Below are 50,591 nucleotides of genomic sequence, written 5' to 3' on the forward strand. Positions count from 1 at the left end.
GGCGTGACCTTCGGCGTCAAGGACGTGATCGACACCGCCGACATGCCGACCGGCTACGGATCCGTGGTCTATGACGGCTGCCGGCCGGCCTGGGACGCGCCCATCGTCGCGCTCACCCGCCGGTTCGGCGGCGTGGTGATGGGCAAGACCGTCTCCACCGAATTCGCCATGTCGAGCCCCGGCAAGACGCGCAACCCGTTCAACCCGGCCCATACGCCCGGCGGCTCGTCGAGCGGCTCCTGCGCCGCGGTGGCGGCGGGCATGGTGCATGTCGCCTTCGGCACCCAGACCGCCGGCTCCATCGTGCGTCCGGCCTCCTATTGCGGCGTCGTCGGCTACAAGCCGAGCTTCGGCACCCTCAACCGCGCCGGCGTCAAGCCGCTGTCCGACAGCCTCGACCATCTCGGCGTCATCACCCGCGACGTGCGCGACGCCGCCTTCGTCACCGCCGCGCTCGCGGAAAAGTCGGCGCTGGCGGAGGGCAAGGCTGGCTCCGCGCCGAGGATCGGCCTGTTCCGCACCTCGCGCTGGGAATCCGCCGAGCCGGCGACCCGCGCGGCCCTGGAGCGCACCGCCGCCGCCGTCGAGGCGGCCGGCGGCACGGTGCGCGCGCTCGCGGTGCCGGAAAGCTTCGAGCGCCTGTTCGCGCTGTTCGACGCGGTGATGGGCTGGGAGACGCCGCGCACGCTCGCCTATGAGCGCCATGTGCTGGGCGGGCGCATCTCGCCGATCACCCTCGGCTTCATCGAGACGCTGGCCAAGGCGACCCGCGACCAGTACGACGCCGCCCTCGCCGTGCTGAAGCATCGCGACGCAATCGTCGAGGAGCTGCTCGACGGCTGCGACGTGCTGATCACCCCGGCGGCGCCGGGCGAGGCGCCCGTCGGGATGCCGACCGGCGACCCGGTGTTCAACAAGGCGTGGACGCTGCTGCATGTGCCGGCGCTCTCGGTGCCGGCCGGCCTCGGCCCGCAGGGCCTGCCGGTCGGCGTGCAGGTGGTCGGCCGCATCGGCGCCGATGCCGACACGCTCGCCGTCGCCGCCTTCATCGAAGACGCGATCAGGGCTCGGCCATGATGAGCGTTTCCGTCGCGCAGGCCGTGGACGCCGTCGACCCGGTGCTGGTCGACTCCTTCAAGCGCGCCATGGGCCTGCTCGCCGGCGCGGTTTCCGTGATCACCGCCGGCCATGGCGAAGGCGCGCGCGGCCTCACCGCCACCGCGGTGTGCAGCGTCTCGATCGCCCCGCCGACCCTGCTGGTCTGCGTCAACCGCCATGGCGACGCCCACCACGCCATCGCGCGGTCCGGCGCCTTCTGCGTCAACGTGCTGGCGGAGCACAACCGGCCGGTGGCCGACCGCTTCGCCGGCCGGCTCGGCCATGTCGGCCCCGACAAGTTCCGCGATGCCGACTGGCTTTCGCTCGTCACCGGCGCCCCGGCGCTGGAGGGCGCGCTGGTCAGCGTCGACTGCACGGTGGCGGAAAGTGTCGAGGCCTATACCCATACGGTTTTCTTCGGGACCGTGCGGGCGGTGCGGCTCGGGGCGGCCGAGCCGCCGCTCATCCATTTCGACCGCGCCTACCGCTCGCTGGCCCGAGCCGGCGGCGGCGACCTTTGAACACCGCAGGATTCTAAACACCGCAGGATTCCCAGAAGGGAAGGCAACCATGGCTATCAGTGATCTGGCGCTCATCGACGCCTGGAAGGACGTGCTGACGCTCTCCAGGCTCACGTCGGGCGAGCAGGTGTCGCTTCTCGTCAGCGACGACAGCAACCCGCAGCTGGTCTCCACCGCGCGCACCGCGGTCGGCCAGCTCGGCGGCGTGCTCACCATCCTGCACCTGCCGCCGCTCAACGGCGACGTGGCGCTCTCGCGCGACAAGTCCGGCTATGTCGGCCACACGGCGCTGAAGGGCAACCGCGCGGCGCTGGAGGCGATGAAGCACAGCGACCTCGTCATCGACACCATGATGCTGCTGTTCTCGCCCGAGCAGGAGGAGATCCTGAAGGCCGGCGCCCGCATGCTGCTCGCCTGCGAGCCGCCGGAAGTGATGCTGCGCATGAAGCCGACGCTCGACGACGCGCGCCGGGCCACCAATGCCGCCGCCCGCCTCGCCAGGGCGAAGACTCTGACCGTCACCTCGAAGGCCGGCACCGATTTCCGCTGCGCCATCGGGCAATATCCGGTGCTGAAGCAGCAGGGTTTCGTCGACAAGCCCGGCGGCTGGGACCACTGGCCGAGCTGCTTCGTCGCAACCTGGCCGGACGAGGGCACCTGCGAGGGCGTGATCGTCATCGACACCGGCGACATCCTGCTGCCGTTCAAGCGCTATGCCCGCGAGCCGATCCGCATCGACATCGAGGGCGGCTGGATCCGCCGGATCGAGGGCGGCTTCGAGGCGGAATACCTGCGCAGCTACATGGAGAGCTTCAACGACCCGGACGCCTATGCCATGGCGCATGTCGGCTGGGGCCTGCACAAGCGCGCCCACTGGACGACGCTCGGCCTCTACGACCGCGAGGCGGGGCTTTCGATGGACGCCCGCTCGTTCTGGGGCAATTTCCTGTGGTCGAGCGGCCCGAACACCGAAGCCGGAGGCACCCGCAACACGCCCTGCCACATGGACATCCCGCTGCGCGGTTGTTCCCTGTCGCTGGACGGCGAGCCGATGACCATCGACGGCAAGGTGATCCCGGAAAACCAGAACTGAGGGGTGCGGCCGGGCAGGGCGGCAAGCCCGGGCCCGGCCGGACGCCGGCGGCTCAATCGGTCGCCGGCGTGGCCTTCGCCCTGGCGTCCTCCTCGGCGAACACCTCGCGGGCGATGCGGAAGCTGTCGAGCGAGGCCGGCACGCCGCAATAGATCGCCACCTGGAGAAACACCTCCCGGATTTCCTCGCGCGTCAGCCCGTTATTGAGGGCGCCGCGCACATGGAGCTTGAGTTCGTGGGGACGGTTCAGCGCCGCGATCATGCCGAGATTGAGCAGCGAGCGGTCGCGCCGTTCGAGGCCGGGGCGGCCCCACACCTCGCCCCAGCAATATTTGGTGACCAGCTCCTGCAACGGGCGGGTGAAGTCGTCGGCCTCGGCGAGCGACTTGTCGACATAGGCGCTGCCCACGACGGCGCGGCGGATCTGAAGTCCCTTTTCGTAGAGGTCGTCGGTCATTGAGCAGTCTCCGGGTCGTTGAGCGGGGAAAGGGAATCGGGCGGCTCGCCGAGCGCCGCGCGGGCCGCCTGCGCGACATGGCGTTCGGCGAGCTCGGCCGCGCGGGCGCCGTCGCGCGCGGCCAGCGCCGCCACGAGTTCGTCGATCTCGGCCGCCGAGGCCAGCTTGCGGCCGGGATCGGCGAGCGAGCGGGCGCGCAGCAGGCTGATGCGGGCATTCAGGCGGTCGAGGAGCTCAAGCGCCACCGGATTGGCGGCGCCGGCGCACAGCGCGCGGTAGAAGCCGAGCTTGGCGTCCAGCATGTCGGCGAGCGTGCCGGTGGCATAGGCGCGGCCGAGCGCGCCATGCGCCGCGCCGAGCGCCGCGCGCTCCCGCTCGCCGGCGCGGTCGCAGAACTGCCGGGCGACCAGCCCCTCCAGCGCCGCCCGCACCGCATAGATGTTGCCGGCCTCGTGCCGATCCAGCACCGCGACCGAGAGGCCGCGCGGACCGGCGGCGAGCAGCCCGTCCGCCTCCAGCTCGCGCAGCGCCTCGCGCAGCACGGTGCGGCTGACCGCCAGCTCGGCGGTGAGGTCCTTCTCGATCAGCCGCTGGCCGGCGGCGAGCACCCCGGTCTCGATCAGTCGGCGCAGCGTCGCCACCAGCTTGCGGCGCAGCGGCGCGCTCTCCTGGCCGATGGGGCCGATGCCGAGAAGCCCGCTCATCGCCCGCGGCCCGCCTCAGCGCGCCAGCAGGAACGGATCGACCGCGGCGTGGAAGGCGTCCGGCCGGTCGAGATTGGCGAGGTGGCGGGCGCCCTCGATCTCCGCATAGCCGGCGCCGGGCACCAGGGCGGCGATCTCCTGCGACAGCTTCGGCGGCGTGCGGTTGTCGCGGCTGCCGACGACGACGCGGGTGGGCACGCGCACCGCCCTGAACAGGTCGACGACGTCGCTGGTGAACACCGAGCGCGCCGCCTCGACATAGGCCTCAGTGCTCATGCCGGCGATGCTGGCGACGAGTTCGTCGACATGGGCGGGGTCGCCATCCTCCACCAGCGTGTCGGCGGCGTAATGCCGTGCATAGGCGTCCATCGAGCCGCTGCGGATGGTCGACTCGATCGCCGCCGCGCGGGTTGCCCCGGCCTCGCCCTGGGTGGCGAAGCTGTCGGCGATGACGAGCCGCTTCACCAGCTGCGGGGCGAGGTCGGCGAGATGCGCCGCGATCGGTCCGCCCATCGAGATCGCCACCACGCGGGCCGGCTCGCCGCCGAATGCCGTCAGCACCGCCGCGAGGTCGGCGGCGACGTTGCGGACCGTGAAGCCGCCGTGGCGGCTGGAGCGGCCATGGCCGCGCGCGTCCACCGCGATCACGTCGAAATGCGCCGACCAGCGGCGGATCTGCTCGCGCCACAGCCAGGCGGCGGTGCCGAGGCTGTGGATCAGCAGCAGCTTCTCGCCAGCACCGGCCCGGTCGTAGCCGAGGCGTTCTCCGTTCAGGTCGATCAGCGCCACGGGTCGTCCTCCTTCGCCAGATCCGGCGGGCGCCCCGCGACGCTCGCCCTTGCCAACATAATATTGTCGTACAATACGACAGGTCAAACGCCATCTCGCCGCGTCCGTCAACGGCGGGGCGGGGCGAGCCGTTCCAAGGAGAGTGACATGAAGATCGAAGCGCATGGCGACGGCATATACGGCGTCGAATTCACCCGTACCGCCGACGGCAACCATATCTCGTCGGCCCAGCTTGCCGATTTTGCCACGGCGCTCGACGAGGTGCTGGCCAAGCCCGATCTCACCGCCGTCGTGCTGTCGGGCGAGGGCGAGCATTTCTGCGCCGGCCGCGTCGGCGCCAAGGGGCTGACCTCCGCCGCCGACGTACGCGACGACCTCAACCTGATCCTGGAGGTGAACGCCCGGCTGCGCTCCTCGCCGGTGCCGTTCGTGGCGGCGGTGGAGGGCAAGGCGCTCGGCTTCGGCTGCGGCTTCTCCACCCAGTGCGACATCGCCATCGCCGCGCAGGACGCGGTGTTCGCGCTGCCGGAAATGTCGCACAAGCTGCCGCCGCTGATCGTGCTGTCCTATTTCGGCACCTTCGTGCCGTTCAAGAAGGCGTTCGAACTCGCGCTCACCAGCCGTCACTTCGGCGCGGCGGAGGCGAAGGACATCGGCATCGTGACCGAGGTGGTGCCGCGCGGCGCGGCACTGGCGCGCGCGATCGACTTCGCGCGTACCATCGCGGCGCTGGACGCCGAATCGGTGCGGATGCTGCGCGCCTTTGCCCGCCGCGTCGCCGGGCTGTCCGACGAGACCGAGGCGCGCAACGCCGTCGCCACCATGGCGATCGCGCTCGCGGCGCGCGCGCATTGAGCGCGGCCATCGCCACCCATGCGGGAGGATCGATCGTGACCACCGACAGCGTGCTGTTCATCGGGGCGGGGCGGATGGGCGGGCTGATGGCCGCCCGCCTGGCCGATAGCGGCGTGCCGCTTGCCGTCGCCGATCTCTCGGAGGAGGCCCTCGCGCCCTTCCGCGGCCGTGGCATTCCGGTGGCGGCCGAGGGGGCCGAGCTGCCGGGCGACGTCGTCGTCACCATGCTGCCCACCGATCGGCATGTGCGCGCGGCGCTGCTGGGGCCGGGCGGCGCCTGCACGAGGATCGCGCGGGCGGTGGTGATCGACATGTCGACCGCGGCGCCGGCCAGCACCATGGCGCTCGCCGAGGAGCTCGCCGGGCAGGGCACGGCGGTTCTCGACGCCCCGGTCAGCGGTGGCATGGCGGGGGCTCGCGCCGGCACGCTGACCGCCATGGTCGGCGGCGATGCCGACGCCTTCGCGCGGGTGCGCCCGCTATTGGCGCGGATGTGCGGGGAGGTGGTCCATGTCGGGCCGGTCGGCTCCGGCCATGTCCTCAAGGCGCTCAACAATTACCTGTCCGCCGCCACCCTGTGGAGCGCCACCGAGGCGCTGATCGTCGGCCGGCGGCTGGGCCTCGATCCGCAGGTGATGCTGAAAGTGTGGAGCGCCGGCTCCGGCAAGAGCCACGCCACCGAGGTCAAGCTGCCGAACCATGTGCTCACCGGCACCTATGATTTCGGCCAGACGCTGGAACTGTTCTGCAAGGACATCGCCATCGCCGCCGACCTCGCCCGCCGCGCCGATGCCGAGACGCCGACCCTCGACGCGCTGCTCGCCACCTGGTCGGCCGCCCGCGACCGGCTGGGCGGGCAGGAGGATATCACCGCCATCGCCCGGTTGATCGGCGAAAGCGGCCTCGGGCGCGGACCGATGTTCGAACCGGAGGGCTGACCCAGCCATGGGGCGCCGGCTCTCTCAATTCTTGGCGATGGCGGCCTGGGCCGAGGGCACCGGTCCCTCGATATGCGCATCCCGATCGCGGCCGGCGTCGAGCGCGCGGTTCACGGCGCCTGAAAACTCGGAGAACAGCTCGATATCGGCCGCCAGTATCTGCCGGACGAGCTCCTTGTCGCGCAGGCCTTCCGCAAGCGTCGAGACCCCGGTCGAGGCCTGAGGCATCTCCCACGGGCCGAAGTCCCGCTCCAGCTCGGCGCCGACAAGCAGGAGGAAATGCTCGAGATTCGAGCGCAGCTGCACGACCTTCATGTTGGAAAGCGCGTCCAGCGCGCCGGGGACGGCAACGATCGACAGCCGTTCGTCGCCGTTGCGGCAGGTCAGCAGGCGGGTAACGGGATCGGAGAGCAGCAGGCGCGCCTCCGGCTTGAGCCGCAGCAGCCAGGCGCCGAAATCGTCGGCATCCTTGAGCTGCTTGCCCTTCACGTCGTCCACCAGGCTCGCCAGCCCGATATTGCCGAGCTGCTTGACCGTGTCGTCGCTGTTCCGGGAAATCCATTCCAGCGTCAGCAATTGCTCGGCCAGTTCCTCGACGGGGTCCCTCACATAGGTGCAGGTGTCGAAGCCGTTCCTCTGCAGGTCCCCCTCAAATTCGCTGAGGTAGATGCGGCCCGATATGTAGATGGAATTGCTGAAGGTGATGCCGATCACGCTTCTCGTCGTATCCGGCGGTAGCGCCTCGATGCGCGGATAGCTCATCTGGAACAGCGAATCGAACAGGCGGTTGATCCGCACATTCGGAAGGATCTGGGTTTCCAGGCGAAACAGCTTGCGGGGGATGGCGGGCACGCCGTAGCGCCGCCGATAGACGAGCGTCTGGGTGTGGGCGTCGTAGAGCTCCAGCTGATGCCGCTTGGCGAGGCCGGAAATGCCGGCCTCGTCGACGACGAAGCCGCAGAGCCCCGTATCGTGCAGCCCCTGTTCCCGCAGCAGCGGCCGCACCACCCGTGCCTGGATTTCCGCCAGCTTCTCGTTGCCTTCGAATACCGAGACACTGGGCGTGTGCGACGGGTTGTCCGGCATGATCCAGCCCACGATCCGGGTGCCGGCATCCTCATCAACGCTGAACAGCATGCATGCTCCGCTTCAGGTGGAATCGCGCCAAAGGTGTCTAGTAGCGACTTTCGCGGCTCAGCGTCATCGTGGTGATGACGGTCAGCCATGCCAGAAAGGCGAGCGAGCAGACGAGCAGCCATTGCTGGATGCGCCAGTCCTGCGTCGGCAGGCTCGGCAGCGACGGCGCGATGAACGTGTAGATGAAGTAGGAATGCTCGCGCAGGCGCAGCTCGGCGTTTTCCACCGCGAGCGAGGCGATCTGCACCCGCGTCAGGGCGAAGCGGCGATTGAGGTCGAGCTCCTCATAGGAGGCGAGCGCGTTGACGGCGGCTCGCATGTCGGCTTCGGTGCCGGTGATGCGGTCCCGGATCTGGCCGACCTCCGAGAGAATGGACTTCGAGCGCTGGCGCAGCGTGTTGGCCGCGGGCGAGTTGGCATTTTCCGCGGTCTTGAGCACCTGGAGTTCGCGCTCCATGAGGATGCGCTCGCCCTCGAAGCGGATCATCGAGTTCTGGGCCGATGCGGCGACCTGCTGGGGATCGACGGTGGCCAGGCGCCCGCGCATGTCGCTGATGAGCTGCAGTCTCGTCCCGTAATCCTCGTTCGCACGCACGAGCTCGGCACGGGCGCGTTCCACGGCGTCGAGGCGCCCCCGCTCTTCCATGTCGTTGAGGAGCACTTCGCTGCGCTTGATCATCAGTTCGACCGTGGCGCGCGCGTCTTCGGGGGTGAAGGCCCAGACCTTGAGGAAGACGGTGTTCGACCGGCGATCGACCGCGGCTATCGCGTGGCGGGTCCAGAACCGCCACGCTTCCTCCAGCGTCGGGTCGGGGGGCAGCCGCGACAGGTAGTCGACCGACGCCATGGAGAAGCGCGGGCGCAGCCAGCCCTGCTGCCGCAGTTCCTGCACGAAGGCGTGGCTCATCAGGAAATTGGCGATGACGAACGGATTCTGCGCGAGCGTGTCATCGGAAATATCTCCCATCGCCGATCCGGCCGCGCGGGCCAGCTGCGCCGCATCGGAAGCACCGGCGCCCGAAGCCGCCACATCGGTCGACACGTTTTCCTGAGCTACGCGAATGACGAACCGGGCTTCGGAAACATAAAGATCGGAGGATATGATGAATACGTAAATCCCATATGCAATGCAAATAAAAAGGGCCAGAATAAATGTCAAAACCGTCGTCAGATGTGTCTTTATGAACTTAAATGTTATTTCCCGCCAGCCCGAACTAATTTCTACTGCTGGCGCTTGTCCCTGTGGAATGGGGACTGGAGCAAATTTGCTTTTGACAATCTTCTTAGCTTGCTTCATTGCCGACCTTCAGTATGACAATATCTTGAAAGTCGTGAATCGCGCCCGATGCCACTTTGACGACCTCGAACCAGCGACTCCACACGCTTCGAATGTACCGTTCTGAAATAAAGGTTATCCCATAGGGATGTTCGTCGGTCGTCAAGTGTCCGGCCTGGACGACGAAGCTGTAGCCGGATCCATACTCGAAGACGCGTCGAGCCCGTTCGATATCCCATGTGGGAATGCTGAGCATATCGACGATCTTGGTCTCCGACAGCGCCCGCGACAGCGCCCTCTGGCCATGCACCGACAAAAACAGCAACCCACCCGGACGGACCAGACGCGACAGGTCCGCGAGATGGATCAGATGATCCGCTTCGCACAGGTGGCTGAACACAGAAATGCTGACGACTGTGTCAAAGCTTTGATCGTCGAGGGGAAGCGCCTCCGCCGGCTGGGTGTGATGGGCCTCGACATGGTGCAGGTTCTCGTTGATCCAGGCGATATGGCGCTCGTCGATGTCGACGCCGACATAGCGATGCCCGTAGCCGTGGAACATGCGGGCCAGGCGGCCGACGCCGACCCCGAAGTCGAGAATGTCGCCATATTCCGACGGAGGCCGCGGGCTGACGCCGGAGAGGGCGCGGACGAGGTCGATGCCGTGGCGGGCGAAATCCTGCTCGCTCACCAGGCCGCTCGTGTTGTGCATCAGCTTGGTGGGGGGGAACGGGGCGATGAGGTCGCGGAATCGCTCGGCGTCATTCGCGGCGTCGAGGTTGAACTGAAGCCATTCCTCCAGGTTGCCCTTGATTCCGAATGTTGGCGAGAGAGGCACGGGAGACCCGGTTGCTGCGGCCGCATGCGGGTCGAGTTTCTGAGCCCAAACCGCAGCTTTCAATCCCTGAAAGCTGAAACCCTTCATGCGATCTCCTCATAGATGCGCAAAAGATCGTCGACCATATGGCGCGTGGTCCTTTCGTAGCCGATCTGTTCGCTCATGGCACGGGCAAGGCCCCGGTCCTTGGAAAAATGCTCCATCGCCGCGGCCAGCGATTTAGCGCTTCCCCTGGCAAAATACATCCCAAACTCGAAGGGCGGCACGAACTCGGTCATGCCGGCGACATCGGCGATGATGACGGGCGTGTGGGTCGCGAGCGCCTGGAGCAGGATCAGCGGGCTGTTCTCGTACCAGAGCGAGGGAATGACCAGCACGTCGATCTCGGCCATGCGCTCCGCCATCTGCTCCACCGGGAAGGTCCCGCGGAAATCGACGGGCAGGTAGGCCGCGTGCCGGCGGAGCTCCCGCGAATAGGCCGCGTCCGTCTGCTCGCTTCCCCAGATGCTGAGCCGGGCATTGTCGGATGAAACGTTCCTGAACGCCTCGACGAGGAGGTGGACGCCCTTGTGCCGCGCGAGCTGTCCGATGAAGCCGAAATGAACGCCTTCCGTCCTGGCCGGCTTGGGGGCCCGGTCGATGTCGATGCCGAACCGGCTGATGTCGAGGCGGCCCTCGAAGCCGTTTCGGCGATAGGCATCGTGGAGAAACTGCGTCGGGGCGACCGCGGCGTCGAATTTGCCGTAGGCCTCGGCCAGGACGGCGGGGCGTTCGACGATCGCTTCGACATCGTCGCGCCAGGCGGGCTTGAGGGCGGGCAGGGCAAACCGCGCGGCCCGTGCCGCGAAGGGGCGCAGCGCGGGATGGCCGGCGAGGCGGGTCCAGCGGTCGCCGCCTTGCCCGCCGACTTCCTTGAGAAAGCAGTTCAGGCAATTGGTCCGGTTCTTGTCGGGCCCGAAGCAAAGGGACTCGTCATGGGCCTGCAATTTGTTGTTGAAGCAAATGCCATAAAAATCCGTGAAGGTGCCGACAGTTGGAATTCCGAGGCTATCTAGGACTTCCAGAAGTGCCGTGGTATGATTTATCAAATGGCAGATATGGACCACATCCGGTTTTTCGCGCCGCAGAATGCGTTCCAATACGGTACGTAGTTCCGGCATATAATAGGTATCGCGCACCGCGCGGTTGGGAATGAGATTGCGATCGAAACGGAGGACACCCGTGCCCTCCCATTCATATTCCTCGATGAAGGCAGATTGCTCCGATTCTCCAACGAATGTAGCAGTAATAATTTTGACAGTGTGGCCAAGGTCTCGCAGGTTTTTGGCTACCACCCTCGTGTAGCTTTCGGTGCCATAAAAATGGTTCGGAAAGTAGCAGTGAACGAAAAGGACAATTTTCATCGTGCCGGCCTGGGTCGCTTTGTCCGGGATTTGCATGTATCTTGCACTGCACACATTCTTCTGTACGAATTGGGTTTCCGCAACAGGATGGGCGATGAGGTCATTATGATGCGGGCGAGGCGGGCTTTAATCTTGAACATCAGCTCAGTTGGCACATGACGGTTTTGGTCATTGGAGCGAGAGGATTCCTGGGCACCGCCCTCTGCCGCGAACTCGTGCGGCAGGGGGTGTCGCTGCAGGGTACCGTTTTCAGGGGCCATTCCAACCTGACCGACGGGCCTTTCCCGATCCACCGCGTGGACCTCGCCAAGACCTCCCATAAAGCGTTCTGCCGCATGCTCGAGAAGGTCGACACCATCTACCACCTGGCCTGGTCGACCATACCGCAGACGGCGACCGCCGATCCTCTTGCCGACCTGCGCAACAATGTCGTCGGGTTCGTCCGCCTTCTGGAGGCGGTTCGCACGCGCCCGGATATCCGCCTCGTCTTCGCCTCGTCCGGCGGTGCGGTCTACGGGCCGGCGCGCTATCTGCCGATCGACGAGGACCACCCCACCAGCCCGGTCAGCGCCTACGGCGCCTCGAAGCTTGCCGCGGAAAACTATTTGGCCTTCTACGCCGCCCAGTATGAGGTGAACAGCGTCAGCCTCCGGATCAGCAATGCCTATGGCAGCGGCCAGAACATCGCCAAGGGGCTCGGGGCCGTGACCGCCTTCACCTATGCGGCGATCGAGGAACGCCCGATCACGATCTATGGCGACGGGTCGATCCTGCGCGACTATGTCTGGGTCGATGATGTGGTCAAGGCCCTGATCGCGGCGGGAAAGCGCCGGGATGTGACGGGGGCGGTGAATGTCGGGTCCGGCGTGGGCTCGACCCTCCTCGCCATAATCGACGAACTGGAGCGGCATCTCGGCGTGCGCCCGAACGTCATCATGCGCGACGCGCGGCGCTTCGACGTGCACGCCTCCCAGCTCGATATCCGCAAGGCGGCCAACGTGCTGGATTGGAAGCCGGACGTCGATCTGCGATCCGGCGTCGCCTTCCTCTCCAACCATTTCCAGAGCCTATTGCCGCTGCGCGCGGCGCAGTGAGCCCCATCGAACCATTATGATGAACAACGCCGAATCTCTGCCGAGCCCGGGCTCGGCCATGGCCGATGCCGATACGCGGCGCGCCCTCGCGGAACTCGGCAATGGCGGTCCCAGCGTCTGGTCGATGGCGCAGATCCATTTCCGGGTCGTCCGCGCGGTGTTTCTGCGAGACATCAAAACGCGCGTCGCCGGCACCCGTTTCGGCTTCGTGCTGTCGCTCTTCATGCCGCTGAGCCACATCGCCATAACGCTCACCGTGTACTACCTGTTCGGGCGGCGCGGACCGATCGGGACGGACACGACGATCTTCCTCGCCACCGGCGTGCTGCCCTTCGTGGTGTGGCTCTACGGCTTTCGCCAGATCATGAACGCGCCCCTGCAGAACAAGAGGCTGACCGCCTTTCCCGGCGTGACGCTGCTCGACCTGCTGATCGCACGCTCGCTCGTAGACCTGATCAGCTCGGCGCTTATTTGTGTCTTTACGTTATTTGCGCTGGCACTTCTGGGTTTCCAGGTCGTTATTTTTGACGTTCCCCTCTTTGCTTTTGTGTTGTTCCAAAGCTATCTGTTGGGAGTGTGCTTCGGTTTTCTGTATGCTGTTCTCGGTCTTTTGTCGACTGTGGCGGTGATATTCGGCAACCTTCTGTCGCCGGTGTTCTGGATTACCTCTGGCGTGCTTTTTATTCCTTCCATGCTGCCGCAGGAGATCGCCGACTGGATCTGGTATCTGCCGGCCACCCAGCTCGTCGACAAGGCCCGTACCGCCTATTACGGCTACTACATCAGCGATTTCTACAGCGGCGCCTATGTCTCCGGGTTCATGCTGGTGTTCGTCAGCATCAGCGTCATTCTCATGCACCTCCTGAAGACGCGGCTCAGCGAAAACTGACCGGCGGCATCAGAGCTGCTTCAGCAGCGTGATGCTGAACCATTCCTCGGTGCGGCTGGTCTTCATTTGCGCGACGCCTGTCAGCGCCTTGCTGGCAAGGCGCGAGCCTTGGCCGTTCCAAATGGCGAGGTCGTCGTCCACCGGCATGAAGTTCCACTGGTGGAGGCCCTCATAATGCTGCTTCAGCCCCTCGTTGATTGAGCCCTCGATATAGACGGCCCCTCCCGGGGCGCAGACCTCGATCATCTGCTGCATGGCGATCAGGGGATCGTAGGCGTGATCGAGCGCGTTGCGCGAATGCACGATATCGAAGCGCCCGGTGCCGAACTGTTCCACCAGCCGCTCGCCCTCGCCCTTTATCGAAGCGATCGCCGGCTCGATCTCGTGGCGGGCCAGCATCTCGTTGTAGGTATCGGCCAACGGGTCGATGGCGACGATGTTCAGGCGGGTTCCATAGAGAAATGGCCCGATGGTGGTGTGCGGCCCGGAGCCGACATCGAGGACCCTGGCTTTGACGACGTCCAGCCGATCCAGCAGCTTGACGACGGGTCCCGGCACCGGATTGAGCCCGGCGGCCCGGTCGCGGAAAGCCTGCACGGTTTCCTGCTTGTCGTAGGAGCCCGATATGACCGCGTTCCAGTAGGCGATTTCGGTCGGCAGCAGCTGGCTCCACTGCTCGCGCGTGATCTGTTTTTTCGTCGATGCGACGGGCCGTGCCGGAATGCCCGGCGGCGATGTCGCCGGCGCGGCCATTGCCGGTGTTGCGAACCAGCCCGACATTGTTTCGAGGCAGCGGGACCATTCGGCGTGCTCGCTCGCCCTTCTGGGCCGCTCGTCCACGTAATAGTCGACGACAAAATGGTCGGCGCGCTCTGCCGGCGCCCTGGTGAGCTGGGTCTTGATGTTGGTGATGAAGGCGGCAAAGGACTTGGAGCGGCGCTGTTCGTCCAGCGTGTTCTCCAGGCAATAGATCCGCGGCGGGACGGCGGCGTTCTTCAGCGCCTCATTCGCCGAGAACCGCTCGGGGAACTCCCTGGTGAAGTCCTCGACCGGCATGCCGCCATAGCCATGCGCGAGAATGGCGTTCAGGCCGTTGCGCTGTCCCCCCAAGACGTCGGTGTCGGGATTGTTGATCAAGCAGCTGGCGCCGGGAATCTGGCACGCCAGCAGCAGCGAGGCGAAGCCGCCGGCCGCAAATCCCACGAACACGACGTTCTCATTGACGATCGCCAACTGGTCGCGCAGATGCTCGACGACCCGCGCAATGGTCTGTATCGGCCAGTGATCGGTCGATCCCAAGCCCCATCCGGCCCGTACCGACTCGTCGAGAGCCGCGGTCGGGTCCTGCCAGACCAGCGTGTTGTAAGGCAGTTCCCTGGCCCAGTTTCCGCGCAGGAAGCTGCGCCTTCCGTCCTCTCCCCGGTCATTGCCATGGGGGCAGATCACGACAAGCGGCCGGCCCTTTCCCTTCGGCGAAAACAGGAAGCCATAGGGAAGGGGTTGCGACGTGACATTGTAGATGCGGCGCTTGTCGAGATCGAAGTCAAAGTTGAAGTCCGAGTAGGTGATTGCCCCGGAATGAACTTCTTTGACAGGCTGACCGGTGGTTGTGTTCGACATAGGTCTCTTGAAAGAAACAATATTACAATGCCGACCGAAGCGGATCGGATAGCTACCGCGCGTAGTCCTACGATTTGAAAACTATATAATAAAAACGATTCAGTCTATCGGCGCGCCGCGTTCTCCCTTCGCCGCCTTGCCGGCTCCTGCGCATCCATTTTTCGACCCGGTGCCGATGCTCAGAAACGGTCGTCGAGAAAATACCACTGATCGGCGTAGGTGCGTATGATCGGCTCGATCTGCTCGTTCAGATACGCGACGTCGGCCAGGATGTCCGCACGAGGGCCCACGACGTCCGCGAGGCTCAGCGGGTCGCTCACATGCAGTGCGAAGCGGCTCTTGTGCAGCCGGACGCAGTGGCCGACATAGACATCGGCCCCGGTATTGCGGGCGAAGCGCGAAATCAGCGCCAGGTTTCCGTTGGCATGCGGCGGCCGCCCGAACAGCGGCGCCATGCTCTCGCCGCCACGCGCATCGTCGCCGAAAAGCGCGAAGGACCGGCCGTCCTTGAGCAGCCGCAGGGCTTCGCGCACGCCGCGCGGCCCCGGATCCAGCAGGGAAACGCCGAGTTCCGCCCGCACCGCCTGCACGATGGCATTGTGGACCGCAGGTTCGGGCGGCAGGTAGAAGCTGCTGGTCGGCAGGCCGAGATGCGAGAGGGCGGCCGAGAACACCTCCCAATTGCCGGTATGCAGCATGATGACGACGGTGGGGCGGCCCGGGGTCCAGATTCGGCGGAATCGCTGCTCGTCGAAGCTCACCCGTCCCTCGCCGACGAGGCGGTGCAGCACCGAGAATTCGGCGTAGACGCGGCCGACATTGTCGAGGAAGCGATAGATGCCGGCTTCGATCTCGTCCTCCGACCACTGGGGCCGAAGCTGCCGCAGGCTGTGCCGGGCGCCGGTGATGATGTGCGGCAGATTGCGGCGGACATTGCGGCGCACCAGCAGGCTGCCAATATCCGAAGCGATGTCGATCGGCGCATGCCGGAGCAGGCGATAGAGGCTGAAATGCCAATAGTCCTCGAGCCGCTCGCGAAAACCCTCGCGCAGGATGCTGTTCGCCTCCATCTCAGTGCCGCTTCTCCACCGTGACCTCCAGCCCACGCTCCGGCCGGAGGGTAAGCCGGCACACCGGAACGACGGGAGCGCCGGTCGGACGCACCACGAAGCGCTGGGCCAGCATTGCCAGGCACAGCACGGCTTCGGTCAGGCCGAAGCTCGCCCCGGCGCAAACGCGCGGGCCGACCGAGAACGGGATGTAGCTGAAAGCGGCCGGGCGCCCAGCGAGGAAGCGCTCGGGCTTGAACAGGTCGGGGTCGTCCCAAAGGTCCCTGGCGCGATGCAGCAGCCAGGGGATCACCAGCACCATCGCCTGCGGCTCCACCTCGATGTCGCCGATCTTAGCCGCCCGCACGGCCTGTCGTGAATAGATCGGGATCGGGGGATAGAGTCGCAGCGTCTCGTCGATCACCGCCCGGCACCAGGCAAGCTTCGGCACGTCGGCAAAGCCGATCGGGCGCCCGCTGGCGACGCGGTCGATCTCCTCGTGCAGCTTCGCCTCCACCCAGGGGGCGTGGGCGAGCAGGTACCAGGCCCAGGTGAGCGTGGTCGCCGTGGTCTCGTGGCCGGCGAGGAACAGCGTGGCCGCTTCGTCGTGCAGGGCCTGTGCGCCCAGCCGGCGCTGCTGGTCGTCTCCCTTGTGGCTGACCAGACGGGAAAGCAGGGAATCGTCGTGCGTCCCGGAGGCAAGATGATCCTCGACCACCTGCTCGATGGCGCGATGCAGGCCGGCGACCGCCTTGCGCACGCGCCGGCCCTGCCAGATGGGAAAACCTTCGTCGAAGCCGAGGAAATAACCGATATTGAAGGAATCGACGCTCTCCTGGAAGCAGGTGAAGCCATCGATCACCGCCTGCGCCGCGCCGGCGCGCAACTGCGTGCCGAACACCGAGCGGGTGATGATCTCGGCCGTCAGCGCCGCCATATCGGCCTGCGCGTCGCGCCGCGCTCCCGCCGGCAGCGATGCCCAGCGCTCGGCAAACTCGGACGTCACCGTTTCCATGGCGGCGGCGAAGGTGCCGAGCCTGCTCTTGTGGACGGCGTCGGCGACCAGGGGGCGGCGCTCCGCCCAGAGCGCGCCGTCGCTGATGAACAGGCCCTTGCCGATGACGCCTTCGAGCGCCCGGCGCACCGGCGGCCCCTTGCGCTCGAAAGTGGCGTTCTCGGTCACCAGCACCTGGCGAATCGCGTCCGGCCGGTTGGCCACCACGACCTGCCGTCGCAGAATGCGAAACACGTCGCAGCCGCTCCTGTAGGACTTCTCCATCCAGTTCGACAGCAGGCTGTCGCGCGCGCCCAGCACCATCTCGGCAAGGCTGGCCCGCCGCGAACGCGGCTCCGGGTGCACCGGCTCGAAGAAATCGACGCCCGCGCGCTCGATCATTCGGGGTCGTTCGTAGCCCCATCCACCCATAGGCCCAACATCCTCGCCAATCGTGCCCATCGTCGCATGGCTGCGGCGGCGAGCCCTATGCAGGACCGCGTCGGGCACTCAGGTACCACCCGCTATTCCCGCCTTCCTCTCAAAGAATCGTTGTGCAATCTTGCACACATATCTAAGGCGATTGAGTATGGAATTCAGGATGATCCACGGCCAGCCTCCTCGGGAGCAGGATGTCTCCGGCCGCTGGGAAGAGATCAATGACCGCCTGGACCGGGTCGAGGCTCGGCAGCAGGCAATCCTCGAAGAAGCCAGGGAAATACGCGAGCACCTGCTCGTGCTCGGCGGCGTGCTCGAACAGGTGCGGGACCGGCCGCGCTTTTTCGATTTCTCGCGCCCGCCCTCGTCCGGCCTGGGCCTGCTGGTCTATCGCTTCATCGAGCTGGTGCGCTCCCCTCGGGAGGCGTTGGCGTTCCTGGCCGGCCTTGAGCGGCATGCGCGGGAAATCAGCCGCCGCAGCCGCCGCGCCGTGCCGGCGGTGCCGTGGGAGCTGCATCTCGCGCCGACGCTCTATGCGAGGCGCCTCGCGACGACCCTGAAGACGTTGCTGTTCGGTTCGGCGGCTCCGCATTACCGCATCGTCCATCGCGGCTCGCGACGACCGGCGGGTCGGCGGCGCAAGGTGCTGCACATCATCCCGAACCTCAATATCGGCGGCTCGACGCAGCTGGTGATCGATCTCATCGAGTATCTGGGGCTCGAGACCGAGATGCAGATACTGACGGCGAAATTGCCGGCGGGCGGGGCGCCGGTCGGGTCGACCGTCCATCTGGTTCCGTTGGGCAGTCGCGCGGCCGCCTTCGCCCATGTGCTCGATTCCTTCGGTCCCGATCTCGTCCATGTGCAATATTGGGGCGGGTCCGACGACCCCTGGTATATGGAGGCTTTCGCCGCCTTGAGCGGCCGGAATGTGCCGACGATCGAGAACGTCAACACGCCCGTGCCGCCGATGCGCCATCCGGCGGTCGATGCCTATGTGTTCGTGTCGAACTATGTGCGCACGCATTTCGCCCGGGATATCGACCCCGCCGTCGCGCATGTCATCTATCCGGGAATCGACAGGGGAGTTTTCCAGCCTGCCGAACGTCGCGCCGCGGCGGCGGCCGACGTCGCCGATACCGTCGTCATGGTGTATCGGCTGGAGCGCGACAAGCTCGACGACGCTTCCATCGAGGTGCTGATCGACATCGCCCGGCGGCGTCCGGCGACGCGCTTTCTCATCGTTGGCGACGGTCCGCTGCTCGACATGTTCATCGGGCGCACCATCGAAACCGGCGTCCGTTCGAGTTTCGAATTCACCGGCAGTGTGCCGTTCCACGACTTGCCGGCGCTCTATGCACGGGCCGGCACCTTCATTGCGCCGGTGGTGCGCGAGAGCTTTGGCCAGGTCGTCCCCTTCGCGATGAGCATGGGGCTTGCGGTATGCGGCAACGACATCGGCGCCCTGTCGGAGATTCTGGAAAGCGGCGAGACGCTGGGACACGATCCGGCGGACACGGCTGCGAAGGCGATCGCCCTGCTGGACGATGCGCCGCGCCGCATGGCGCTCGGCGAACGCAACCGCGCCCGCAGCGCGGCCTTCGACGTGGAGGAGATGGTGGATCGCTACGCCGTCCTTTACGCCGGATTCATTCCGACGCTCGACATGCCGGGTTTCCCCCCCGCCGAGGTCTTCCGCTGATACCCCGGACGCCGTTTCCGTGACATGGGCGCCCGCCGTCTCCCCGCCGGCGACTGGCGCGAGCCTGGCGGTGGCTGTCGCTACCGCACGGCCATGCGCCCGGTTCGGCAGGGCAGGGAGCCGGCCGAACCGCTTCATTGGGCGAACCGCTTAGGTGGCAGAGTTGCGTGAAGCGTGACCGGCATTGCCCGGGCGGCCGACGGGTAGCGAAGGCCGTCGGCAGGGGCCCGTCAACTATGCGCGTGCAGATTCTTGACGTAAGTCGCGCCGAGGGACCAGAACGCGAAAAAGATCAGGAGCACGATGAGCGTATCCGTGAAAACCCGCGGAAACGCGGCAAGGTGAGGGATGGAGGGCGGCTCGAAGACCATCAGAAAAGCCTGCTGGCGCAAGCTGTCCGCGAGCGCGATCGACTGCATGGCTTCGGCGCGCGAGACCCGGCCGATGATGAGTCCGCGACGGGTTTCGAGGCCTTCCTGCGACACCAGCGACTGAGGCACGGCGTCGCGCGCCACGACGCGTTGACTGCCGTCGATCTGCGCTTCGAGTTTGGTGATCTCGTCATTCAGTGAATCGAGCCTGTTGGACAATGTCCGTGTCGGCGAGGCATCGTTCCCCATCGACGCGCGCGCATTGGTCAACTCGGCCCGCAGCGTCACGCGCTGGTCGCGCAGCAGCGCGGTAAGCCCTTCGAGCGCCAGCGCCGAATAACTGGCGTCGATCGTCCCCTGCTGGTCTCGAAAGCGCTCGAATTCCTTCAGCAGCGCGGCAAGGTCCGCCCGCGCCAGCTCGACCTCTTTCGTCGCCTGCGCAAGGCGATCCTGCCGCGGGCGGGCGGTCAGCTCATCCACCAGGATCCGGCACTCGTCGAGAATGGCCTCGGCCAAGGACATCGCGTCTTGGGGAGTATAGGCCTGTACATCCAGCGTCACCACGCCCGAGATTCCGTCCATCGACATATGAACCATCTGGTTCCATGTCGTCAGAAGCTTGCCGAAGGCTCGATCCTGCTGTGGCCTTGCCTCGGGGTCGCTGCGCGGGATGCGGAATATCTCGTAGAGATCCTTCCTCTCCAGCATGCCCTCGACCATGGCGCGGCTTGATACATGGTCGACAAGGATGTGCGATTCCTGGTTGTTGGTGATGTTGGAGAGTTTCGAGGTGTCCCCGCCCATGCGGGTAGAATCCGTCTTCAGCATTTCGACGGTGCCGCGCACCACGAATTTGGATTGCACGGCGAAGCGCGGCGTGGCGATCCACGCAAAATAGACGATCGCGATCAGGCCCGGGATAACGACCGCGAGAATGAAGCTGAGAAGATGCATACGCCGCGAGCGTCGTTCGCGGGCGTCGAAGAATTTCGCGATCTCGGCTTCGGCAGCCTGCCTCTGGCTGGCGTCCGTTGCGGGCGTTGCCGCATCCCCTGCCGGGGAGGAAGGCTCGGGCTTCTTGGTGGGCAAAGGCGGAGACTGGCCGGGGATATCCGGCCCGACCAACGGGGGCGACTCGAGCGAAACAGGGCGTCCAGCTTCAGCCTCAGCCAATGTCGCGGGGCGATTGGCCGTCTTCGCCTTTTGCTGGCGCCGCTCCGGCGCGTCGATGTCGCCCGCCTTCTCCAATCAGAACCCATCCGCGATATTGGTCGCCTGCGATACCGGCGAAGCTACGGTACTGAAAATCGACAAAACCTTGTTCAAATCCGAAATAGGCGCATTGGCGATGAAAATCGCGTCCTTGTTGCGGATGCGGAAATCCCGCGCCAGCAGGAACGCATCCGGGTGACGCATATTGAGCTTGTAGACGACGCGAACATAGTGGCCCGGACCCGTGCGATCATAGTTCGGATCGAGCTGACGCGCCACTTTTTCAGATTCCAGGCGCATCAGGTAGACGCCTTCGGGGTCGGCCCGCGAGTCGATGAGGCCGCCGGCCCTGGCGATCGCCTCGCTAAGCATGGTCCCGCCCGGATCGAGCGGCACCTGGGCATTTCGCGCCGCCGCGCCGAAAACCGTGTAGGTCTGCGGATTGCTGATCAGGCTGATCGTATCGTCGGGCAGCACATAGATATTCTCGGCGGGCCGCCCGATGACGGTCTGAAGCGGCACGGAGGCATTGGTGCCGTCGCGGTCGATCACCACGAATGTCTGGTGGACCGGGGTCTTGTTGCCGCCGGCCATCGCCACGACATCGAGAAGTCGTTCGCCGCGCGGCGACAGCGGGATGCGGCCGGGCGCGTTGACCTCTCCGATGACCGTCACCGCATTGTTGACGCTGCGCGAGACGACGACCAGCGCCTGAGGCTCGATGGCCTTGCCGGTCAGCCGGGTGACGATCGCCTGCTCGACCTCGTCGGCCGTGCTGCCCGCCACTTTGATGCGGCCGGCGAAAGGCACGGAGATTTCGCCGTTCTTCGCCACCTGCTGTTCGGGGATGGCGGCGGATTGCGAGCCGGTGCCGAGCCCGTCGGCCGCGGGCCGCGAGAACAGGCCGCCAGCTGCGCCTTCCCACACCGTTACCGAGAGCGAGTCGCCGACCCCGATGACGTATTTGGCAGGCCGGCGCCGGTTGCTGAAGCTGCCCTCCAGTGTCGGGGGGGCATAGCTCGAAAGGGTCGACACGACATGGCTATCGACATCGACCAGCATGAAATCGGCGATGCCGTCGATTTGCGAATTGGCCGCGTCTTGGATCTGCTGACGGTTGGGACCTGCGCTTGGAATCATGCTGCAGGCGGACAGAATGATCGCTGAGCAAAGCGTAGAAATGACGCCTACGCGATGCGAGCTTTTCCAGACAATCATACGACCTTCCCCATACACGTGGGCTTTATAACGGCTCAACCCTGCCGAAGCGAGGCGATGAAGTCGGTGCCCATCCAATTTGGTTATTGAGACGTTATCTGTGTCGTCCTCGCAACAGGGAGCCCGACGCCTCGACACTGCTGGAGCGGGGGGAGGGGTCGGCGGCGCAAGATCGATATATTTCAAGCACGTCCCGTGCCATTTCCAGCGACGTGCGCGAATAGTCGATGCCGTGGCTGAGGCGCGCCGCAAGCCCGCGATCGTCGATGAAGGGGCGCAGCGCCTCGCCGAGCCCGTCGACGTCGCCGGGGGGGAAGGTGAAGCCATTCCGGCCCGGCTCGATGAAGTCGCGCATGCCCGGCACGTCCGAAACGATGACGGGCGTATGGGTGGCAAGCGCCTGGAGCAGCGTGAGCGGGCTGTTCTCGTGCCAGATCGACGGAATCACCAGGACGTCGATGCCGGCCATGATCTCGGCCATGTCGGCCGGCTCGAACGATCCGGCAAAGCGCACGCGCATGTCGGTGGCCATCGATCGGACCGTGCCGGCATAGGCCGGGTGCTGGTCGAGCGATCCCCACACGTCGACCTGGGCGTCGACCGGCCGCCCGTCCCGCGCCAGCCCGCCGACGGCCTCGATCAGCACATGCAGCCCCTTGTGCGGCGCGATCTGGCCGATATAGCCGATGCGCAGCGGGCCGGGCGGGGCGGGAGGCTTCGGCGAGCGGTCGATATCGACGCCGAAGCGGGACACCGTCATCGGCACGGTGATGCCGTTGTCGCGATAGCGCTCGGCGGTGAAGGTCGTCGGCACGATGGCGACGCGATAGGCGTTCATCGCCTCCTTGAGCACGTCGGGGCGGTCGCGCAGCGCCCGTATGTCCTCACGCACGCCGCGCGGCAGGATCGGCTGGTACATGAGGGCGCCGAGGGCCACGATCTCGGTCATCGGCGCATGGCCGAGCAGCTTCCACCAGCTGCCCGGCGGGGCCGTGCGCTGCTTTTCGTGAACGCCGCAGACAAGGCAGCCGAAGCGTGTGCGCGACGGGCCGGCGCAGGCGGCGCCCGAGGGCGTGCTCAGCAGGCCCGTGTGGCAGAAGCCGTGGAAGTCGGTGAAGGTGGCGACGAGCGGGATGCCGAGCTGCCGCGCCGCCTCGTGTACCGCGGTCGTGTGGTAGAGAAAATGGCAGATATGCACGACATCCGGCCGCAGCTCTTCGAGCAGCGCCCGATAGAGCGGGACCCGCGAGGGGTCTTCGAATGTCGCGCGCGTATCGGTCTGGAGCGCGGGAACGCGGATGACCGGCACGCCGTCCCATTCCTCGCGAACGATCTCCGCCGCGCCGTGCCTGCGCGCCGCGATGACGGTCGGGCGATGACCGAGCAGCTTCAGGGCGCGGCTGAGTTCGAGCGTGTAGATTTCCGTGCCGTAGCTCTGGTCGGGCATGAAGGCATGCACGAACAGTGCAATGGACAGGCCGGATTCAGGGGAAGCTGCCATCCGCCCGAACCTCAAAATGCCAGCGGCGCGGCGCGCCGGCCCCAGGCGACGACCGCCGAGCGCAGCGATGCGGCGTTGGCGGCAATGGCGTGCGGATCGTCGAGCAGGTTGAGCAGCGCCCCCTCCCAGGCCGCGGCGTCATCCGGCAGCAGCGGCGCGCTTCCTTCCAGGCTCGCCGAGGCGGGGCCGGCGCCGAACAGGCCGGCGGCGCCGAGCCGGACCGCGTCGATGGCCTTGGTCGGCGCACGGGAGCGGTTCACGACCGTGTCGCGCAGCGGCGAAATCAGCACGCCGCCGCCGCCGGTGGTGCGCGCGCGATAATTCGGCCAGTCCATTTCCCGGACGAAGCGCACCCGGTCCGAAAAAGACCAGAGCGCCTCGGCCGCCGGCGGGCCGATCACCTCCGCCCGGGTCTGCGGCCGCTTCGCCACCACGCGGCGCATGATGTCGGCCGCGAGGTCGTGGTCGGCGAGATGGCTCAGCTGCGCATGGTAGCGCACCAGGTCGGACGGCGGCGAAGGCGGGGCGGACAGGTCCATTTCGCCCGGCACGGGTTCGAGCACCGCTGGCCGATGGGCGGAGAACCGGCGGGCAAGGGTCGGCGTGGAAACCCAGAGGCGGAAGGATCTCGATTTCAGCAGGCGAAGCGGCAGCAATCCCTGCAGCGCCACCAGCCCGCGATAGGCGAGCGGCAATCGGCCGTCGCGCAGCATGCCGAGGTAGTCGTCGTCGATGAACACGGCAATGCCGGTCAGGTTGCGTGCACGGCGCAGCGCCCACAGCCATCGCCATGGCAGATAGCGGCAAACGATCACCATGGCGCCGTCCAGCACGACGTCGCCCGTATCGCGCGTCCTCGTGTCGATCATCTCGACGGCGACATTCATGGCCGCGAGCCGGGGCATCAGGAAGTAGTCGCAGCTCGGGTTCGCGCCGCGCAGCAGCAAAAGCACGCGCTGCGGCGGCGAGGAGCCTGTTTCAACCATACGCTACGCCTCTAGGCTATCCACGCGCTCCGCACGCATTGTCTTTAGCAGTTGCGTTGCCTTGGCGGAAAGTTCTTCCTTCGCATGCCGGCCGCGGTGTATCCAGCCCGGCATGTCCTCCTCTCCCGCAGGTCCGGGGATGCCGCCGAACCGCCAGCCCACAGCGCCCGCACGCGATTCCCTCGCCATCGTGTCGGGCGGATCGAGCGGCATCGGCCTCGCCTGCGCGGTGCAGCTGGCGCAGATGGGCCAGAGGGTGGCGCTGCTGGCCCGCGACGAGGCGCGGCTCGCGCAGGCGGCGGACCTGATCCGCCGCGACCAGCCCGCTGCGCAGATCGTCTGCCGCTCAATCGACGTCCGCGATGCCGCCGCCTGCGCCGGGGCGGTCGATGCGCTCTGCGCGGAATACGGCCCGCCCGCCTGGCTGATCAACAGCGCCGGCATCGCCGAGCCGGGCCTGTTTCTCGACCAGCCGCTGGCCTCGCACGAGGCGCAGCTCGCCACCAACTATCTCGGCTCGCTCTATCTCTCGCATGCCGCCGCGCGCCCTATGGCGAGCGCCGGCGGCGGAAGGCTCGTCTTCGTCTCGTCGGGGGCGGGCCTGTACGGCATCTATGGATATTCGGCCTATGCACCGTCGAAATTCGCGGTAAGGGGCCTTGCCGAGGTGCTGCGGGTCGAGCTGGCGCCGCACGGTATCCATGTGACCATCGCCTATCCCCCGGATACAAGGACGCCGCAGCTCGAGGCGGAGCAGCGCACCAAGCCGGAGATCACGCGACGGATCACGGCCGGCGGCGGCGAATGGGAGGCCGACGCGGTGGCGCGGAAAATCATCGCCGGTGCGCTCGCCGGTCGCTTCACGGTGACGCCCGGACTGCCGACCGCGCTCGCCGCCCTGTTCCACAGCACGATCGGCCCGATCCTGCGTGCGCGGCAAAGCCGGCTGGTCCGCAAGGCCGCCGCCGATCGGGCGGAGTAGCGGCGGCAACTCTCTTGTTCGGTCGGCGCGTCGTCGACGCGGCGGAACCGTCAGCGCCCGGTTGGAGCCAGCGGCCGGGGAGCCGGCCGGGCATCGACCGGCGTTTCCTGGACCGGCGGCGCCTGCCGCGCGGTCGGCGTGAACAGCAGCCCCTGCGCAAGGCGCAGGATCGACGCCATCTCGTTGCCGTGATGCTCGCGGATCAGCTCGCCGATGCGCGCGCGGGCACCCCAGAGATCGCCCTTGCGCCAGTTGGTCTGGTTGCGCCAAGGCTCCGCCTTGTACCAGACCAGCGCCTCCGGCACCGTGCCGATGCGCAGGCCGTGCAGCTTGGCGCGAACCAGGGCGCGCCAGTCTTCCGCGTGATAGAGGAAGCCGTCCTCGACGAAGCCGCCGGCCGCCAGGAATTTCTCCCGGTCGACGATGAAATTGGTGTCGCCGATGACGTTGAAGATGTAGCACGCGGCGCCGCCGTCACCGAGGAACAGGAAGCGCCGGTAGGAGCGTCCTTCAGCCATGTCGGCATCCGTCGCCACGAAGTCGAGCGCACAGGTGACGAGATCGAACGCGCCGCCGGCCAGGGCCTGGGCGAAGACCTCGAGCTCCTGCGGTTTCGACAGGTTGTCGTCGTCGTGGAACTTGAGCCATTTGCCGCTCGCCGCACGCGCCGCGGCATTGCGCGCCGCCGCGGGAAAGCGGGCGCCGTCCGAGCGCACGACCCGCACCGGGAAGGGCAGGTCGCGCCGTTCGGGCAGGGCGGCAAGCAGTGCCTGCGCCTCCGGCGTCGCCGAATGGTCGTCGCCGACGACGACTTCCAGCGGCTTCAGGGTCTGGGCGGCAAAGCCCTCGATGGCCCGGACCAGGCCGGCCGGATTGTCGCGGTGGGTTATGCACACCGATATGTCGGCGCTCGGAGATGCCGCCGCCACTACGGTCCGGCGCTCGTGCGCGTCCTTCTCGATGAGCTCGCGCGTGAAGTCGATGTGCTGGCGCGCCGCCTCCGCCGCCGGTATGTGCCCGCGCAGGGCCGGGCTGCTCTTGTGCACGAAGCGGATCAGCGCTTCGCCGACATCCCAGGCCGTGGGCGGTACGAAGGCGGAGGCGCGGTCTTCCGGGGCGACCAGCTCGGCGCCGCCGCCGACCTGGGTGGACAGGAACGGAATGCCGCGCGCCAGGCATTCCTGGATGGTGCAGGGAATGTTGTCGCTCAGCGACGGCATCACGGCCAGCGCGCCGGTGGACTGCAGCAGGTCGAGCGCCTCGTTGGCGCTCAGATGCTCCATCAGCTCCCATTCGATGTCGAGGCGCGACATGCGCAGGCCGAACATGTCCGCGGAATAGGCGGGGTCGTTGATCTTGCCCAGCAGCACGACCTTGAAGGGCCGGCTCGCGCGGTCGCGCAGGATCTGCAGGGCATCGATGAACAGGTTCAGGCCCTTGCGGTGCTCTAGGCGCCCGAAGAAGGCGAGCGTGGGAACGCCCGACGCCGTCGCCGCGGGCTGCGCGATCCGTGCGCTGTGCGCCTTCGGCAACACGTTCTGGATCACCCGCACCGTCGAGGGCATCGCCCAGCCGTCGTCGCGGAGGAAGGAGAGCATGTAGTCGCTCGGCGACAGGATGGCGTCGGCGTGCTGGACCGATCCGTGTTCCATCGCTTCGCGAAACAGCACGTTGGGGCTGATCACCGGCGCGTTGTTCCAGCGCATCGACCAGGCCGTCGGTCCGTGCAGCTGGGCGACGATGGGGCCGCAGTCGAGCAGGCCCGCGCGCTTGGCGAGGGTCGGGTAATAGCCGATGCCGAGATAGTCCGCGACATGGAGAATGTCGTAGCGGGTCTGCGCGAGATGGCGGTAGAGCGCATAGGAGCGCAGCGGATCCGAGCCGCCGCCGGCCATGGCCGGAACCGAGACGTCCTGGGTCACGGAGAAATCGAGTTCGTGGAAATCGATGCCGTCGCGGCCGAGCGAGTCGCGCCAGAGCGCCCCGTCGCCGACCTCATAGGCGGCATTGGCGTAGATGACCGTTACGCGATGGCCGGCGTCGATCAGGGTTTCCGCCAGCCCGCGCAGGGCGGTGCCCACGCCTCCGTTGCGCACCGGGCCGGCGAAGTCCGCAGTGGCTATCGCGATCGATGCGGACATCAGGCCTCCTGAAAGCTGGCGAGCACGAACACCTCGTTGCCTTCCCGGACCGACAGCGACCAGGGTGCGTTGGCGGGCAGCATGCCGAGCGGTGCCGAGAAGGCCGAGAAACCATCCATCCCGGTCTGGGCGGCGATATCGCGACGGTGGAGCGTGGCATAGGCCGACCAGATCTCGGCGTCGCCGGAATTGAGCGTCACCTTCGGCCGACGGCCGGGGTTCAGCAGATTGACCGCCCAGCCCTTCAGGAAATCCGGGCGAAGGCCCAGCTGCAGCTGTTCCTCGATCTCGCGCTCGAGAAAGGCGACGACATGCGGCGGGCGCAGCCCGGTCAGCAGGAAGCGGCGGCCCCTCTGCTCGGCGAAGAGCTTCAATTCGCCCTGCCGCAGCAGAAACCGCAGCGGCAGGGCCTCCCAGAAGGCGCGGGCGTCGGCATCGAGATCGGGTCGGGCGATCGCGGGCTCGAAGCGGATCTCGTTGCCGAGCTCGTTGACCGCGACGAGCGACAGCGGGGTCGGATCCGATGAGGCGACCCATCCGCTCACATGGGTTCGGGCGCACGCTTCCACGTTGAAGCGGAACTGCGGCACCAGGAGACTGGCCGGCGAGGCCTTGAAATTCGCCCTGAAGCAGGGAGCATCGCCCTGCATGACCAGCAGCGTCATGGTTTCGTCAGCGTCGTTTGGCTGAATGCCGAGACCGAGCCAGTTCGTCAGCGGGAAATTGAAGCCGCAATGCAGCGTATCATAGCCGCCCATCACGACGTCGGGGCGAGGAAGCGCCGGCGCGCCGATGTCGTAGCTGCGGGGAGTGACCACATGCACGGCGAGCGGGCCGGCGGAGGGGTTCTTGGCGATCACCCAGCCGCCGATGCCGAAGGCCGAGAAGGTTTCGAGATTTCCGATGGCGGCCTGGGATTTGATGCCTTGGCCGAGCGGCGGCCCATTCACAGCGGATCGGCTCGACAGCATACGAAACCCGCCTCCATCTTTCCGCGATACCCCTGCCGATCAGCGCCAAGGCGTGCTCTGACGATTGGTGTGTGGTTCAGCTTTTATCTGGCGACCATTTTGGAGTAAAGTGGATCGATAAGCATTCGGCCGCCGGCGCGCCGCCTATCAAACAGCGCACTGGACCACGACATATTGTTACGTATTTGAAAGTATTTTTTCGACCTATGAGGTCAATCATTCGCGCCCTGCTGGTAGAAAGCCACGACCGCAAATGAGCGTCGAGGCCCCTTCGCATCAAATGACTGAGACAGCTCGTCGCAACGAGCTCCTGGCCTTCAGCACAAGGCTGTCCGACGAACTGCGCAGGACTGCTCGGCAGGCCCGCGTGCGCGGCATCGCGGCCGGGCAGCGCAAGTCCAAGCACTTCATCCGGCGGCTGCCCTGGCTGGCGGCGCCGCTCCAGCTGGTGATGCGGATGAGCTTTCTCATCTGCGTCGTCGTGCCGTCGACCCTGCTGATCCTCTATTACACGCTGATCGGCTCGAACCAGTATTCGGCGGAAGCGCGCTTCGCGGTGCGTGCCGGCGACACCACGAGCCTGGACATGGTGACCGCGCTCACCGGCCTGCCCTCGGTGACCCAGTTTCAGGACACGATGATCGTCATCGAGTACCTGAAGAGCCGCGCCATCGTGGAGGCGCTGGAAGAGAGGGTGCAGCTCTCGAAGCTGTTCACCAAGTCCGGGATAGACTGGCTCAGCCGGCTCGGCGATGAGCCCTCCGTCGAGGACGTGCTGAGCTATTGGCGCCGCCAGGTATCGACTTCGATCGAGATGCCGTCGGGCATCATCACCCTGCGGGTGGACGCCTTTTCGCCCGAGGATTCCGTCACCATCACCAAGGCGGTGGTCGATCTCAGCGAAGAGCTGGTCAATCAGCTCGGCGAGCGGGCGCGGCGCGACCTGATCACTTCGAGCGAGCACGAGGTCGCGCGAGCCGAGGATCGGCTGCGCGAGGCGCGGGCGGCGCTCAAGGAATGGCGCAACGAGGTCGGCATGCTCGACCCCAACACGGCGGCGGAAGGCATCCAGAAGCTGATCGCCACGCTGAAGGCCGAGCAGCTGCGGTTGCGCCAGGAGATTTCCACCAGCCTGCGCACGCTGAGCGCCACGGCTCCGCAGGTTCAGCTGCTGAAATGGCGCGAGGAAGCGACGCAGGAGCAGATCGACATCCTGGAGCGCCAGCTCACCGCGCCGAGTGGGTCCGGGCAGGGGACGATCTCGAACGTGATCGCGCGTTTCGAGGAGATCGAGCTCAACCGGACGCTTGCGGAGCGCCTCTACACCACCGCCGCGTCCAATTTCGAACGTGCGCGCATCAACACCGAGCGCCAGCAGCTCTACCTGAATTCCTTCGTGCAGCCGATCCTGCCGGACGAGCCGTCCGGGCCCAAGCGGGCTCGCAACATAATCCTTGGCGTGCTTATTCTGATAGGCTTGTGGGGCGCTGGCACGGCCGCGATACGCTTCCGCAACAAGCTGCGCGGCAATTGAGGACCGACGACCATGATCATCGTCGATCACGTCACCAAATATTACAGCGTCAATCTCCGCCGGAAGCTTGTGCTCGACAATGTTTCGGTGGCCTTCAATCCGCGACGCAACTATGGCCTGCTGGGCCAGAACGGCGCGGGCAAGTCGACATTCCTGCGGCTGATCGCCGGCGCGGAGGAGCCCAACAGGGGCCGCATCTCGCGTAATGTCCGCGTTTCCTGGCCTCTCGGTTTCACCGGCGGCTTTCACCCGAAGATGACGGGGCGGGAGAACGTTATCTTCATCGCCCGGATCTATGGCGCGAATCTGCGGCAGACGCTTGATTTCGTCTATGATTTCGCCGAGCTCGGGCCGGATATCGATGCCCCGGTGAATACCTATTCGTCCGGTATGAACGCCCGCCTCGCCTTCGCCGTCTCGATGGCCATCGAGTTCGACTTCTATCTCGTCGACGAGACGACGGCGGTGGGCGACAGCCGCTTTCAGCAGCGCTGCGCCGCAGCCTTCGCCGAGCGCCGGTCGCGGGCCGGCATCATCATGGTTTCGCACTCGGTCGCGACGATCAAGGACTATTGCGATACCGGCATGATCCTTTCCAACGGCAAGCTCAGCGTCTACGAGAATCTGAACGAGGCCATCGAGCGCTATCGCCAGATGATGCAGTAGCGCCTGCCGCTATCGGCGCCCGGCCGCGATATCGACGCGCTCGCGGCGCCGGGCATTCGCTTCATGCGCTGCGGCGAGCCGCGGCGGCGGATCGACGAACGCGCCCGCGCCGTTCACCGCTCCGGCCAGCACGCGCTCGACGATGATCCGCCTGGCAAAGGCGCTGCCTTCCGCATTGTAGAAGGAGCCCGGCAGCTGGATGGTGCCGGCCAGGCTGCGCACGAGCGCGTCCACCAGCGTCATGTCCACGCGGCCGGGGTCGGTCCAGAAGCGGTCGAGCGTCGCGCCGGATGTCAGCCCGTCGATGTCGTAGAGGGCCACGCCCATCACTTTGGTGGGACGACCGACCCGCAAGGCGTGCAGCCCGACGGTGGAATTGATCACGATCACCGATTCCGCGTGCTCCAGCATTTCCGACAGCACGCCGCCGTCGACGGCGACGACACGCTCGGCAATGCCGGCTTCGCGCGCCAGCTTCATGACTTCGGCGCACCAGTCGATCAGCCCGACATCCAGCGGGTGCTGCTTCACGACGATGCCGAGATCGGACGGGGCATGGCCGGCGAAGGAGTGGAAGATCTCGCGCAGCATCTCGCGCTGGTCCGAATAGGGCGAGTTGTAGCGGATCTGGGTATCGTTCTGCAGCTGAAGCGGGATCAGCACGAAGCGCCCGCGCATGCGCTCGGCGAGGGCGGCCTCCTGGCGTCGTCCGCGCAGCGCCTGGCGCAGCCAGCGCAGCAGCGTGCTGGCATATTCCAGTACCGGGTTGTAGAAGCGGTCCGCCTGATAGCGCGGGTAAAAGTAGAAATAGAAATAGTTCACGAGGTTGTAGAAGACCTCGTTGAACGCCTCCTGCGCGAAGGAATAGGGGAAAACCCGCTCCTCCGGCACGTTGTCGACCTGTGCCGCCACGGCACGGATGGTCGCCGGATCGTCGGGAAACTGCGACCAGCCTCCCATTCCGCCGCGCTCCAGCGTGATCCAGGCCGGGCGGAGATAGCCGAACTCGATGACATAAGGCGTGGCGCCCAGCGCCGGCGCCACCTCGGCCGCCACCCGGTGATAGGGGTGCTGATCGCCGTAGTAGAGAACGTCCGTCACGCCTTCGCGGCGGATCAGTTCGGCGAGCCAGTCCGCCCAATCGTCGAGGGAGCCGCGATAGGACAGCGCGTCCCGGCTTCCCCAATAGAGCCTTTCGGCGGTGGAGAAATTGACCTTGATGACGCGCTCGCCGGCGGCACGGAACGAATCCGCCAGATCGCGCCAGAAATGCGACGGTGGCCCCTGGAGAAAGAGGAGCGTCCGAGCCGGACGGGACATGGGGGACATACCTCAGCGCGTGCGGGCGGCACCGTTTCGCTGGGCCAGAAGCTGCGACAGGTTCGCAATCGACAGGCCAGCTTCGGCGAGGGCGCGCTTCTCCTCCACGAGAGCCGTGACGGCGCGCTCGATGTCTTCGGACGTGTGCTCCGACGACACGAAGAAGCGCAGCCGCGCCGAATGGTTCGGCACTCCCGGCGGGAGCACCGGGAACGCGTAGATGCCGCGCTCCAGCAGGCGTTCGGCGAGCATGATGGTCTGGAGCGCGTCGCCGATGATCACCGGCACCACGCCGTAGCCCCAGGCTCCACCATAGTCGAGGCCCTGTTGGGCAAGGCGCGCGACCAGGGCGTGGCCGTTGTCGCGCAGCCGGCTGAGCCGCTCGGGTTCGCGCAGCATCACCGCCAGCGCCGCATCGGCCGCCGCGGCGGATGCCGCCGGCATGCCGACGCTGTAGACGAGGCCCGGCGCGCCGAATTTGAGCATGTCCACCAGCGGCCCGGCGCCGGCGACATAGCCGCCGCAGCTCGCCAGCGCCTTCGACAAGGTGCCCATCCAGATGTCGACCCGCCGCGGGTCGACCCCGCAATGCTCGGCAATGCCGCGCCCGGTCCGCCCGAGCACGCCGAGCCCATGCGCGTCGTCGACCATCAGCCAGCAGCCGTAGCGTTCCTTGAGATCGGCCAGCGCGGCGAGGTCCGGGCCGTCCCCGTCCATCGAGAACAGCCCCTCGGTCACGATCATGACGTTCTCGAAGCGCCCGCGGTCGGCGGCGAGGATGGCTTCCAGCTCGTTCAGGTCGTTATGGGCGAAGGCACGCCGCGCGCACCCGGAGAGCCGGCCGCCGACCGCCACGCAATTATGGATCCAGGCATCGTGCAGCAGCAGGTCCTTGGGCCCGAGCAGCGCGGCGATGGCCGAGACCGCCGTCGCATGGCCGCTGACGAACACCACCGCGTCCTCCGCGTCGTAGAGCGTCGCCAGCGACCGCTCCAGCGACGCATGCACCGGCCGCTCGCCGGAGGTGATGCGGCTTCCCGACACCGAGGTGCCGAATGCCTCGATCGCCGCGTTCGCTGCCTCGGTCACCTCCGGGTGGCCGTTCAGGCCGAGATAGTCGTAGGAGGTGAAATTGAGGACGTCACGGCCCTCGATCCGGGTGTGGCGCCCGGCCTTGACGTCGTGCAGGCGGTAATAGGGGCTGCGTATGCCCAGCGTTTCGCCGACCGCCTTCTGCTGCACCATGCCCTGATAGGCCGGAAGCTGGGTGAAGCTCTGCGCCTTGGGCTGCTGCGGCGCGACCGCCGCGGCGCCGGGCTTGACCGACCGCATCTGGTCGATGAGTGCGCCGACCTGGCCCTGCGATAGCCGCTTCTGCGTGTCGCCCCCCGTCATGTCAGACGTTCTCCGCTGTAGTCGAGCTGGGCGATGGCCGCCACGGTTCCGTCGGTCTCGCTCGGCGCCAGGCTGAAGGATTCCAGCTTGGCGGCGGCGATCGCATCCATCGCCGCCGGCGTGTCGGCCTGGTTGCCCTCGCCGCCGTGAATCAACGGCAGCGCCTGCACCACGATATCCTCGACCGTCCGGTCGCTGATCGAGATGATCGGCATCTCGATGCCGCAGCTTTGCTCGAGCGCAAGCCGCAGTTCCAGCGCCATCAGCGAGTCCATGCCGAGCTCGCCCAGCGGCCGCTTGATGTCCACCGCCTCGGGGGCGAGACGCAGGATCTTGGCGATTTCCCGCGCGATGACGTCGCCGAGGATCAGCTTCGCCTCGGCCTCGGTCTTGTCCGCGAGCCGGCTCGCGAGGTCGACGTCGCCGCCCTCGGAATCGCGGCCCTCGGCGGCCAGCAGGCCGGCAAACGCCGGCGAGGTCAGGATGGCGAGCTTCTCCGCCACCATGGAATGCCCGATATCGGCGAAGAAATGCACCGGGCCGAGACGGTCCTGCTCGGCGAGCAGCCGGCCGAGCTGCGCCAGCCCGTCGGCCGAGGTGATGCCGGCCACGCCCGTGGTGCGCCGCAACCGCTCGGCGAGCTCGGCGTCGCGCGCGATCACGCCGATATCGGAAATGGCGCCCCAGCCGATGGCGATCGCCGGCAGGCCTTCCAGCCGGCGACGGCGTGCCACGCCTTCGAGGAAGGCATTGGCGGCGACATAGGCCCCTTGTCCCGGACTGCCGATCAGCGTCGTGGCGGAGGAATAGACGACGAAATAATCCAGCGCGCACGGCCGCGTCGCCCGGTCGAGCGCCAGCACGCCGTCCACCTTCGGCTTCAGGACGGTGTCCAGCCCGGCGCTCGTGAGGCTCGACAGCATGCCGTCGTCGAGCACCATCGCGGTATGGATCACCCCGCGCACGGCGCCGAAATCGTCGACCAGTTCGCCGACAAGGCGCTCGACCGCCGAGGCATCGGTCACGTCGAGCCTGTACGCCGCGATGGTCACGCCGCGCGCCGCATAGGCGGTGACCGTCTCGGCGAAGGCCGGATCGATCCGGCCGCGCCGCGAGGCCACCGCGATGCAGGTCGCGCCGCGGTCAGCGAGCCAGAAGGCGGTCGCGAGCCCGAAGCCGGCCGTCCCGCCGACCACCAGATGCACGCCGTCGGCGGCGGCGCGGAAGGCGCGCGGCGGCGCCACGCCCGAGCCGGCCGGCTGCACGATGAGCTTGCCGAAATGCTCGGCGCCGCGCATCAGATGCAGCGCCTCGGGCACGTCCTCGGCGAGGAAGCGGCGATAGGGCAGGGGGCGCAGCGTCCCGTCCGCGAGATGCTCGCCCAGCGCGCCCATGATCCGGGCCACGCAATCGACGTCGTGCTTGAGCAGTTCGTCCAGGTCGATGCCGAAATAGCTCAGATTGTGCACGAACGGCCGCAGCTGCAGCGCCGTGTTGTTGAGATAGTCGCGCTTGCCCAGTTCGAGGAAGCGGCCGAAGGGGCGCAGCACGCGCACGCCTTCGCGCATCGCCTCGCCCGACAGCGAGTTCAGCACCACGTCCACGCCGCCGATCTGCCTGAGCGCATCGACGAAGTCGAGCGAGCGGGAATCGAACGCCTGCTCGGCTCCCATCGCGCAGGCGAGCGCCCGCCGCGCCGCCGTGCCGGCCGTCGCATAGACGATGGCGCCGCGCCGCCGGGCGATCTGGATCGCCGCCATTCCCACCGCGCCGACGGCACCGTGAACGAGCACCCGGTCGCCGGCACGCAGCCGCGCCACTTCCTCCAGCGCGTACCACGCCGTGGCGAAGGCGACCGGTATCGTCGCCGCCTCCTCCAGCGAGATGCCGTCCGGCACCTTCTGCACATGCGCCGGCGACGCCGTGACATGGGACGCGAAGGCGTTCGACATGAAGGCCATGACCCGCTCGCCGGGCACGAAGCCGCGGCAGTTCGGCCCGACGCGGGTCACCGTGCCGGAACATTCGAACCCGAAGGCCGCCCGCGTCAGGCCGCCCGACAGCAGGTCCTCGTCGAGGATGCCGAAGGCCACCATCACGTCGCGGAAATTGAGGCCGGTATAGGCGACCTCGATCTCGACCTCGTCGTCCTGCGGCGCCGGCCGCGGCTCCAGGCTCCAGGCGAGTTCATGCGCCGACAGCGCGTTCTTCGGCCGCAGGACGGCGCGCGCCGTGGCGGAAACCGGCTCGATCTGCTGGCGTGCCCCGCGTCGCGCGCGGGGTACGAAGATACCCACCTCGTCGATACGCAGCTCGCTCTCCGGCGAGCCGCGCATGATGGTGGCGGCAAGGTCGACGGCGACCGTCGCCGCCGGCACCCCGGCATCGAACTCGACGACGCGGATGTCGATCATCGGGAATTCGTTGCGGGCCACGCGGGCGAAGGCGCGCAACGAATGCGCCACGGCGAGCTCCTCGCCGATTCCGCTCGACACTCCCAGCACCACCCAATAGCGCAGCCGCTCGATGCCGGGCGTGATCGCGGCAAGGCTGGCGACCAGTTCGAGAAGCCGCCGCTTGAGCGCCTCGCTCGCCGCATCGGCGGTGATATCGGTGCCGACGAAGTGGAGGATATCGGTCGCGCCCTCGATATCGGCGACATCGAGACCTTCGCCGGTCACGGTGACGTCGGTGATATCGGCGAGCTCGCGGATGACCCCGCGGGAGGCGGCGTCGTCCGAAACGCGCGCCAGGATCGACACCGGAGCGAAGGCTTCCGCCTCCTTCGGCGCGATCCGGCCGATGGCCAGGCGGGTGAAGCCGTCGCTCCATTCGTGCAGCGGCTTCTCGAGCCGGAACTGGTCCCGCAGCACCATGATGTTGAAGGGGCGCACCCCCTCGCCATGGTTGGCCGCCTCCTCCGCCATCCCCGCGAGGGAGAGCAGGAAATCGGCGGTCGGTTCGGATTTCAAGTCGAGCTGCGCCACCATGCCGCCCGGCTTCAGCCATCGGGCGGCGGACCGGGTCGTGGCGGCATCGCCGCCGAGCAGCAGATCGAAACGGCTGGCAACGGCTTCCACGGCGAGCAGGTCGACATGGCCGATGGTCAGCCCGCGGCCGTGCTGGGCGATGAAGGCGTCATAGGCCTCGCGACGCTCGGTGGCGATCGACAATGTGATCGCGTCCCGGCGCAGATAGGGCAGCAGCATCCGCCAATGCCCGAGCTCCAGGGGCGGCGTCCACAGCACCGAGAGCGGCGCCGGCGCGCTGGACTTGACCGCCGCCGCCAGCGCCGCGGCCAGATGTTCGCGGCCGGCGGCGAGGATCGACAGCTCGGCCTCCACCTGCGCCTTCTGCGAGGCGGTCAGCTTCATGCACTCGCCGGTGGCGCAGGCGGTCTCCAGATGCGCCAGCGCATGGGAGGCGAGCACGATCTCCGCCTGAGCCGACGGCGCGCTTTCGACCATCGCGGCGAGGATCGCCTCGGGCGGCGGCAGATCCAGCCGGCCGTCCTTCGCCTCGAAATGCTCCACCAGCGCCCGTGCGCGCCCTGCCACCGATGAGGCGGCGGCGGCTATTCCGTCGCCCTCGGCTTCCCGGCGATCCAGCCACTGCCGCACCAGCGACAGCGTGAAGGCCTGGAGCAGCAGCCAGACGTCCGGCGCGGCGGTCTCCCTGGCCGGTGCGGCGCCGGCGAGATCGAGCGCCGCCGGCACGGTGCGCGACTGGCTCAGCACCTCGTCCAGCCGCAGGACCCGCTGGTCGGCACTGCGGCGCGACAGCACGACGGCCCGCAGGTAGATGTTGTCCAGCAGCGCGACCAGGTCGCCATCGGGCCCGAACAGTGCGACATCGACCGTGGTCGACGTGCTGGTTTCATAGGTGCGTCGCACCACCGCCCGACGGACCGGGCTGTGCGGCTTCAGCACCGTGACCGACCTGAGCCGGACCGGAAGGTCGCAGCGCACCTCGCCTTCGATCGTGGTGCGCGACAGCATCAGCCCATGGAAGCTGGCGTCCAGCGCGGTCGGATCGAGCACATGCTCGGCGGAGAACGCCCCGAGCGGCGGCTCGACGTCGTTGAGCTCGATGACCTGCGCATCGGGGTCGCGCTCCAGCCGGGTCACCCGCTGGAAGCTCGGGCCGTAGTCCAGCCGCGCCCGCCGCGTGGCGGCGTAGACCTCCGCCGGACCGTTGATCCAGCGTCCCTGCGTGCTCGGGCCCTCCGGCAGAGGGCCGGTTTCGCCGGTGAAGGGCAGCATCTGGCCATGGGCGTGGCGGACCCACTCCTCGGCGGTCAGCCGCTTGCGGCTCCAGATCTCGACGACGCTCGTCTCGGGGGTGTAGCGCATCGAAATCTCGCGCATCACCTCGGGGCCGAGGGTCATCGGCCGCTCGATGTCGAGGTCGCGCACGCTGAGCGGCACCGCGCCATGGACGTCCCGGCCGACGGCGAGGATCATCTCCAGATAGCAGGCGGCCGGCATGATCGGGGTGCCGTCGACCACATGGTCGGCGAGATAGGGCACCATTCGCGTGTCGAGCGCCTGCCGCCACTCGGTCGAGCCCTCGCAGACGCGCGAGCCGATCAGCGGATGACGGCGCGGGGCGACGTTGAAATTGGCGCCGAACACCTGCAGCCGCTCGGAGGTCTGCGGCAGGCTGTGGCGCGAATGCTGCCAGGGATAGAGCGGCAGGTCGACCGTGTTGGTGCCCGGCTCGCCGAACATGGCCGCCGCATTCACCTCGGCACCGCAGACCAGCAGCCGAGCGCCGATGTCCCATATCGGATCGGCCTCGCCGTCGTCCTCGGTGAGGCCGGCGACCGCCTCGCCCGGCTTGTCCAGCGCCTTCAGCGTCTCGGCGATCGGGCCGGTGAGGATCGGGCGCGGGGATATCTCCAGGAAGACCGAGGCGCCGAGATCCGCCGCCCGTTCCACCGCCGCCGAGAACAGCACCGGCTGGCGGATATTGCGCCACCAGTAGTCGGCGTCGCAGGCCGTCCCGTCCATCACGTCGCCGGTGACGGTGGAGATGAACGGCACGCGGCCGGGCGTGGCGCCGAGGTCTCCCAGATCCTCGATCATCTCGCCTTCGAGCGGATCGAGGATCGCCGAATGGAAGGGATAGTCGAGGTCCATCAGCAGGGCCGGGATACGCTCCTGGCGCATCCGCTGCAGGGCGGTCTTGATGTCGTCGGCCGGTCCGCTCACCGTCACCGAGGCCGGGCCGTTGATCGCGGCGATGGCGATCCGGTCGAGGCCGTGGCGATCGAGGAAGGCCTGGACATTGGCGGCGCCGGTGGCGGCAACGGCCATGCGTCCCTGGCCGCGGATCCTCTCCTGGTGCAGGCTGCGCAGATGGATGAGGCGCACCGCCGCCTGAAGGCTCAGCGCGCCGCTCGCCCAGGCCGCCGCCACTTCGCCGACGCTGTGGCCGAGAACCATGTGCGGCTCGACGCCCACGACACGCAGCGCCGCCACCACCGCCGCCTGGATCGCGAACAGAAGCGGCTGGGCCGTCGACGTCTCGGCCAGCTTCGGCACGATGTCGGGGCTGTGCAGCATCTCCCGCACCGACCAGCCGGCCAGCGGTTCGAACTGCGCGTCGATGAGGTCGATATGCGCGCGAAAAGCGGCGTTGCGCGCATAGGCCCGGCGTCCCATGCCGGCCCATTGGCAGCCATTGCCGGCAAAGACGAAGGCGATCCTGCCGTTCGCGCGCAGGGCGCGTCCCCTGGCGCCCAGCGAGGGCGCCGTGCCCGCGCCGATCTCCCGCAGCGCTCGCGCGACCTCGCTCGTCGAGCCGAGCGGGATCGCCAGCCGGTGCTCCAGGCGCTCGCGCCGATGCGCCGCCGCATTGGCGAGCCGCGGCAGCGGGACGGCGGCCTGCTCCACCGCCTCGGCATAGCGTCCCGCCATGGCGGACAGCGCCTCGCCGCTTTGGGCGGACAGAACCAGAACCTGCGCCGCCGGTTCGCGGTCGACGACCGCGCCCGCGGCCTCCTCGGGCGTCGGGCCGCGCAGCACGATATGGGCGTTGGTGCCGCCAAAGCCGAAATTGCACACGCCGGCCAGCAGCGGCGCGCCCTGCGGCAGCGCGATCGGCTCGGCGACGGGCGCGAGATTGAGCGCGGCGAAATCGATGTTCGGATTGAGTTCGTCGAGGAACAGCGTCTTCGGGAGCCAGCGCTGCTGCAGCGCCATCGAGGCCTTCAGCAGGCCCACGAGACCCGAAACGGGCTCCAGATGCCCGACATTCGACTTGGCCGATCCGATCGGCAGCGGCGCGCTGCGCTTCTGCGCGATGGCGGCTGCGATCGCCCCCGCCTCGACGGGATCGCCCACCGGCGTTCCCGTGCCGTGCGCTTCGATGAAGGCGAGGCGATCGACGGAAAGCTCCATTTCCGCATAGACCGACTCCAGCAGATCCCGCTGGCCGGCAGCCGACGGCAGGGAAATGCCGACCGTGCGCCCGTCGGAATTCACCCCCGAGCCGAGGATCACCGAGCGCACCGCCTCGCCATTGGCGCGGGCGTCGGGAAGCCGGCGCAGCACGAGGGCGGCGAGCCCTTCGGAGCGGACATAGCCGTCGCCCCTGGCCGAGAACGGCCGGCACCGGCCGGTCGGCGACAGCATGTGCGCGGCGGAAAAGCCGATGAAGGGGGCCGGCGACAGCAGCAGATTGACGCCCGCCACCACCGCCATGTCGACCTCGCCGTCGCGCAGCGCGCGCAACGCCTGGTGCAGCGCCACGAAGGACGAGGCGCAGGCCGCGTCGATCGTCATGCTGGGGCCGGACCAGTCGAAGGCGTAGGAGACGCGGTTGGCGATGATGGAAAGCGAGTTGCCGGCGATGAAATGGCTCTGGATCGCCGCGAGATCGGTCGAGCTATGCGTCTGGTAGTCGACATTGGAGGCGCCGACATAGACGCCGATGCCGTCGCCGGTCAGGCGGGAGGGCACCATCCCGGCATTTTCCAGCGCTTCCCAGACCACTTCGAGCAGCAGCCGCTGCTGCGGGTCGATCTGCGCCGCCTCGCGCGGGGACACGCCGAAAACGCCGGTATCGAAGCCGAGGACCTCGTCCAGGTAGCCGCCCGCGAATGTGTAGCTGTAGCCGGGCGCGGGGCCGGGATGCAGGAAGCGCTCGACGTCCCAACGGCCCTCGGGCCGGTCGGAAACCGTGCAGGTGCCATTGGTCAGGACGTTCCAGAATTCGTCAGGCGAGTTCGCGCCCGGGAGCCTGCAGGCATATCCGAGGATCGCCACCTCAGGCTGAGATCGATTGACGCCACGAGCCATCCAGCCGCTCACTCTCTAGTCCCGAACAACTGACGCTGCATTGCGGCAGATCTTCTGCCCCTCCCTGCCATCAATCAGAACACTCCTGCAACTTCAAACCTCAATACCCCTGACGGATTGAGAACATATAACACCGACGACGGTATGCCAGTCTTCCCTCTCCGCACCGCAACCTGCCCGCTGCGGCGACAATCAAGATTTGTGCCGCTTGCCGAAGCCGTGTTCGCGCCGGCGGGATAAACCAGGCCGCGGCAACGGCCAGATACGTGAGGGGCGACTGGAATCAAGTCGGGATTTTCGCGAGCAATTGCCGCAACATCAGTGCGTTGATCTGCATCATACGTTCAGCCGGCAATCCCTCGAATACCTCCGAGCGCATTCGTGCAGGAGGGAACAGCGTCGCGCGATCGGGCGGTTTACTCATCATATCGAGCACCTCGGCATTGGCCACCTCGAAACGTTGCATGAAGGCCGCCATCTCCGGGGCGGAAATCCAGTCGACATTTGTGCGCCGCGGGAACGGCGACTCCTTGCGTCGCCCGAGCTCCGAGACCAAGCCCCCGAGAGTGGACAGTTGCTGCTTCGTCAGCCCGCTCCTGTTGAGCTGACTCTTGAACGCCACCAGTTCCATCGGAAGGCTTTCGTTGAATTCCGCAATAGGTCCCTCGGTGCCTATTTTGACGCCAAGATGGCTAAAGAAATTTGTGACAAGGTTGCCGCCAACGATCAAATCCTCAAATGTGACAATATCGACAATTTCAAAGTACTTTTTGAATAGGTCTATCTGTTCCCTATATTGGAAGAAGGGCAGGCGATTTTCAAGGAATTCGCGAAATCCGTCCTTTATGTGTTTGACCCTGACGTTCTCCTGATACAGGGACCGGGCGAAATCGTCCTGGCGCCGCAATACGATCAGTATCTCCGGCTTGAGCGGTTCCGTCATTTGCGCGAGCCGGGCGATATAGGCTTCCCGGCCTTGCCAATAGCGGCTGGCGTCGCTGTCCTTGGCGCCGATGAGGTGGCGGTACATCGGCTCGGCACTGAGCAGCACCTGGTCGATATCGCCGGTATCCTCGGCGGCGATCGCCGCGACGAACGCCTCGACCTGGTCGAGGGTAAGGAGCGAGCGGGTCCCGGCTATCGCGTGGGAAAAGTCGTGATGGGCATAGTGCCGGGGGCCGCCGATCAGCTCGTAGCCGGGATAGAGCAGGCCGCTCGACCGCAGCTTCTGCTCATGCCGGCGTGCGAATTGCTGGATGCTGGTGGTTCCCGTCTTGTGGGTTCCCACATGCAGAATTGTTCTCATCGGCCGGACACCACGCCCTCATTGCTCCAATGCACCCCGAACGGCCGCCGAAGGTGGAAGACCTCGACGCGGCCAGGCTCGCAAAACGCGAAAGGGGCAGAGACGACGCGCGCATGCGCAAATCGTCGGAAATCGCCTGCAGATAATCCGTCTAGCTTTTAGTGATGGCGGGAGATCTTGCAAGCCGGGAGCCGTGGCCGTGTCCGGCAGGGCACGCGACCGCCGCGCTCACTTCTTTTTTCTCTTCCCGGCCTTCCGCCCGGTCGGAGTGGTCAATTCGAAGACCGTGAAGCTCGCGAAGGTGGTGTTCAGATCGTTGGTTTCGTCGAATGGGTAGGGGTTGACGGGACGACCGACCACCCGCCAGTCGGGACGCTCGCGCGCCACCCAGCCGCTGAACCAGCGGTGGCGGATATGCTGCACATGTCCCGGCATGTCCCAGTCCGAGGCGTAGACGAGAACATGGCGCTGCGCCGAATCGAACAGCTTGCGCATATAGGCCTCGTAGGCCGCATCCTCGACCAGATGATAGATCACGTCGAGCGAGAGGGCGAGGTCGTGCCTGCCCGCCCCGGGTTCATAGCTATCGTAGGGCTGGAACGCCCAGCTGGGCCGATCGTGGTATTGGGCGCGGCAGATCTCGATCGCCGTCGGCGAGACGTCGAGGCCGAGATAGGTTCGTGCCCGGAGCTGCGAAATCTGCTGCCCGTCGCCGCAGCCGAAATCGACGACCGAGCCGATGGCGTTCAGCCGGATGAAACGATTGATGAATGCGGTCTTGTAGTTGGCGAGAACGCCGCGGGAGCCGGCCCCGGAATAGCCGCCCGAGGCATAGCGCTTTTCCCAATAGAGCCCGGAGGAAAATTCCGTCGCCTTGTCGGTCATGATGGCTTGCTCTCGTCCGGCCCGGATCGATCGGTCGCCCGATCATGTAGGGATGGCGCGGTTCCATCAACCGCTCCTTCGCGCCCTTGCGCGGGGACTGCGTCGGCGAACGGGCGCCATCAGGTCGCCATCCGCCCGGCTGCTTGGTTCTGTCGCTGGCAGTTGCTATAGCTGGCAGCGGCTTGTGAGGAGTTGTTCATGCTGATTAAGGGTGATGTCAACGGCGTCCGACCCACAGGCGAAGTGTGGGGCTGGGTGCTGGACGTCGATTCACCGGACGCGATCCAGATCATTCGCATTTCGATCGCTGGCTACGAATTCGAAATTCCCGCCGACGTTCATCGTCCCGACATTGCCAAAGGCTTCGGCGGCCACGGCAATCATGGCTTCCTCTTCTCGCCGCCGCCCTCCATACCGCCGGGGCAATATGAGGTGGACGTCGCGGCCGCCGCCGACGGCTCCACCATCCCGCGCGGCCGCTTCACGCTGAACGTGGGCGAGCGCGACGGCAAGCTGAGGGCGCGAATCACCGCGTTCACCGCCGAGCGCATCACCGGCTGGGCCTATGATTCCGAGGACCTCACCCAGTCGCTCGTGCTCAACATGTTCGTCGATCATAAACCGGCAAAGAACATTCCCTGCGAGATCGCCCGCAAGGATGTGGACGGCCAGGTCGGCAACCAGCTCCGGGTCGGCTTCCATACCGCCCTGCCTCTCGAATTCTGGGATGGGGAGACGCATCGCCTCACCTTGAAGGACAGCAAGTCCGGCCGCCTCATCCATGACGGCTGGCTGCGGACCGACAAGACGACGTTCACCGTCAAGGGCCGCACGCTGTTCGGCGAGATCACGGAAATCGGCCTTGCCGGTGCCGCCGGCTGGGTGACCGACCTGGGCCGGCCGCTGGTCGTCGAACTGGAAATCGACGACATCCTCATCGACCGGCAGGAGGCCGACCAGCCGCTCCAGCTGGACGCGCGGCGCAATGCCGGATTCCGCTTCAGCGGCCCGCCCGCCGAGTTCTTCGACGACGCCGAGCACAAGGTCACGGTCTACGCCCTCGCCAATGAACGCGTGCCGCTCGGCACCCAGATGCTCACCCTTCGCAAGGCCGAGACGCCGCGACTGGAGGGCGAGCTGCACCCGGCCAAGGACGGCCGGCTTGCCGGATGGGCCATCGACCCGTCGGCGCCGGATGCGCCGCTGGAGCTCAGTCTGGTCATCGACGGGGCGGAAGTGCAGACCGCCGCCACCCGCAGCGTCGGCGACGTGCGCGGCCGGTTCGAGTTCAGTCTGCCGCCGGCGTCGAGCGCCGAGGCCTGGCTGGCGTCGCAGATCGACATCGTCAGCTATCCGCGCGGGCTTAAGCTGCCGCCCGTCGGTGGCCGCCACCCGGTCGTCGACAGCCTCGCCGCCAGGCTGGAGCCGGGCGCGCAGGGCGACCACGTTCTGGTGCTGAAATCGGGGACGGCGATCCCGCCTCGGGTCCGCGTGGACCTCGTCGAGGACGAGCTGGTTCGCCAGAGCGTCGAGCTCGCGGTCGATGCCGATGGCTTCACCGCGCGCGGCAGCCTGGGCAGGCAGGACGCGCGGAAATTCCTGTCCCGGTTGACCCATGTGCGGATCGGCTCCCGATCCGTGCTGCTCACCGGCCTGCCGGGCGTCGCCGATCCGGCGTCGCCGCTGCAGGGTTCGGCGGGGCGCTCGCCCGCCAACGCGCTGCCGGTCCTCGATCCGCGGGTGCGCCGGCGGTTGAGCGACCTTGCCCGCGGCGAGGTCGCCCCGGATGGAGATACCGCCCGGCCGGATTTTGCCGGGGTCTGGCGCTTCACGCCCCCCGCCATCGTCGAGGGTTGGGCGGTCGACCTCGCCAATCCGGCCGATCCGCTCGAAATCGAGCTGGTGGTCGACGGCACCTCGGTCCAGCGCAGCTTCGCCGGCCAGCGGGTCTATCCGCGGGAGGCGCAGTTCAAGTTCGAGATTCCGGTCGGCTTTCGCTTCGACCTGTCCAGCCTCAACCTGCGCAAGGGCTCGCTCGCGCTGGTGGAGGCCCGCGTGGTCGGAGGCGGCGCCCTGCTGCCCGGCAGGCCGCAGGTGGTCGATCTCGCCAATATACGGGTCACGGTCGGCCGGGTTGGCGAGATCGACGCGCTGGTCGCGACCGGCCGTCTCCCGCAGGCCTATCTCGTCGCCCGCTCGATCGCCCGCGGCAGCGGCCGCGCGGCGGTGCATCGCTTCCTCGCACTGGATTTCGTGCTGCGCACGCAATGGCTTGGCTATGAGGCCTTCCTCGCCGGCTGGAAGGAGGGCGCGGACCGTTCCTATGTCGCCGCGCTCTCGGAGGCCTACCGGCTGCGGGTGATCGAGGGTGAGGCGGACGGGCTCGACCTCGCCGCCAAGGGCGAGCTGCCCGCCGCCTATGCGCCGCTGCTCGACGCCGCTTCTCCCGCCGCCTCCGTTGTCGCCGCTACCGCCTTCGAGGCGGTGGCGCTGTGGATGACGCTGGACCAGCTGCCGCTCGAGGACGAAGGCGGTCCGGTCTTCGGCGAGATCGCCATCGTGCTGTCCGGTGAGGTGTACAGTGAGGCCGAACGGGCCCGGCTCGCCGCGCTCGGATGCACGATCGTACCGATCCCCGAGACGGCGGGATCGGATGCCGCGGCCATCGCCCGCCACATCGCCGAATCCGCACCGAGCGGCCGCTGCTTCGTGGTGCTGCGCGAGCACCGCACCCTGCCGACCGCGGCACTCGGCTATTGGCCGCGCCTGCTGAAATCCGCCGGGCCGAGCATCGGCACGGTGATGCGCTTCGCCGACGAGAGCCTCGGCGCCGCACAGGCGGGATTCCTGCCGCGCGAGGCCGATGCCGCGATCCATGTCTGCGGCGACGTTGCCGGCGCCGCGCAGGCGGTGGCCCTCGCGCCGTCCGCCACCGCCTGGTCGGGGACGGAATTCCTCACCGCCGCCCGTGCCGCGATCGACGAGGCCTATGCCGATCCGAGCTGCGTCATCGTCCGGGAAGGCGATGCCGACGCCACCATCGAGGTGCCACCCGGCGCGTGGGTGATCCATGCGCCGCTTTCCGACGATCCCGAGGCGGATGGCTCGGCCGAGGCGTGGGCGGAGATCGCGGGTTCCGGCTGGCCGGCCTCGACGCCGGTCATCTTCATGTCGCGGCAGTTTCAATATCCGGCCGACTATGTCGCCCGCTGCCTGCGCGAATATGTCATGGCCGGCGAGCGCTCGGTGGTGATGAGCGCGCTGCGCTACCATCCCGGCCGCGAGGAATTCTCCCTCTCCGCCAATTCGTCGCTGCCGACCTGCTATCTCGGCCTCAGGGAGCGCGGCTGCTACCGGCTGGCCGACCTCGTCGATGCGGCGACGCGCTTTGCGCCCGGCGACGAGACGCGGGTGGTGCTGGCGACCACGCATGCCTTCCATCTGGTCGGCGAGGGCGATTCCGCGCTGGCGCTTCTCAACGACATCGCCGCCAGGCCGATGCTCCGGCAGTTCGCCGTCTCGCTGACGGCGCGGGCGATGGGCTTTGCCGCCCATGTGCTGGAGAACTGGGCCGGCGCCGCCGAAGCCTATGGCATGCTGCAGCTGCCGCGCAATTCCGACGACGTCGCGCTGGTCTCCTCGCTGTCGCTCGGCATGGAGGCGACGCGGGAGCTGCGGCAGTCGCCGGACTTCTTCCCGCGCCTGCAGGAATGCGCCCGCCGCGGCCATCTCGCGGTCGTCGCCTCCTATCTCGGCGATTTCCTCCGGCATCCCGCCGAGGTGCTGGCGCTCGACGACGAGGCGTTTCTCGGCCTGCTCGATTGCTGCAGGGCGGTCGGCCTGCAGGAGGAGGTCGGCGAGGCGCTGGGCCTCCACCTGCCGGTGCTGCTGACGCGCGGGCCGAGCCTCGTCATGCCGCTCTTCGAGGCGGTGGCGATGACGCTCCCGACCACCGATCTCGCGGCGGTGCTGATGGCCGGCGCGGCGGAGATTCTGCGCCAGCCGGACGCCCTGTCGGTCGCCCGGCTGGTGTCCGCCTGCCGGCGCTACGGATCGGCCCAGGCCATGGCGGTGCTGGTCGGCATGATCGAGCGGTCGCCGCACAAGGACGTGCTGGCCGATCCCGATGTCGCCGAGACGGTGGGTGCCGCGCTCGTCCATGCCGGCAAGCTGCAGCGCCAGCTGGCGCTCTTGCGCCACGATTCCGACGCGCCGCTCTTCGTCGCGCCGCTGATGGACCGGATGATCGCGGCGCTGCTGGAGGGCGAGGCGGGCACGTTCACGCAGCTCCTCAACCTCTATTTCGCCGAGCGCCGCGACGTGAACCAGCTGCTGGCCCAGCTGCGCACCTATACCTACGAGATCACCCGGCTCGACATCCCGCCCGGCGCGGTCCGCTATCCCACGCATGCGGCGCTGACCGAGACGCTGGCGCTCGCCATCCTGCTCGACGACCGGGTGGCGATCCGCCATCTCGACGGCGCCGGCATCGACAATCTGGAATCGACCAACGACGCCCATGGCATCGTCGCCGCCAGCTACCACCGCAACATGCAGCCGCTGGAGCGTGCCTTCGCCCGCTGGGGCGAGCCGTTCGGCATCGCGCCGATCTCCTTCGCCGGCGACACCATCGATGCGCTGTTCGAGGACTTCACCCGCCAGCCGCTGCCGCCGGCGGCGGTGGCGGAGCATGGCCGCGTCAGTATCATCGTCACCGTCTACAATCCCGACCTGAACCTGCTCGCCAGTTCGCTCGCCTCGCTGGTCCGGCAGACCTATCAGGACATCGAGATCATCCTGGTCGACGATGCCAGCGACGCGGTGCCCTCGGTGGAGATCGAGGCGCTGGCGGCGGCCGATCCGCGCATCGACTTCCTGCGCGTGCCGCGCAACGAGGGGCCCTATGCGGGCCGCAACCGCGCGCTGGAGATCGCCACCGGGACGTTCGTCGCCATCCATGACGGCGACGATTATGCGCATCCCCAGCGGCTGGAAGCCCAGATCGGCGTGCTGGCGCGCTCGCCGATGCTGAAATTGTGCACCAGCGCGCATCTCAGGATCGATCAGCTGGCGCGGCTGCAATTCGAGCACACGCTCGAACTGCTCGGCGACGGCACCATGACCTCGGTGTTTCGGCGCGACATCTTCGACGTCATCGGCGGTTTCGCGCCGGTCCGCTCGCGCGGCGACGTCGAGTTCCGCGAACGTCTCCGCGCGGCCTATGGGCCGCATGTGTACGCGCATATCGATTGCCCGCTGACCTTCTGCTTCGCCGGCCCGGCCAGCCTGTCCAATGCGGTTCGCCGCACCCGGCCGGAATATCTCGCGCTGTTCCGCGACGCCTTCGCGAGGCGGATCCGGGTGCCGGTGCTGGATGGGCGGCGGGTCGATCCGGTCGCCGACCCGGTGGCCGTCCCGTGGCCGCTGCGCTCGGAGAACCTGCTGTCGTAGCCACCTCCCCATCGCAGGACGTGGCCGGTGCCTCGCGCCGCCCGTCCAGGACGCCCCGGCTCGGAGTGAAGATATGGACAAGGTCATCATTGGGCTCACCTCGATCCGAGCCCGGCAAGACAAGCTGCACCTGACGCTGGAAAGCCTGCTCCAGCAGGATCACCCGCATTTCGAGATCCGCGTCTTCACCTCGCGCGAGCCCTACCTGCTCGACGAGGGCGTCGACGAGATCCCCCCGGACTGCCGGGAGCTGCTGGGCGATCCCCGGCTCAAATGGTGCCGCGTGCCCAATACCGGCCCCTATCGCAAGCTGCTGCCGCTGCTGGCCGATCCGCTGTGCCGGTCCTCGCTGCTCGCCACCGCCGACGACGACACGATCTACCCGTCGCACTGGCTGTCGACGCTGGTGCATTATTATCGCCGGCACCACTGCATCGTCAGCTTCCGCGGCCACCAGATGGCGCGGGGCGAGAACGCCTTCCTGCCCTACAAGCGGTGGCCCGAGCAGATCATCGCCGACAATCCGAGCGTGTTCCTGCTGCCGACCGGCAAGGACGGGGTGCTGTATCACCCCTCCTTCTTCCATCCCGCCGTGCTCGACATGCTGACCGCGCTGAAGGCGGCGCCGACGGCCGACGACCTGTGGTTCAAGTGGCACACGGCCGTCCATCGCGTGCCGGTCTATGTGGTGCACCCCGATTACCGGCTGGCGAGCCTGCCGGACACCAATGACGGCAGCTCGCTCTATCGCGACTTCAACGATGCCGGCGCCAATGACGGCGCCATCGCCGCGCTGGAGAAATATGCCGACACCCGGTTCGGGATGACGCTGGCGCGGCTGTAGCGGGCGGGCGGTTCGCCATCCGGCTCCCCGCGGCCGGGTCCCCGCGGCCGGTTCCCATGCGCGTGACAGGTGCGCGCCGGCAGGAACGCCCGCCGCGCCGGCACGTTCTCCCTCGACAACAACGAGGAGGAGGACGCCGATGGACGACCGTGAGCAGAAAATCCGCGAACGGGCCTATCATCTCTGGCTTGAGGAAGGCTGTCCGCACGGGCGCGACCAGCTGCACTGGGAGATGGCGCGGGAGATCGTGGCGCGTGAGATTGCGGCGCGGGAAATTGCGACTATCGAGGAGACCCCCGGCGCCGCCTTGCGGCCGGTCGACGCCGCCGAGGCGCCGCCCGCCCCCCTGGAAGGCGGGTCCATCGTGCGGATGCAGCCGGGCGACGGCGATGGGCCGGTGAGCGAGATCGACACCATACGTCGCACGCTCGAAGTGCCGGCCAAGCGCCGCGGCCGCGGCTCGCCGGTGGCCGCCCGCGAGGGCGCGATGAGCGGCCTTGCCGGCGGGCAACCTTCGAGCCCGTCGACGCGCTCCTGAAGGCGCGGGAGATAAACCCATCCGGGACGGGGCCGCGCCTGCGCGGGCCTTGGGGAGAGAGGCGGAAACGGTCGTCCCGACGGCGCGTCGTGTTGCCGGCGCGCCGTCGGGCCGGTTCGGTCAATCGAGGTCCGCCGGCAGATCGATGCCCTGCCACTTCTTGTAGATGGCGGGGAGCTTGCCGTTCTTCATGTTGGCCTCGACCCAGCCGTCGAGCCAGGCAAGCAGCTCCGGCTCGTTCTTGCGCAGACCGATGGCATAGGGGAAGGTCGCCATGGAGAACTTCACCTCCAGCGGATCGGCCGGGCGCTTCTCCTTGATGGCGGCGATCACGGTGGGCGTGTTGGCGGCGATGTCGGCCTGGCCGGAGATGACGGCGGTCACCAGCGTGGCGTCGTCGTCATAGCGCAGGATGTCGGCGCCCTTGCCGTTGGTGGTCAGCACCTTGTCGGCGGTGGTGCCGCGGGTGACGACGACGCGCTTGCCGGCGAGGTCGGGGAAGCCTTCGATCTTCAGGCTCGCCGGCGCGGCGATCACGTTCTGCAGCAGGCCGTAGGGCCTGGAGAAGTCGATGACCTTCTTGCGCTCCTCGTTGATCGAGAAGGAGGAGATGACGATGTCGGTCTGGCCGCTGAGCAGGAAGGGCACCCGGTTGGCGCCGGTCACCTTGACGATGTCGAGCTTGACGCCGAGGTCCCCGGCCAGCAGCTCGGCCACTTCGACGTCGGAGCCGACCGGCTTCAGGTTGGCGTCGATCATGCCGTAGGGCGGCAGGCCGAGGTCGATGGCGACCTTGACGGCGCCGCGCGCCTTGATGTCGGCGAGGGCGTCGGCCTGGGCCGCGCCGGTCAGCGTCGGCGTCAGCAATGCGAGCGAGAGCAGGGCGGCGGCGAGAGTGCCGATGCGCGGGGAAAGCGGGCGTTTCATCCGGGTGGCGTCCTTTGATTTTCGTTGGGGTTTGCGGAAGGCGGGGCAGGCGGAGCGGGCCGGCGTTACAGCCCGCTACCGACGAATTCGGCGAGCTCGCGGGTGTTGGGGGCGTCGAGCATGGCGCCGGGTCCGGTCTCCCAG

Annotated in this window: 36 protein-coding genes (1 of these 36 running past the window's edge); 14 read left to right on the plus strand and 22 right to left on the minus strand. The window is 67.2% G+C overall.

Translation table 11 applies throughout. The annotated features are described in order from the left end of the window. The 3 genes in view from AC1RU4_RS18925 to AC1RU4_RS18935 are tightly spaced (at most 49 nt apart) and all read left to right on the plus strand, a layout consistent with a single transcriptional unit that may run on beyond the window. Positions 1 to 1,077: the 3' portion of an amidase gene (locus tag AC1RU4_RS18925; RefSeq protein ID WP_492892674.1), read on the plus strand. It extends 207 nt beyond the left edge of the window; 1,077 of the gene's 1,284 nt are visible here — the last part of the coding sequence; the start codon falls outside the window, past its left edge; the stop codon is at positions 1,075 to 1,077. Continuing rightward, positions 1,074 to 1,619, plus strand: a complete 546-nt coding sequence (locus tag AC1RU4_RS18930; protein WP_492892675.1) for a flavin reductase family protein — start codon at positions 1,074 to 1,076, stop codon at positions 1,617 to 1,619. The genes AC1RU4_RS18925 and AC1RU4_RS18930 overlap by 4 nt, the downstream gene beginning before the upstream one ends. A gap of 49 nt (positions 1,620 to 1,668) precedes the next feature. Continuing rightward, on the plus strand, positions 1,669 to 2,712 hold the full coding sequence (locus AC1RU4_RS18935) for a 2,5-dihydroxypyridine 5,6-dioxygenase NicX family protein (RefSeq protein WP_492892676.1): 1,044 nt from the start codon (positions 1,669 to 1,671) through the stop codon (positions 2,710 to 2,712). A gap of 52 nt (positions 2,713 to 2,764) precedes the next feature. Here AC1RU4_RS18935 and pcaC read toward each other — a convergent pair whose 3' ends face one another. From pcaC to AC1RU4_RS18950, 3 genes are read right to left on the minus strand one after another with little or no spacing between them, the layout of a single operon-like run. After that, a complete protein-coding gene (pcaC, locus tag AC1RU4_RS18940; protein ID WP_492892677.1) occupies positions 2,765 to 3,169 on the minus strand; it encodes a 4-carboxymuconolactone decarboxylase in 405 nt (134 codons plus the stop codon). Further along, entirely contained in the window at positions 3,166 to 3,873 is a 708-nt protein-coding gene (locus AC1RU4_RS18945; protein WP_492892678.1) for a GntR family transcriptional regulator, read from the minus strand. Before AC1RU4_RS18945 ends, pcaC begins: the two co-directional genes overlap by 4 nt. 15 nt (positions 3,874 to 3,888) lie before the next feature. Beyond that, positions 3,889 to 4,662 carry an alpha/beta fold hydrolase gene (locus AC1RU4_RS18950; protein WP_492892679.1) on the minus strand — a complete coding sequence of 258 codons (774 nt, stop codon included), beginning with the start codon at positions 4,660 to 4,662 and terminating at the stop codon, positions 3,889 to 3,891. Positions 4,663 to 4,809: 147 nt separating this feature from the next. Between AC1RU4_RS18950 and AC1RU4_RS18955 the strand changes: the two genes are divergently transcribed. Beyond that, complete coding sequence (locus tag AC1RU4_RS18955; protein WP_492892680.1) at positions 4,810 to 5,517, plus strand: enoyl-CoA hydratase/isomerase family protein; 708 nt, start codon at positions 4,810 to 4,812, stop codon at positions 5,515 to 5,517. A 35-nt stretch (positions 5,518 to 5,552) separates the two neighbouring features. Continuing rightward, positions 5,553 to 6,455, plus strand: a complete 903-nt coding sequence (locus AC1RU4_RS18960) for an NAD(P)-dependent oxidoreductase (RefSeq protein ID WP_492892681.1) — start codon at positions 5,553 to 5,555, stop codon at positions 6,453 to 6,455. Positions 6,456 to 6,479: 24 nt separating this feature from the next. On the opposite strand, the gene AC1RU4_RS18965 is transcribed toward AC1RU4_RS18960, so the two are convergent. From AC1RU4_RS18965 to AC1RU4_RS18980, 4 genes are read right to left on the minus strand one after another with little or no spacing between them, the layout of a single operon-like run. Then, positions 6,480 to 7,592: a hypothetical protein gene (locus tag AC1RU4_RS18965; RefSeq protein WP_492892682.1), complete on the minus strand. Its 1,113-nt coding sequence runs from the start codon at positions 7,590 to 7,592 to the stop codon at positions 6,480 to 6,482. A gap of 37 nt (positions 7,593 to 7,629) precedes the next feature. Then, entirely contained in the window at positions 7,630 to 8,889 is a 1,260-nt protein-coding gene (locus AC1RU4_RS18970) for a KpsE/RkpR family capsule polysaccharide export protein (protein WP_492892683.1), read from the minus strand. Continuing rightward, positions 8,876 to 9,793, minus strand: a complete 918-nt coding sequence (locus AC1RU4_RS18975; protein WP_492892684.1) for a class I SAM-dependent methyltransferase — start codon at positions 9,791 to 9,793, stop codon at positions 8,876 to 8,878. Before AC1RU4_RS18975 ends, AC1RU4_RS18970 begins: the two co-directional genes overlap by 14 nt. After that, on the minus strand, positions 9,790 to 11,145 hold the full coding sequence (locus AC1RU4_RS18980; protein ID WP_492892685.1) for a glycosyltransferase family 4 protein: 1,356 nt from the start codon (positions 11,143 to 11,145) through the stop codon (positions 9,790 to 9,792). Before AC1RU4_RS18980 ends, AC1RU4_RS18975 begins: the two co-directional genes overlap by 4 nt. A 119-nt stretch (positions 11,146 to 11,264) precedes the next feature. On the opposite strand from AC1RU4_RS18980, the gene AC1RU4_RS18985 reads away from it, so the two are divergent. Continuing rightward, on the plus strand, positions 11,265 to 12,203 hold the full coding sequence (locus AC1RU4_RS18985; protein WP_492892686.1) for an NAD-dependent epimerase/dehydratase family protein: 939 nt from the start codon (positions 11,265 to 11,267) through the stop codon (positions 12,201 to 12,203). 19 nt (positions 12,204 to 12,222) lie between these two features. Continuing rightward, on the plus strand, positions 12,223 to 13,092 hold the full coding sequence (locus AC1RU4_RS18990) for an ABC transporter permease (protein WP_492892687.1): 870 nt from the start codon (positions 12,223 to 12,225) through the stop codon (positions 13,090 to 13,092). Between the two features lie 9 nt (positions 13,093 to 13,101). On the opposite strand, the gene AC1RU4_RS18995 is transcribed toward AC1RU4_RS18990, so the two are convergent. The 3 genes from AC1RU4_RS18995 to AC1RU4_RS19005 all read right to left on the minus strand — a co-directional run bounded on the left by AC1RU4_RS18995 (position 13,102) and on the right by AC1RU4_RS19005 (position 17,157). Further along, positions 13,102 to 14,712, minus strand: a complete 1,611-nt coding sequence (locus AC1RU4_RS18995) for a methyltransferase domain-containing protein (RefSeq protein ID WP_492892688.1) — start codon at positions 14,710 to 14,712, stop codon at positions 13,102 to 13,104. Positions 14,713 to 14,891: 179 nt separating this feature from the next. Then, positions 14,892 to 15,782, minus strand: a complete 891-nt coding sequence (locus tag AC1RU4_RS19000) for a lysophospholipid acyltransferase family protein (protein ID WP_492892689.1) — start codon at positions 15,780 to 15,782, stop codon at positions 14,892 to 14,894. A gap of 1 nt (position 15,783) precedes the next feature. Further along, the gene (locus AC1RU4_RS19005; protein ID WP_492892690.1) at positions 15,784 to 17,157 is read right to left on the minus strand and encodes a cytochrome P450; all 1,374 of its coding nucleotides are present in this window, start codon (positions 17,155 to 17,157) and stop codon (positions 15,784 to 15,786) included. 187 nt (positions 17,158 to 17,344) lie between these two features. Between AC1RU4_RS19005 and AC1RU4_RS19010 the strand changes: the two genes are divergently transcribed. Beyond that, the gene (locus AC1RU4_RS19010) at positions 17,345 to 18,895 is read left to right on the plus strand and encodes a glycosyltransferase family 4 protein (RefSeq protein ID WP_492892691.1); all 1,551 of its coding nucleotides are present in this window, start codon (positions 17,345 to 17,347) and stop codon (positions 18,893 to 18,895) included. A 230-nt stretch (positions 18,896 to 19,125) separates the two neighbouring features. Here the strand turns inward: AC1RU4_RS19010 and AC1RU4_RS19015 are convergent, their stop codons facing one another. The 4 genes from AC1RU4_RS19015 to AC1RU4_RS19030 form a co-directional block, all read right to left on the minus strand. Continuing rightward, entirely contained in the window at positions 19,126 to 20,514 is a 1,389-nt protein-coding gene (locus AC1RU4_RS19015; RefSeq protein WP_492892692.1) for a KpsE/RkpR family capsule polysaccharide export protein, read from the minus strand. Then, complete coding sequence (locus tag AC1RU4_RS19020) at positions 20,515 to 21,696, minus strand: polysaccharide biosynthesis/export family protein (protein ID WP_492892693.1); 1,182 nt, start codon at positions 21,694 to 21,696, stop codon at positions 20,515 to 20,517. 94 nt (positions 21,697 to 21,790) lie between these two features. Then, positions 21,791 to 23,197, minus strand: coding sequence for a glycosyltransferase family 4 protein (locus tag AC1RU4_RS19025; protein WP_492892694.1), 1,407 nt, complete (start codon positions 23,195 to 23,197; stop codon positions 21,791 to 21,793). 11 nt (positions 23,198 to 23,208) lie between these two features. After that, complete coding sequence (locus AC1RU4_RS19030) at positions 23,209 to 24,183, minus strand: hypothetical protein (protein WP_492892695.1); 975 nt, start codon at positions 24,181 to 24,183, stop codon at positions 23,209 to 23,211. A gap of 139 nt (positions 24,184 to 24,322) precedes the next feature. Between AC1RU4_RS19030 and AC1RU4_RS19035 the strand changes: the two genes are divergently transcribed. Continuing rightward, positions 24,323 to 25,165, plus strand: a complete 843-nt coding sequence (locus tag AC1RU4_RS19035) for an SDR family oxidoreductase (protein ID WP_492892696.1) — start codon at positions 24,323 to 24,325, stop codon at positions 25,163 to 25,165. A gap of 50 nt (positions 25,166 to 25,215) precedes the next feature. Here the strand turns inward: AC1RU4_RS19035 and AC1RU4_RS19040 are convergent, their stop codons facing one another. Together AC1RU4_RS19040 and AC1RU4_RS19045 are read right to left on the minus strand one after the other, a co-directional pair. Beyond that, entirely contained in the window at positions 25,216 to 27,306 is a 2,091-nt protein-coding gene (locus tag AC1RU4_RS19040) for a glycosyltransferase (protein ID WP_492892697.1), read from the minus strand. Further along, a complete protein-coding gene (locus AC1RU4_RS19045; RefSeq protein ID WP_492892698.1) occupies positions 27,306 to 28,256 on the minus strand; it encodes a hypothetical protein in 951 nt (316 codons plus the stop codon). The genes AC1RU4_RS19040 and AC1RU4_RS19045 overlap by 1 nt, the downstream gene beginning before the upstream one ends. Positions 28,257 to 28,557: 301 nt before the next feature. Between AC1RU4_RS19045 and AC1RU4_RS19050 the strand changes: the two genes are divergently transcribed. Together AC1RU4_RS19050 and AC1RU4_RS19055 are read left to right on the plus strand one after the other, a co-directional pair. After that, complete coding sequence (locus AC1RU4_RS19050; protein ID WP_492892699.1) at positions 28,558 to 29,811, plus strand: KpsE/RkpR family capsule polysaccharide export protein; 1,254 nt, start codon at positions 28,558 to 28,560, stop codon at positions 29,809 to 29,811. 12 nt (positions 29,812 to 29,823) lie between these two features. After that, positions 29,824 to 30,477, plus strand: a complete 654-nt coding sequence (locus AC1RU4_RS19055; protein ID WP_492892700.1) for an ABC transporter ATP-binding protein — start codon at positions 29,824 to 29,826, stop codon at positions 30,475 to 30,477. A gap of 9 nt (positions 30,478 to 30,486) precedes the next feature. On the opposite strand, the gene AC1RU4_RS19060 is transcribed toward AC1RU4_RS19055, so the two are convergent. The 5 genes from AC1RU4_RS19060 to AC1RU4_RS19080 form a co-directional block, all read right to left on the minus strand. Continuing rightward, positions 30,487 to 31,797 carry a capsule polysaccharide biogenesis protein gene (locus tag AC1RU4_RS19060; RefSeq protein WP_492892701.1) on the minus strand — a complete coding sequence of 437 codons (1,311 nt, stop codon included), beginning with the start codon at positions 31,795 to 31,797 and terminating at the stop codon, positions 30,487 to 30,489. Positions 31,798 to 31,809: 12 nt separating this feature from the next. After that, complete coding sequence (locus AC1RU4_RS19065; protein WP_492892702.1) at positions 31,810 to 33,192, minus strand: aminotransferase class I/II-fold pyridoxal phosphate-dependent enzyme; 1,383 nt, start codon at positions 33,190 to 33,192, stop codon at positions 31,810 to 31,812. Then, positions 33,189 to 40,463 carry an SDR family NAD(P)-dependent oxidoreductase gene (locus tag AC1RU4_RS19070; protein ID WP_492892703.1) on the minus strand — a complete coding sequence of 2,425 codons (7,275 nt, stop codon included), beginning with the start codon at positions 40,461 to 40,463 and terminating at the stop codon, positions 33,189 to 33,191. The genes AC1RU4_RS19065 and AC1RU4_RS19070 overlap by 4 nt, the downstream gene beginning before the upstream one ends. A 316-nt stretch (positions 40,464 to 40,779) precedes the next feature. Then, the gene (locus AC1RU4_RS19075; RefSeq protein WP_492892704.1) at positions 40,780 to 41,802 is read right to left on the minus strand and encodes a hypothetical protein; all 1,023 of its coding nucleotides are present in this window, start codon (positions 41,800 to 41,802) and stop codon (positions 40,780 to 40,782) included. A 228-nt stretch (positions 41,803 to 42,030) separates the two neighbouring features. After that, positions 42,031 to 42,687: a class I SAM-dependent methyltransferase gene (locus AC1RU4_RS19080; RefSeq protein ID WP_492892705.1), complete on the minus strand. Its 657-nt coding sequence runs from the start codon at positions 42,685 to 42,687 to the stop codon at positions 42,031 to 42,033. 198 nt (positions 42,688 to 42,885) lie between these two features. On the opposite strand from AC1RU4_RS19080, the gene AC1RU4_RS19085 reads away from it, so the two are divergent. The 3 genes from AC1RU4_RS19085 (at position 42,886) to AC1RU4_RS19095 (ending at position 49,520) form a co-directional block, all read left to right on the plus strand. Then, entirely contained in the window at positions 42,886 to 48,138 is a 5,253-nt protein-coding gene (locus AC1RU4_RS19085) for a glycosyltransferase family 2 protein (protein WP_492892706.1), read from the plus strand. Positions 48,139 to 48,211: 73 nt separating this feature from the next. After that, positions 48,212 to 48,982 carry a glycosyltransferase family A protein gene (locus tag AC1RU4_RS19090; protein ID WP_492892707.1) on the plus strand — a complete coding sequence of 257 codons (771 nt, stop codon included), beginning with the start codon at positions 48,212 to 48,214 and terminating at the stop codon, positions 48,980 to 48,982. Positions 48,983 to 49,121: 139 nt separating this feature from the next. Further along, complete coding sequence (locus AC1RU4_RS19095) at positions 49,122 to 49,520, plus strand: DUF2934 domain-containing protein (protein ID WP_492892708.1); 399 nt, start codon at positions 49,122 to 49,124, stop codon at positions 49,518 to 49,520. A 120-nt stretch (positions 49,521 to 49,640) separates the two neighbouring features. On the opposite strand, the gene AC1RU4_RS19100 is transcribed toward AC1RU4_RS19095, so the two are convergent. Then, positions 49,641 to 50,447 (minus strand): transporter substrate-binding domain-containing protein, encoded by an 807-nt coding sequence (locus AC1RU4_RS19100; RefSeq protein WP_492892709.1) that lies wholly within the window; start codon positions 50,445 to 50,447, stop codon positions 49,641 to 49,643. Positions 50,448 to 50,591 lie beyond the last annotated feature (144 nt).

This window comes from Ancylobacter sp. GW821-FHT10E12 (genome assembly GCF_058809335.1).

Excerpts from the sequence above, each read along its gene's own strand:
- AC1RU4_RS18930 (WP_492892675.1), top strand. The coding sequence starts at position 1,074 with ATGATGAGCGTTTCCGTCGCGCAGGCCGTGGACGCCGTCGACCCGGTG.
- AC1RU4_RS18935 (WP_492892676.1), top strand. The coding sequence starts at position 1,669 with ATGGCTATCAGTGATCTGGCGCTCATCGACGCCTGGAAGGACGTGCTG.
- pcaC (WP_492892677.1), bottom strand. The coding sequence starts at position 3,169 with ATGACCGACGACCTCTACGAAAAGGGACTTCAGATCCGCCGCGCCGTC.
- AC1RU4_RS18945 (WP_492892678.1), bottom strand. The coding sequence starts at position 3,873 with ATGAGCGGGCTTCTCGGCATCGGCCCCATCGGCCAGGAGAGCGCGCCG.
- AC1RU4_RS18955 (WP_492892680.1), top strand. The coding sequence starts at position 4,810 with ATGAAGATCGAAGCGCATGGCGACGGCATATACGGCGTCGAATTCACC.
- AC1RU4_RS18965 (WP_492892682.1), bottom strand. The coding sequence starts at position 7,592 with ATGCTGTTCAGCGTTGATGAGGATGCCGGCACCCGGATCGTGGGCTGG.
- AC1RU4_RS18970 (WP_492892683.1), bottom strand. The coding sequence starts at position 8,889 with ATGAAGCAAGCTAAGAAGATTGTCAAAAGCAAATTTGCTCCAGTCCCC.
- AC1RU4_RS18975 (WP_492892684.1), bottom strand. The coding sequence starts at position 9,793 with ATGAAGGGTTTCAGCTTTCAGGGATTGAAAGCTGCGGTTTGGGCTCAG.
- AC1RU4_RS18980 (WP_492892685.1), bottom strand. The coding sequence starts at position 11,145 with ATGCAAATCCCGGACAAAGCGACCCAGGCCGGCACGATGAAAATTGTC.
- AC1RU4_RS18985 (WP_492892686.1), top strand. The coding sequence starts at position 11,265 with ATGACGGTTTTGGTCATTGGAGCGAGAGGATTCCTGGGCACCGCCCTC.
- AC1RU4_RS18990 (WP_492892687.1), top strand. The coding sequence starts at position 12,223 with ATGAACAACGCCGAATCTCTGCCGAGCCCGGGCTCGGCCATGGCCGAT.
- AC1RU4_RS18995 (WP_492892688.1), bottom strand. The coding sequence starts at position 14,712 with ATGTCGAACACAACCACCGGTCAGCCTGTCAAAGAAGTTCATTCCGGG.
- AC1RU4_RS19000 (WP_492892689.1), bottom strand. The coding sequence starts at position 15,782 with ATGGAGGCGAACAGCATCCTGCGCGAGGGTTTTCGCGAGCGGCTCGAG.
- AC1RU4_RS19005 (WP_492892690.1), bottom strand. The coding sequence starts at position 17,157 with ATGATCGAGCGCGCGGGCGTCGATTTCTTCGAGCCGGTGCACCCGGAG.
- AC1RU4_RS19010 (WP_492892691.1), top strand. The coding sequence starts at position 17,345 with ATGGAATTCAGGATGATCCACGGCCAGCCTCCTCGGGAGCAGGATGTC.
- AC1RU4_RS19020 (WP_492892693.1), bottom strand. The coding sequence starts at position 21,696 with ATGATTGTCTGGAAAAGCTCGCATCGCGTAGGCGTCATTTCTACGCTT.
- AC1RU4_RS19025 (WP_492892694.1), bottom strand. The coding sequence starts at position 23,197 with ATGGCAGCTTCCCCTGAATCCGGCCTGTCCATTGCACTGTTCGTGCAT.
- AC1RU4_RS19030 (WP_492892695.1), bottom strand. The coding sequence starts at position 24,183 with ATGGTTGAAACAGGCTCCTCGCCGCCGCAGCGCGTGCTTTTGCTGCTG.
- AC1RU4_RS19035 (WP_492892696.1), top strand. The coding sequence starts at position 24,323 with ATGCCGCCGAACCGCCAGCCCACAGCGCCCGCACGCGATTCCCTCGCC.
- AC1RU4_RS19040 (WP_492892697.1), bottom strand. The coding sequence starts at position 27,306 with ATGTCCGCATCGATCGCGATAGCCACTGCGGACTTCGCCGGCCCGGTG.
- AC1RU4_RS19050 (WP_492892699.1), top strand. The coding sequence starts at position 28,558 with ATGACTGAGACAGCTCGTCGCAACGAGCTCCTGGCCTTCAGCACAAGG.
- AC1RU4_RS19055 (WP_492892700.1), top strand. The coding sequence starts at position 29,824 with ATGATCATCGTCGATCACGTCACCAAATATTACAGCGTCAATCTCCGC.
- AC1RU4_RS19060 (WP_492892701.1), bottom strand. The coding sequence starts at position 31,797 with ATGTCCCGTCCGGCTCGGACGCTCCTCTTTCTCCAGGGGCCACCGTCG.
- AC1RU4_RS19065 (WP_492892702.1), bottom strand. The coding sequence starts at position 33,192 with ATGACGGGGGGCGACACGCAGAAGCGGCTATCGCAGGGCCAGGTCGGC.
- AC1RU4_RS19075 (WP_492892704.1), bottom strand. The coding sequence starts at position 41,802 with ATGAGAACAATTCTGCATGTGGGAACCCACAAGACGGGAACCACCAGC.
- AC1RU4_RS19080 (WP_492892705.1), bottom strand. The coding sequence starts at position 42,687 with ATGACCGACAAGGCGACGGAATTTTCCTCCGGGCTCTATTGGGAAAAG.
- AC1RU4_RS19085 (WP_492892706.1), top strand. The coding sequence starts at position 42,886 with ATGCTGATTAAGGGTGATGTCAACGGCGTCCGACCCACAGGCGAAGTG.
- AC1RU4_RS19090 (WP_492892707.1), top strand. The coding sequence starts at position 48,212 with ATGGACAAGGTCATCATTGGGCTCACCTCGATCCGAGCCCGGCAAGAC.
- AC1RU4_RS19095 (WP_492892708.1), top strand. The coding sequence starts at position 49,122 with ATGGACGACCGTGAGCAGAAAATCCGCGAACGGGCCTATCATCTCTGG.
- AC1RU4_RS19100 (WP_492892709.1), bottom strand. The coding sequence starts at position 50,447 with ATGAAACGCCCGCTTTCCCCGCGCATCGGCACTCTCGCCGCCGCCCTG.